The following is a 56,279-nucleotide window of genomic DNA, read 5'->3' on the forward strand; positions in this document are numbered from 1 at the left end:
TTGCCATCAGCCGCAATGGAACTGCCTGTGATGCTAAGATCATGCGGTTTGCCATCCTGCCCTGCAATGACAGTGGTATCACCTCCCGATTTTATCGAAGAGCCAACGGCATGAGAGGCTTGCATGTCCACTTTCGTGTTTTTGGTGCGAAGATGATATTCCACTTCATCGTTTCTTACCCCTATTGTTACCTCCCCTTGGGCGCCAAGAGCAACATTGCCCTTGGCATCTATATCGGAAGCAGCAATATGGATATCGCCACCCGATAGAACAGTGGTATTTTTTCCAGAACTTAAATGAGAGCCATTGTGCACGGCAACATGAGAAGTTTGATCCCCGCGATGGCTATTGGTACTGTTGCGTGTGGCATCAATCGAAACATTCCTCTCAGCTTGTAAGGAAAGTTTATCCGTTGCTTGAACATCAGAGTCTAAAATATTCAAATCTTTTCCAGAGACATAAGTGGGCTTGATGTACTTTGAAAAATATTTCTTTAAAACAAATGTGTGAATACACAACAACAAGTGTATTCCGTTTAGGGTGTTTTGTTTTGCATGAGGAGTATGATCTCATTAAAAAATGCAATAAACAAAAACGTAAGACAATGCGTCATCTTCATTTTCATTATTTAAAAGACATTGCTCTAAATGCTTTTGAAAATCGTAAAGCTAAATTAAAAGAAGATGGTAAAGTTGGAAACTGATTCCTATCTTTACATCTTCATATTCTTCCCCAATGAGACTGTATTTCCCAAAGCTTACTCCAACAGATATATGTAGTACGCTCGCTCTAATCTGGTATATAAAAGTAGACTAATGTTCGTCACTGGTTATGATCTTGTCCTATTTCTGAGATTAATTAAATACTTTTCACTTAAGCGTAAAATGACAGCCGTGATATAAGATTTTATATAATAAGTAGTTATAAAATAGAGAGCTAATAAAATAAAGGCCCCGTTAAACGAGGCCTTAGTATTTTTTATGCTTCTAATTTCATTTTTACGAAATTAGAATTTGTAAGCGACACCTACACGGAAGTCATTGGTTTTGTAGTTGAATTCACGTGTATCGTTTGCGAATTTCTTTTTACCAAAATCGGAGTAACGGTATTCTGCACGTAAAAGAACGTTGTCTGTCATTGCAAAGTCAACACCGCCGCCAATAGTGAAACCAACCATTGTCTTCGTGTCATCAGCCCAAGTACCACCAGTCAAATCTACATTTTGCTTAACTGGTGGTTTTTCAACCACATCAGCTTTTTGCTCAACTTTAACTCTCTCTCCTTTTCCTGTAACTGATTGAATGCCCTGTACCTGCGCATAGGCAATACCACCAGCAACATAAGGCATAATACGGTCAACAGCAGCAAAACCGATACGAACACGTGTAGCACCAGACCATTTTTCTTTGTAACTGTGCTTTTCCGTTACCTTGTCACCTATTTCAAACCGTTGCTGATCTTTTAATTCGACCTTAGCTTTTTCAAGGGCAGCATTAAAATCTTCTGCATTTTTTTCAGTAAGAGTCAATTCACGGGCTGTTTTTGATTCTTCACGGCCCGCCCAAACTGCATCGGTTTCAACACCGAGAATGAGACTATTTCCGAGGTCTACGTTAGATCCGGCATAAATACCACCCATGAAACCAGAAGGACTAGGTGTGTTATCTTTTTTGAAAAGTCCTTTATCTTCTCCTGGAATAGTTACTTTAGTTTTACTCGAAAAGTTGCCCACTTGACCACCAAGATAAAAACCTGTCCAAGAAAATGAAGGGGCTGCAGCGATAACTGCTGGTGCGACTTCATGAGGAATCACCACATCAGCAGCTTGTGCTGCAGAAGCTGAAATTAAAGCGGCAATAGAAGTTGCTATTAAAGATTTTGTATTCATAATTTTGCTCCTAAATTAACTATCAAACGACCTTACAAGATTACAGATAGAAAAGCTGTAGTAAAAATGTCACAATCATACAAATAAAACCCCAGAAAACAGCGGTTTTGTAAAAGTCAATATCTCTTAAAAATTTAATTTTTTATTAATACTTTTTATTCATAATTGCACTTTTGATGAAATTAGAACTTGTAAGCGATACTTATACGAAAGTCATTGCTTTTGTAGCCTAGTTTAAGATAATCCTTTTTAAATTCCTTCTTACCAAAGTCTGAGTAACAGTATTCCGCACGAAGCAGAATATGATCTGTCATCGCGAAATCTATACCACCACCAAGAGTGAAATCCACCATCGTTTTTGTTTTATCAAATACCGTAGCAGAAAATGCTTTACTTGGGTTATCATTTGCCGATTTTTTTGTTCCTGAAATTTTACCAACACCCTGTATTTACGCATAAACAATACTACCGGCAAGATAAGGCATAATACGATCAGCGACGGAAAAACCAACACGAACCCGTGTTGCACCAGACCTTTTTCTTTGAAACCAATGCGATAAACTGCTGTGTCACCCTTTTGAAACTTTTCATTTTCATCCAATGTAACACCAGCATCTTCAAATTCATCATTAAAATCATTAATCGTAAGAATCTTTGAGACCGTCCTCGTCTCTCCTCGGTCTGCCCAGACTGTATCAGTTTCAACACCTAGAATAAGGACATTTCCAAGATCTACGTTGTAACCTAAATAAATACCACTTATGAAACCGGAAGGCATAGGTAGCGCATCTTTATCTGAAGTTTTTTCTTTTGTCTCAAAATCAAATACATAAACTTTGACTTGAAAAGTTGCCAACTTAACTACCAAGATAAAAACCTGTCTAAGAAAACGAAAGAGCTATGATAACTGTTGGAGCTGTTTTACGAGGAATGACAATATCAGCAGCTTGTGCCGCAGAAGCTGTAGTCATAGCGATAACAAAAGTTGTTACTAAAGATTTTGTATTCGTAAACTTTGCGCCTCATTTATTTAGAGGATAATGCTACAAGATTACAGAAAGAAAAGCTGTAGTAAAAAATAATACAGTTATAGAAAATGGAGGATGCACTCAAAACAAAATCGCTGCATGACTTTACAACGTTATTAACTTCACTCCGTACGAGAATTCGTAAGTTAACTTATCGATTTTGAATGTAATTCTTGCCTGTCGTTTATGAAAATATTTTTATATCTCCAATAAATATGGAGTGGGTAATAATATAACAACAGAAAATAATAGAGGCTCTGTCAAAGACAGAGCCTCTTGGAAGTTTATTTCGTTTTTTACGAAATTAGAATTTGTAAGCAACGCCAACGCGGAAATCATTGACTCTGTATTGAAGTTCAGCTGTGTCTTTAAAGTATTTCTTTTTACCGTAGTCTGAGTAACGGTATTCTGCACGTAACAGAACATTGTCTGTCATTGCGAAGTCAACACCAGCACCAAGGGTGAAACCAACAAGGGTCTTTGTTTCATCATATACGTTACCAGAAGCAACCAATTTACCAGAATCAGCAGAAGTATCAACAGCTTTTTTCACTTCAATCGCGGAAATTCCTTGCATTTGCGTATAAGCAACACCACCAGCGATATAAGGCATGATACGATCAGCAGCAAATCCAATGCGAACGCGTGTAGCACCAGACCACTTTTCTTTCAGAGTAACACTTTCGGTGTATGCATCTCCTGATGCAACTTTTAGACCATCTTTCACTGGAATCTTAGCTTCTGTAAGGATTTTAGTAATACCTTCAGCAGTTTTATTTAATAATCCTCCAACCGTATGTTCACCGTAATTAACTGTGTCTTTTTTACCAACAAAAGAGACATCTGTATCCAAGCCGAAGATCACACCACTGCCGAGATCAATATTGTAACCTGTGTATAGGCCACCGATCATACCGGAAAACTTAAAATCGTTTGAAAAGTTATCAGATTTTATTGAACGCCCACCAATCTGAGCACCAAGATAAAAACCTGTCCAAGAATAGGCAGGGGCTGCTGTGATGACTGCTGGGGCTGTTTCACGAGGGATGACAACATCAGCAGCTTGTGCTGCAGAAGCTGCCGCTATAGCGATAACAGAAGTTGTTACTAAAGATTTTATATTCATAAACTTTGCTCCTAATTTATTTATGAGCACAGTGCTACAAGATTACAGAAAGAAAAGCTGTAGTAAAAATGATACAGTCACAGAAAATGGAGGGCACATCCCAGACAAAATTGCTTCATAGCTTGATTTTGTACGAGAAACCTAAAGATATATATATATAAATAACTTATTGATTTTTAAATGTAACTTTTGTTTGTTGTCTATGAATTTTTTTAAGAAAATCTGAATAATATCTTTTCACATCCACAATAAATTATGTATTGTGTGATAATATAGCAACAAAGAATAACAGAGGCTCGGTCAAAGACAGAGCCTCTTCGTTATTTAACTTACCATCTATTAAAATTTGTAAGCAACACCAACACGGAAATCATTGGTTTTATAAGATGTCTCATATTTATCATTTGAGAATTTCTTTTTACCAAAATCAGAGTAACGATATTCCGCACGGACAATAACGTTATTGGTCATTGCTAAATCAACACCAGCACCAAGCGTGTAACCAACAAGGGTCTTTGTTTCATCAGACAGAGTACCAGAAGCGATTACTTTGTCTGAATCTTTATCTGTTATTGAAATCAACGCACTATCTTGAAGCTGTGTATAAGCGATACCACCAGCAACATAAGGCATAATGCGTTCAGCTGCAAAACCAATACGCACGCGCGTTGCACCAGCCCATTTTTGTTTAAAAGTGAAACTGTGGGTTCGTTTAGCACCAGGTTTAAGCGCATCTTTACCAATATTAATTGCAGCGTCTTTTAATACCTTGTTAATATAATTGATGTGTTCTGGGGCAATGACATATGTTTTTCCTGTCTTCGTATCATCTTTATTAGACCACATGATATCTGTATCAACACCTAGAATAAGGCCATTACCAAGATCAACGTTGGAACCTGCGTAAAGACCACCCATGAAACCAGATAGTTTAGGCAAAAGGTCATCAGGCGCTGGAATCTTGTTTCCATTACTGAGAATATCCATTTTCGTTTTACCCGAAAAACCACCAATCTGGCCCCCAACATAAAAACCTGTCCAAGAAAAAGTTGGAGCAACAATAACGGGAGCAACAGGTGTTGGACTGGGGGGAACAATAACATCTGCTGCTTGAGCTGCTGAAGCTGAAACAAAAGCGAAAGCAGAAGCTGTTATTAACCATTTCATATTCATATTTTCTCTCCATAGCTGAATATTTATTTGAACACATCATTTCATATAGAGCCCCATCTTCAGATATCTGTAGTAAAAATGACACACTTATAAAAAAAACAAAAAGCCAATCAAAGCACCCTTAATTGCTTGATCTGTAATAAATGAGAATTAAACTATGCCCATGCACAAATGATCCCTTTTCCTCACATTTGCTCTCCTTTATAATTTTGCAAAAAATCTGTGTCACAGTATCCTCCGTGTAAAGCGTATACTATTGACATGAAAATATAATATATTGATTTATAATGAAAAAATATCTTTTATATTCATTCATCTGTAATATTGAAGATGCTCTTATCTTAAGCCTTTTTATATTAAAGAAACCATCCCCCCTGCACCTCACAAACGCGCAAGTGTGTGAATAAATAAAACTATTTAAAAGCTAGAATGGCTCCTATTAATATTCTCAATATTATAACAATGAAGACTGTTACAATATTGAGAGCAGCTAAATGTAACAGTTCCATTTAAATTCATACAAACAACGTTTTTAGCTTCATCCTTCGTATAACCAAATGTGAATAGCTCTTTGATTATTTTTTCATCATTGTAAAGAATGCTTGTACCCTACAGAACAAGATCTTCACTACCCTATGAACTGCAACAAGATTACATGCAATTTCATCACGCTTGCTCTTTGTTTTTAATTTAGGCATTTATTCCTTTTTGACATACTTACCATTTTTTTCTTCTCTCAACCTTATAGTAAAGTCTTTTTCAGAGCTTCAGCCTTATTTGTAGGCTATCATTTCATACTCCTTTACAAGACGAAATTGAAAAAAATACCTAAAGACAGACAACCGGTATGATAAACATTAAAACTTATATAGAAATCTCCTTAAAGCTGAAAAAATGAGAAATCTTTCTTAAAGTTTTCAAACCACCCCTTGCTTTAAAAATCATGAATTTGGCAGAAAAAATATCCCTCTTTTTCAACTTCAAAGCATATATTATACTTCTTTATGTTTTTTTCACTTTTTAAAAACTCATTGGACCTCGTGCAAATAGGTTTGGCCGTCCTCTTTTCCCTGGTCTTTTTTTAGGATAATGATCTCTTTTTTTACCAGAATGTAACACAGGTACTAACTTAGCTGCTGTTATGCATTCGCTGTTATTTGTGCAAGAAAGTTCTATCTGAAAAACTTCAGATAATAACTTGCAAAGCTGTTCACCAGAAAAAAAACCTATTGGAGGAATAGTCGAAGATGCTCTCTGTACAAGGTTTTGAGACGCTAAAAAACTCGCACTCTGAGTGATAGAGATTGAAGCAAAAGTAGCAAAAGTTGTAATAAAATATTTTATATTCATAAATTTAACCTCATTAAATATCCATAATGGATTTTATCTAGTGCCTTCATTGCAAATTTCCAGAGAAAAATAATGTGTTTATAGATAAAAAGTGAAAATCCTTTAAAATAAAGCTTTGGAGAATTTTGCTTTTAAAATAAAAGAAAATTGCCCTGCTCTGCCAACATAGAAATTACTTATCGAGTAATAAATAAAGGCACGAAGTATCGTCTGAAAATAATAAACTATACGAATTTTACACCAACATATTGATTTATATATATAATCTATATTTTCCATATTGAATACCCCCCTCAAATATTAGAATATTATCTCATTTCAAACTTGTTCATTATACATTAAGCAAATTTATTCGCTTACACATCATAAATAAGGTTTGTATATGGATAAAAGTCTTGAAAAAAGGAGAAATTCTTACGAGAATGCTTAAATACAAAAGCTATTGCAACATTTTGATTGAGTAAAAAGCGCTCTTGCTGACTTGTTTCTAACAAATTTTTCTAGGAGTCGTTCTTTGCATTGTTCAGTATAATCGTGGTTATCTTTATACATTAATCATATAGTATATTGATTTATAATGATAGTTTATCGTTATTCATATTGAATAAGAACCCTAAATACCATAAGATTCTCTCATTCCAAATCTTTTTCATGTTGAATCAATCAACACCATTTGTTTGCACGTTATAAGTGGGGAAAGCTGTGTGGATAAAAAAGACTAAAAATGTCTCTTATGAACCGTACCAAGGGCTAAGGACTTACACAACATTGGGAATTGGCACAGTTGTGTGGATGATAGCGGCTTGTTACTCCATAAGCATGAAGATGGTAGTGTTCAATAGATTTTATATCATATTTTTGAGGGCGTTATCATTATACCATTCATAAGCGCCGCCGTAAAATGGACTTGGGTGCCGGTTTCTTTAAAAAAGCACATGAATTAGCAACACAAATATATTCCGTTTAGGGCGTTCTGTTTTACACGAAGAACGTAAATCCATTAAAAACATGAGGCAATGCGTAATCTCTATTATTTAACAGACATTGCTTTAAATACTTTTGAACGTCGTAAAGCCGAATTAAAAATGATGGTAAAGATGAGTTTTGGTTTTTACATTTACACATTCATATTCTCCCCCAATTAGGCTGTATACCGGTTGCAGAGATTTAAGTCTTCCAACCTACCGTATGTTTTCAGCCTCTCCTCAAAATTGCTTTGTTTCAAATAAAAGCTGTTAAAAAAATAAAAAATATGAATTCGCAAAAGTACTTTTATTACCTAAACTTCAAATGAAATAGCACTTAAGAATTTATTATAATTCTTATCAGAAAAGATGAGAGGATAAAATGCCCATAATGTACAAGCATTTTGTCCTCTCACATCAATAATTAACTCTATTTAAAAGCCAATTTTAAAGTTAGCTATGCGCAAAAATATCAACTTCCGCCCATCCTAAAAGATCAAGCCTAGCTCTCATAGGCAAAAATTGAAAGCATGCCTTGGCAACATTTTCTCGCTCTTCACGTCTTAAACGTTCTTCAAATATAACTTTTAAACGATGTAAATATAACACATCCGACGCAGCATATTCAATTTGTGCCTGTGATAACGTTTCTGCCGCCCAATCCGAAGATTGTTGCTGTTTAGAAATATTCACATTCAGCAGTTCATTACAAATTTCTTTCAAGCCATGACGATCCGTATAAGTGCGCGTAAGTTTCGAAGCAATCTTTGTACAAAAAACAGCTTCTGGCATAACACCAAATGTATGCGCTAAAATAGCAAGATCAAAACGCCCAAAATGGAATATTTTGGTAATTGCGTTATCCTCAAGCAATTTTATCAAATTGGGTGCACTCTTTTGTTCTTTAGCAATCTGTATAACGTCAGCAGTACCATCTCCAGAAGAAAGCTGAACAACGCATAAACGATCACGATAGGGTTGTAATCCTAAAGTCTCGGTATCAATCGCAATGGCATCAGTTTTATAATTGTCTAAGTTTGGTAAATCACCTTGATGAACGCGAATCTCAGCCATTTACCCTCCTGCTTGCTAAAGCAGCAAGAATACGCGCCCAAGACCGCTGCCCCTTATGAAACGATTTTAAATTATACTTTTCATTAGGAGAATGAATACGGTCATCAGCCAGTCCAAAACCAACCAAAAGAGTTTCCATACCAAGAATTGATCGAAAATCTGCTACAATTGGGATCGATCCCCCCATGGCTGTCAAGACAGCAGGCACTTCCCACTCTTGTGATAAGGCATCCTTCGCCTCCTTGATAAAAGATGAATCATCAGAAATCTGAAGTGCCGGAGAAGAACCGTGATTCTTAAATTCAACCTTACAATCAGCAGGAATTGAGCTACGTACATAATCACGCAACGCTTGGCGTATTTTCTCTGGATCTTGCTTATGCACCAAACGACACGATACTTTTGCACTCGCTTGAGAAGCAATAACCGTTTTCATCCCTTCCCCTTCATAGCCGCCACTAATACCATTAATTTCCATGGTAGGACGTGCCCATACAAGCTCTAAAATGCTCCGCCCTTTTTCACCAGCTGGAACGGAAAGTCCTATAGGACCAAGAAAATTTTCAGCAGTACAATTAAGCGCATTCCATGATTGTAAAATATGTGGAGGTGTTTCTTCTACTCCATCATAAAAACCAGGAAGTGTTACCCTATTATTTTCATCGTGAAGTCCTGCTAAGATTTTCGTTAAAATACGAATGGGATTAGCTGCTACTCCTCCAAAATAACCAGAATGCAAATCACGATTAGCTGCTGTGATAATAATCTCTTCTGCCATAATTCCCCGAAGAGAAAGAGCAATAGATGGTGTATTCGCATCCCACATTGACGTGTCACAAACCAATGCATAATCTGCCTTAAGTTCATCTGTATTTGCTTTTAAAAAAGGAATAAGGGAAGGAGAAGCACTCTCTTCCTCGCCTTCACATAAAATAGTAACTTTAATAGGAAGCTGCCCTGTTTCTTTCTTAAATGCACGACATGCTTCAATAAAAGTCATCAACTGACCTTTGTCATCTGAAGCTCCACGAGCACAAATAACTTTCTCTCCATCTCTCTCTTTTAAAGAAGGTGTAAATGGATCATCCTCCCATAAACTCAATGGATCAACAGGTTGAACATCATAATGTCCGTAAAACAACACATGCAAACAATCATCTGAAGGTCCTGGATGATGTCCAACAACCATTGGATGACCTGGTGTATCGCGCCGTGAAGCCTCAAAACCTATTGTTTTTAAATCTTCTACCAACCAATCAGCTGCTTTACGACATGCATCCTTATAAGCTAAGTCGGTAGAAATCGATTGAAAACGTAAAAGAGAAAAAAGGCGTTCAAGGCTCTTCTCTATATTTCCATCAAGATGTGTTAGTACTTTATTCAGCATAAAAAAAACCTTTCAAGCCTTGTGTAATTATATTATAGATACGATGACTTTAAGCCTCTTGTAAGATTTTGCAAGACGCCTTATTCATTTTTGACATTGTGAGCAGTAAAAACTTGAACGTCCAGCCTGTAAAATGCGCATAATAGGCGCTCCACATTCCAAACATTGCTTGCCTTCTCGTCCATAAACTGAAAAAGCATGTTGAAAATAACCAAGTGAACCATCTATACGCATATAATCACGTAAAGAAGAGCCACCAGACAAAATGGCTTCAGAAATCACATTGCGTATATTTTGTGCTAAAGAATCTGCAAATTCACATGCACGTGTCGTTTTTGATGCCAATGTAAATGCACCACGTTGTGGAGACAAACGACTCCGCCAAAGTGCTTCGCAAACATAAATATTCCCAAGACCTGCAACAATAGACTGATCAAGTAAAACACCCTTGAGAGACATTTTTTTATTAACAAAAGCCTTTTGTAAATAACGACCAGAAAACGAATTACTCATAGGTTCAAGACCTAGCTTATTTAAAAGTGGATGTTCATAAAGCTTATCCGTATCGACTAAAAGCATAAACCCAAAGCGACGCACATCATTATAAATAAGACGATAAACGTCACCATTCTTTGTCTGAATATCCATGACAAAATGATCATGTTTAACTAATTTACTTGACGCTGAGCAAGTTTTTCTTAAAAAATCATTCTCTATACGCCATGAACCAGACATTCCTAAATGGCTTAAAATCGTTTCATCCTGAGAAAGATGAAATAATAAATATTTCGCACGCCGACCAAGTTCTATAATTGTTCTGCCAATAAGGCGCTCAGAAAAAGCCTCAGGAAAAGGAAAGCGCAAATCTCTACGATTAAGTTTGACAGATACTATCTTTGCATCAGTTACAACGGACTCAAGTCCACGACGAACTGTCTCTACTTCAGGAAGCTCAGGCATTACTCTTCTTTAATAATTATACACTTTCCAATCGTATCACTGATAAATTGACTTCTTCCCCCCTCAAAAAACGAAGACTTCCTCTACATCTACTAAACAAATTCTTGATGAGTGGATTTTACTCGGATTCCTACTCATGTGAGTCATTTAACTAAAGGCTTTATGGTCAAGCCCTGCCTTGAATATATACCACACACTCTAAAATACTTAACGTATCAATGAGACTTACATCCCACCCCACCTCAAATGACGGTGTTTTATGGTAACAAAATTAAGCCCATTCACCCTTACGAAATACAGGAACTCTTACACCATCTTGGGTAATGCCATCTATGTCAATTTCACCAGAACCAATCATCCAGTCAATATGAATGATACTTTTATTCCCACCACGCGCTGCAATCTCTTCTGCTGTCAATGACGCTCCATCTAAAAAGCATTTGGAATAACACTGCCCTAAAGCAATATGACATGCAGCATTTTCATCAAATAAGGTATTATAAAAAAGGAGGTCACTCTTAGAAATTGGTGAAGAATGGGGCACAAGGGCAACTTCGCCCAACCGGCTTGCACCCTCATCACTTTGCAAAACCTGCTGTAAAACTTCTTGGCCTGTTGATGCACGAGCCTCAACAATACGCCCTGCTTCAAAACGTACTTCAATATTATCAACCAGAGTTCCTTGATAGGAAAGGGGCTTTGTTGAGCGAACGAAACCTTCAACCTTATGAGCATGAGGAGTCGTGAAAACTTCTTCTGTCGGAATATTCGGATTGCAAATAACACCATTTTGAGCAATGGATGCACCACCATGCCATTCATGATCATCTGCCAAACCAACAGTTAAATCAGTCCCTGGCCCTGTAAAGTGTAAGGCAGAAAAACGCTGCTCATTAAGCCAAGATGACCGTTTCTTCAAATGTGCATTATGGACAGTCCACGCCTGCACCGGATCTTCTCCTGTAACACGTGAAGCAGAAAAAATTGCATCAGCTAATTTTTTAATCGCCTCATTAAGTGGTAAAGAAGGAAACATTGCCTCAGCCCATCCTGCTGTTGGATAAGCAACAATCGACCAATTCATAGCAAAATTTGATATTTGCTTGAGTGCCGGCTGGTAAGCTATTGAAGTGGCTTTATTTAAACGTGAAACCTTATCAAAATCCTGATTGGAAAGGAGCAAAGGATTATCACCAACAATCGCTAAACGCGCTGCCCCATTTTCAAAAGCCTTTGCCATTCCCTCATAGAGCCAAGAAGGGGCACAATCAAAACTAGCTGTATGGGCATTTTCAAACCGTGTAAGTGATAACATATCATCACTAAAAATTGGTGTAATGACACCAGCACCAACCTTATAAGCATGATATGCAATACGCCGAACAAAAGGTAACGCTGAAACTGGAGCAGTTAAAACAAGATCCTGCCCCTCTTGTAAATTCAACCCCACTTTCACTGTAATTTCTGCAAGACGATTAAGCATTTCAGGCGAAATTGTCTCATGAATATCAAAGTACATTACCAATACCCTTCTTTAAATAGAATGCGTTCTTTATGTCGTCATATTATAAATTGTTTTTCAGATCCTTTGAATTTACTTTCCTCACCTATATTTGTAAGTGTTATCATCGCCAAAGGATTTACTTAATTCATAAACCGCAAGGGATGATAAAACCCTTCTTTGGTCGTGCAAAAATTATCGGATTGTGTACCGCTTTTCTAACATTGCAACAATTGCATTTAACTGATCTGATGAAGGCAACGCCATAACCGATTTATTTTCCTCTTTCCTAGCTGGATGTTGAGGCGCATAGGCGGGAATGGGAACTTTATCAAGCTGTACCATCGCAAAAGACGTAGGATGGTCCGTCTTGGACTGTGCTACCTGTGTAGAAGAAGATATACTCTTTTCTGTTCTTATTTCTCTACTTTCTAAACTTTCATCTACAAAGCTTGGCGTATTACCAGAACGTTCTTGGGCAAAGGCATAAGCAACATCATAAGGGCGATTATTCGTAGGAATTTGAAGCGACCCATCACGTGATCGTTTTTCATAAAAAGCATTTCCCCCTGCAACCTGAACATAATGCATGTTTTTATACGGAAAAGACAAACCAGCGGTATGAAAAAACTTAGCGTTTTTAACTTTCTTATCTCGTTCACCCCGTAAAACAGCATCAGCCGCCTCTCTTACACGAGCAACAGATGCTTTTTCCGTCATAGGACGCGTTAAAACACCAGGAGCAAATTGCCTATATTGACCAACAACACCACAAATTGTCTTAGGATAGGCGGTTGAATTAACACGATTCATAACAACCGTTCCAACGGCAATCATCCCTTCTCGGCTTGTGCGATTTGATTCAAAATACATCGCTCTCATAAGACATTGACGCTCTGTCAATGGATACGTAACCGTTTTTGTCTTATTATTATTTACTTTTCCAGTATCTAAATGACTTGAAGCACATCCCACAACAACTAATGGCGCTACACAACAGGTAACAAAAACATTCAAACGATTTTTTTTCATCTTATGCAACACATTCCTATAATCTCTGAGCTATTCAAGTTTTGAAATGAGCTTTAAATGTATCTCTCAATAAAGTACATAGCTAATTGTTACCACTCAGCAAAATTTTAATACAAGAGGTAATCAAAAAGTATCTATGCAAAATAAAAAATAAAAAACTCTTAATTTACAGATCAATATTGTTATTCTTCACGGTTCAATATAGGCTATAATAACCTATACGTTTCAATTATAATAAAATAACACTATCCATTTCTTCTACATACGAAAAAAATAATACAGATATCCCCTTTGAATATAAAATTTTAACAAAATGATCTGAAAGGAAATTCCCCTAGAAAACTCCCCTCCTGCCACAATACGAGTGATGATATCATCTAATATACAAATATGTCAAACAAAGAGTTAGCAATCTGCCATGCTTCTCTGAAAAAACTCTTTGTTGCTTCTTTGTGCTTTTCCATAAGATGGTTATCTTATTCTTTCTATAGCTGCACTGTAAGAAAATACTCACATATCTACAAACTTATTTTATACATATAAGAAAAATTTTAATTTATTTTCTTCTCATCTACCCCAACTTTATAAGTAAGGTCATCGCGAGGACGATCAGAGGACATATGGTAACCCGTTATGATATAATGCAGCATTTCAGCAATATTAGTAACATGATCACCAATTCGTTCAATATTCTTTAAACAAAACAGTAAGTGCGTACAAACCGTAATATTGCGCATATCTTCCATCATATACGTCAAAAGTTCACGAAAAAGAGAAGTATACAAAGCATCAATCTTCTCATCACGCTCACGCACCGCGTCAACACGCTCTAATAAGCGACTCGTATAAGCATTTAAGACTTCTTTTAATTGATTGAGAGCTAAAGCTGTAATCGCTTCAAGCCCATGATAAAAGGACGTAGATTGACGTATTTCTGAAAGTGCAACAGTCCTCTTAGCAATGTTTTTGGCCATGTCCCCAATCCGCTCAAGATCAGAAGAAATACGAATGGCTCCAATAATTTCACGCAAATCTACAGCCATCGGTTGACGTTTGCAAATAATAGCAACCGCTTTTTCATCAATGTCACGTTCTGCTTCATCTAAAAATACATCATCGGCAATCACTGTCGTTGCAAGTTGAAGATCACTACACACAACCGATGCGACAGAACGTTCAATCATCCTTTCTGCATGGCTCCCCATTTCTGTAATCCTTGCTTTTAAATATTTTAGTTCTGCATCATAAGAACGGACAGTATGATTCATAGACATATCTTATACTCCTCAATTCACCTATCCAAAACGTCCCGTAATATAATCTTGCGTCCGTTGTTCTTTTGGTGAGGTGAAGATCATTTCAGTCGCACCAACTTCTACCAAATGCCCTAAATGAAACATAGCTGTATATTGAGAAACACGTGCGGCCTGTTGCATGGAATGCGTTACGATAACAATTGTATAATTCTGCCTCAATGCATCGATAAGCTCTTCAATCCGTGCTGTCGCAATGGGATCAAGAGCCGAACAGGGCTCATCCATCAAAATAACTTCAGGACTAACCGCAATGGCGCGTGCAATACACAAACGCTGTTGTTGTCCTCCTGATAAACTTGTTCCAAGATCATGAAGTCGGTCTTTTACTTCTTCAAACAAACCTGCCTGCCTCAAACTCTTTTCAACGACATCATGCAATTCAGAACGCGTTTTAACTAAACCATGAATGCGTGGTCCATAAGCAACATTCTCAAATATAGATTTTGGAAAAGGACTAGGTTTTTGAAAAACCATTCCTACACGTGCACGCAATTCTACAACATCAATCCGTGTGTCATAAATATTCTCCCCATCTAAGGTAATAAGACCCGTTATTTTAGCGCCTTCAATCGTATCATTCATACGGTTAAAACAACGCAAAAAAGTCGACTTCCCGCATCCTGATGGACCTATCAAAGCCGTCACTTGATGTTCAGGAATATCAAGTGTAATACCATGGAGTGCTTCTTTGTCTCCATAAGAAACCTTCACATCCTGACCACGCATTTTAATTTTCATTATAAAAATTCACCTTACAAAAATCTTATCGAAGTTGTTATTTTATTAAAATTACTGGCGGCGTTCAAATCGTCGACGTAAAAAAACCGCAGAAATATTCATGATCGCCAAAAAAATCATTAATACAATAATAGCCCCCGACGTCTTTTCAACAAAAGCGCGCTCTGCTTCACCCGCCCACATAAAAATTTGAACAGGCAAAGCTGTTGCTGGATCCATGGGGGTCGTAGGAATATTAACAACAAAAGCAACCATTCCAATCAAAAGCAAAGGCGCAGTTTCACCCAAAGCCTGAGCTACTCCAATAATTGTGCCTGTCAAAATACCAGGTGCTGCTAAAGGAACAACATGATGAAAAATCATTTGTGTTTTTGATGCCCCCAACCCTAACGCTGCGGCACGAATAGAGAGAGGAACAGCACGCAAAGCAGAACGTGTCGCAATAATGATCGTGGGGAGTGTCATGAGCGCTAAAACAAGACCACCAACCAAAGAAGCTGAACGTGGTAACCCCAAAAAATTAACAAAAACCGCGAGTCCTAAAAGACCAAATACAATCGAAGGAATAGCAGCAAGGTTATTGATATTAACTTCAATAAAATCTGTAAATTTATTTTTGCGTGCATATTCTTCCAAATAAAGAGCCGTCGCTATGCCTATCGGGAGTGAAACCAATAAAACGATGCCTATCATATAAAGAGAACCAATGATCGCAACACCTAAGCCCGCAGTTTCAGGACGACTTGAAGCGCCAAATGTAAAAAAACCAACATTAAATGTTTTATAAAGCGTACCATCATGCGCTAAACGCTTTATCCATTCTACTTGTCGATTAGAAACTTTACGGTTTTTTTCTGCTACATGCAGATCAATCTGCCCCTTATAAGCAGAATCGATATCCGCAGCTGCCAAAACTTTGATTTTTTGCATTGTGCCAATCAGTTTTGGATTCTTTGTCACCATTTCACGAAGTTGAACACGGACGCCATTTGAAAACATACGATTAACATCCCGCAGAGAAGCTCGATCATTTTGATCGATATCAAGTTTCTTTGCTAAAGCATTGCGTACAAGAATCGGATAATTCGCCGTTATGAGAACCTGTGGATTTGTTTTACGTTGACCACCTGGATCAATGATCTTTTCATCCAAATAAATTGATAATGTCATTTGACTTTGAAAAAAAGCTGTATAACCTTGGCTAATAATAGAGCATAAAAGTGCAAATAAAAAAAACAAACCAATAAAAATGGCAATTAAACCATAGGCACGAAAACGACGTTCAGCCCAATACCGACGTTTGAGGCTAATATTGCGACGAGGAAAAAGAATTTTTTCATTCATTCATATTGTTCCCGATATTTACGCACAATATAAAGAGCTAGAATATTCATCAAAAGTGTCATAACAAAGAGTGTCATTCCCAAGGCAAAAGCCACCAGAGTTTGTGGAGAGTTAAACTCAAAATCACCGGTTAATTGATTAACAATCTTAACAGTCATCGTAGTCATTGCTTCGAAAGGATTGAGTGTTAAGTTTGCTGCAACACCTGCCGCCAAAACCACAATCATTGTTTCTCCAATTGCACGCGATGCCGTCAACAAAATTGCTCCCATAATCCCTGGAAGCGCTGCAGGTATAACGACTTTCTTAATCGTTTCAGACTGCGTTGCTCCTAAACCATAAGAACCTTCACGTAAAATACGTGGAACAGCTGTTATAACATCATCTGACAAAGAGGAAACAAAAGGAATTAACATAATTCCCATCACAACTCCAGCAGTCAAAACACTTTGCGCCATAATAAAACTAACCCCGTCTGAGAGAGAAGCAGAGAGATCACGTAAAAATGGTCCTACAACCTTCAAAGCAAAAAAGCCATAAACAATCGTTGGAATGCCAGCAAGAACTTCTAACAATGGCTTCACAATTGCTCGCAATCGCGAAGAAGCATACTCGGCCATATAAAGAGCTGAAAATAATCCTATAGGTACAGCAAAAAGCATGGCAACAAATGCAATATAAAGCGTACCAGCAAGAAGCGGTATTAAACCAAATTGTCCTACTTCATTGCTTGAACCGCTCGCAGAAAAACGTGGATCCCAAACCGTTCCTAAAAAGAAATTCGAAAAGGATACAGACTGAAAAAAGCTTATTGTCTGAAAAAACATAGAAAGTGCAATGGCTATTGTCGTCAAGATAGCAACGATAGAAGCACAAGCCAAGCCAATAATAATCAAAGATTCAACCTTATTACGCGCACGCTGTTGAGGAGCAATTTGCATCATTCCACAGATAAAACCAAAGAACGCAATAGCAAAAAGGAAACCATGACCAATAAACTGAAGCTTTTCAGAAGAAAATACCCATGATTGTGCTATTTTGAACACATCATCCGATGCTTCATGAGGTAAAACAAACCCTTTCGTGAGTAATTGTTCCTGCACTTTCTTATAGGAAACGGTAGAAAGGTCCCCTTCAAAGTGATGAAGCATTTTGACGAGACTTCGAAGTGTCTCCCAAAGTAGATCATGATTTACAGGCTCTGTTACATGCGCACTATACGCCCCAAGCTCTTGAGAGGCATTATATTCTAAATAAATTGTACTCCCCGCATCCCAAAAAATTAAAAAAATAAAAGCTGGAATAACAGTAATCAAAAATGTCCACCAGCCATAATAATACGCACGAGAATGCATTTTATGTTGTCTGTCTTCAAGAAAGCGTGCTCGCATATAAGAAATACAAAAGCCACAAAATCCAAGAGTCAACAACAGCAAAACAATGAAGGAAATGCGCATTTTATCTTTCAGTTCTTATAAAAAAATAGCACCAAAAACTCTTACTTTGGAAATCCAACAAATTATTCCCAGCCAATTATTTCAATGTCATTACTCGACCAGCAGAAAAATCAGAACGCTGTGCTTGACGTTCCTTTTCAGGAGAAACAATCAAACCATATTCAGCCAAAGGCCCCTCTGGACCAATCATTTGATCAGAAAGAAAAAAATCAACATACTCTCGCAAACCTGAAATAATACCTAAATGTGCTTTCTTAATATAGAAAAAAAGCGGACGAGAAACTGGATATTGTCCACTAGAAATCGTCTCAACTGTTGGCGCAAAACCGTTAATATCGGCAACCTTTAGCCTATCGGCATTATTTTGATAAAAAGACAAACCAAAAATACCAACCCCTGTTTTATTAGAAGTTAGACGCGCAAATGTTTCAGAATAATCACCATCAATATCAACCGCTTTTCCATCCTTACGTACTGCAATACAAGCAGTGTATATTTCCTTATCATCCATCCCTAAAGACTTCATCGTCTCAACCGCTCCACTCTCTTTACAGCCTACAGCAAGTAATTTTTCTTCAAAAACTTCACGCGTTCCATGCTTCTCTCCAGGAATATACGCTGCTATCGTCCAGTCAGGAAGAGCACCATTAACTGCATTCCATCTCGAAACATTATTGGGCTGCAACTTTCCGTCTATAATAATTCGAGCAGCAAGGGCCTTATAAACATCTACTGGCTGTAATTTCCAATCAGGTCCCTTAATATCTGTTGCAAAAACAATGCCATCATACCCAATACGTATTTCCTCAACATCTTTTACACCAGCATCAAAACAAGACTGTAATTCACTCGGTTTCATTGCTCGCGAAGCATTAACAATATCAACAGTGTTCTCCCCAATACCACGGCAGAATTCCTTAATACCAGCTCCTGTTCCACCAGATTCGATAACAGGAACCTTAAAATGAGGATAAATTTCCCCAAATGTTTCAGCAACAATCTTTTGATAAGGTAAAACTGTAGATGAACCAGTAATCTGTATTTGATCGCGCGCATTGCCTCCATTTGCTGACAGCAGTAGCGCAAAAAACAATCCCACTCCAATTGATAATACTCTATTCATCTATAAGCTCCCTAAAAATTGAGGATAAAGCCTCTTAATTTATATTATACGGTCATTCTAGTTCACATTTGCAACATAACAAATATAAAAAAACAATATGGATCATTTTTAAAAACCATGTTTTTGTCCTCTGTCAAATAAATTCATTTGAACGCTTGAACTCAATAACATCCCAAAACAAATGAGCAACATCTGTACCGCAGAAGCGTTTAATTTCACGAATTCCTGTAGGAGACGTCACATTAATTTCTGTTATATAATCTCCAATCACATCAATCCCCACAAAAAGAAGACCGCGTTCCTTTAAAGCTGGACCAATGCGTTCACAAATCTCATAATCACGTTTTGTTAACTCAACATTTTCCGCGCGACCTCCAACATGCATATTAGAACGAACATCTGTTTCTGTCGGAATTCGATTAATAGCTCCAACAGGTGTACCATCAAGCAAAATAATCCTTTTATCTCCTTTTCGTACTGCCTCTAAATAGCGCTGAACAATAAACGGTTCGTGATAAATTTCTGCAAACATTTCCAACAATGATGCTAAATTGCGATCATCTTGTTTTAAATAAAAAATACCAGCGCCCCCATTTCCATAAAGTGGTTTAACAATAATATCGCCAAATGTCTCTCTAAAAGCTGTTATTTCTTCAATATCTTTGGTAATTAATGTTTCTGGCATCAGATCGGAAAATTCAGTAACAAAAATTTTTTCTGGACTGTTGCGTACCCATGCCGGATCATTCACAACGAGTGTTTTAGGATGAATACGTTCTAACAAATGAGTTGTTGTGATATAATTGAGATCAAAAGGTGGATCTTGGCGTAAAAGAACCACATCCATATCTGTTAATTCAGTGCGAACAGGCTTTTCTAATTGATAGTGGCTTCCCTCTTTATCATGTACAATCAATGGCTCTAGTCGTGCAATCACACAACCATTACACAGAGATAAACGATCTGGTGTATAATGGAAGAGAGAGTGTCCACGTTCTTGTGCTGCTAAAGCGAGTGCAAATGTCGTATCTCCTTGAATCCGAACTGTTGAAATATGATCCATCTGAATGGCAATTTTCATCAATAAATCCTCCCTATCCTAAAAGCAGACTGGTCTATGCACCATAAACTTAGTAAACAATAAAAGAACTATGACAAGAGAAAATTTATGACACAAGAAACAGATATAAAATTAAACAACAAAGAAATCGAACGCTATGCACGCCATATCATTTTGCCTGAAATTGGTGGCGCAGGACAACAAAAGCTAAAAAAAGCACGCGTTCTTGTTGTGGGCGCCGGTGGTCTTGGTGCTTCTGTCTTAACCTATTTGGCTGCTGCAGGTGTTGGAACCCTTGGAATTGTCGATAACGACATCGTTTCACTTTCCAATTTACAACGCCAAGTTATTCATAAAACAAATGCAATAAACAAAAGCAAAACAGACAGTGCTGAAACCACTATAAAAGCAATAAATCCCCATGTTGTAGTTGAAAAACACACCCTACGCTTAGATAAAAGTAATGTGGATAAACTGCTCAATGCTTACCACATCATTGTTGATGGAAGTGATAATTTTACGACACGCTATCTTCTTGCTGATCACGCTGCCCAATGCAAAAAACCTTTAATAAGTGGTGCTGTAGAACGTTTTAATGGCTCATTAACCGTCCTTATGCCGTATAAAGACAATAATCCTCACTATCGCGATTTATTTCCCACCCCTCCAGCTCACGGGACTATCCCAACATGCGCTGAAACTGGAATCATCGGTGTTTTACCTGGCGTTATTGGGACCCTACAAGCAATGGAAGTTATTAAAATGATCACAAACATCGGAGAGCCATTAGTAGGAAAGATTCTTCTCTATAACGGATTATTAGCGCAATTTAATGTTATTACCTATAAACGCTCAAATTATAAAGAAAATGCCATAGTTATTAAGAAGCTTGGAGAATCATGATGATGTCCTCTCTTCCACTAATTTTTAGCACTCTCGCAACATATATTGAAATACTAGTATTTTATCGCAAATCATCGAAACACTGTAACCCATGGAAACTATTAGATTTATCACAAATATGGAAAACCTTTTGTGAAAAAATAATTCTCTATAATGGATTATCGACATAATTTCATGTCATCGTCTATAAATGGACAGAGACTCATGCAAATGTAGCGGCCATCAGTGTTCTTGTGTAAAAAATTTTCGGCGTAGATAAAAATACAATCAGCGGAATTCTATTCAGCTATTTTACTATTCACACATAAAAATTGTTTCACATGGCAGTGCTTACTTCAGACCGCCATGGGTTTTCCAATTCACGGGTTTGTTTTAAAGAGACATGTCTTAAGGCACCCAAGCTCATTTCGCGGCGCCGACCGTGAATGGTATAACGATACAGCCATTGAGCACCTCCATCTTTACGCTTATGAAGAAGCAAGCCGGCACCATCATTATATTTGCCAGCCCCCAATGTTGCGACAGATCTTGCATTAAGCCGATTCATCAGAATCATTTTTACTCCTTTCTTTTATAGTTTTTACCCACACGCCAGCCCCGCTTGTGACGTGCAAGCAAGTGATTTTGATTGATTCAAGATACACAGATTTGAAATGAGAGAATTCTACGTTATTCGGGGTTCTAATTCAATGTGAATAACGCTAAATTATAATTATAAATCAATGTCTTATACAGACAACAACCTATAAATAATCTAAGTCATATTTTAGTGACCGATACTATAAAAGGTCAATGATCTGTACCTACACCTCTAACCTTAAGAAAAAACGTCTATTCATCAAGCATCATAAAATGCAGCTTAGGATCATTGCACGTATAAGAACAATCAATTGTCTCTGTTCATAAAAAAATACATGGGGATTGATGTGTATAGAAGGATTAAGATAAACTTCATGGAGAGCTTTAATTACATAATTATTACATTCAGAAGCAGAAAGCTGCGGCTCATGAATTGATAATCCTTCAGCTATAATTTTACAGACAAGTATATGTAGAAAAAGTGAAGCCCACAAATCTTGAAAACCAATCCGCAGATGACAGCGTAAAGAGTGTATTTTTATAAAAGATCTCTTTAAAATAAGCGAGTAAACATGCAACGTTAAATGTGTTCTGTTTTACGTGAGGGGCGTTCCCCCCCCTAACAAAACATCAATAAGAGCTCTTTTTATAAAACCGTGAAACTAAAATTACAAAAAAATCAGACTTCTTTCTAAAATTAACATCTATGGTATAAGTGAGTTTGGCTCGTTCGCTTTATTATTATCCGTTGGTAAAGGAACAGGATGATCGGACAAACTGCGTAAATAAAGCAAAAGATCGGCACGATCTTGGTCATTTTTAATTCCACGAAAAGACATAATGGTCCCAGGAAAAGCTTCACGTGGAGAATGTAGATAACGATCCAAAGTGATAAAATCCCATTTTTGGTCAGAATGCGCGCGCAATGCCCGTGAATATGCAAAACCTGCTGCTGATGCTAAAGGGCGATCAACAATCCCCCAAAGAACTGGACCAACACGCCCTGCTTCATTGCGTCCAGAAGTATGGCATATGGCACATTGGCGAAAAACTTTACGGCCATTTTCAAAATTGCCTTGTTGAAGGCGGCTATTTAGTGATAAGGAAACATCAGGTGCTTTTTGTTTTTCTTGAAATATATCATTCTTGGCAACTGTATGATGATATTGGACTGATGTAGGATGATCGTAAATTATATTGCTGAGTGTGGAAATCCCCACAATAATGACCAGCACACATAAACAAGCACAAATAAAATAAATAAATCTCGGGCGATTCATAAAAACTCAAATGTTCACGGTTTCATTACCATTTTTAGTTTAAGCTTTTTCTTTATAACACACAACATCATAAATGCATCACAGATGACATTGGGAATCTTACAATGGCTCTTGAACCAATTATTCTTATTCCTGCCCGTATAGGCTCAACCCGTCTTCCTCAAAAAGCTCTCGCTGAAATTGGTGGAAAGCCGATGATTGTTCATGTCGCAGAACAAGCCAAAAAAGCCGCAATAGGACGTACAATCGTTGCAACAGATCATCATGATATTGCTAAAGCTGTTGCAGATTATGGGCATGAATATATCATAACACGAGGTGATCATAAGTCTGGATCTGATCGTATTTATGAAGCTTTAATGCGCATTGATCCTGCACAACGCTACAACGCCATTTTAAATATACAAGGTGACCTCCCAACAATAATGCCTCAGGAAATCATTCGTGCGCTATGCCCTTTAGAAAATAGCCTTACTGATATTGCAACCTTGGGTGCTCAAATCATTGAAGAAAATGAAACAAGAGATCCCAATGTTGTCAAAATCATTGGTACACCGCTTTCTCAAAATCGCCTTCGTGCTCTTTATTTTACGCGCGCCACAGCACCCTATGGAGATGGTCCTCTTTATCACCATATTGGAATATATGCCTATAGGCGCGAAGCACTTGAGAAATTTGTATCATTCAAACCCTCACCACTTGAGCAACGTGAAAAACTTGAACAATTACGCGCATTAGAACACAATCTGCGTATCGATGTGGAAATAATCGATACAATTCCCTTAGGTGTGGACACACAACATGATCTCGATAGAGTTTGTGAGATTTTAGCATGAAAATATTTAAAAAAACCAATAAAATTTCTTTCCAAGGAGAATACGGCGCTAATTCCCATATTGCTTGCTCCAATATGTTCCCCCATATGGATACTATTCCCTCTGCTACTTTTGAAGACGCCCTTAATTTAGTGGAAAGCGGGAAAGCTGATCTTGCTATGATCCCTATTGAAAATACTCTTGCGGGACGCGTTGCAGACATTCATCATCTTTTACCTCAATCATCTCTTTATATTATTGATGAATATTTTTTACCTATCCATTTTCAACTCATGGTTTTGCCCGGCGTTACACATGACGAAATTAAAACCGTCCACAGCCATACGCATGCTCTTGCACAATGCCGAAAAATTATACGAAACAACGGTTGGAAACCTGTTGTTTCTGCCGACACCGCTGGAGCTGCAAAATTTATTAAAAAAAATGCTAAACGTTCACAGGCTGCTCTAGCACCTTTAATCGCAGCAGAACTCTATGGACTTGATATTCTTGAAAGAGATGTTGAAGATAACCCTCATAATATTACCCGTTTTGTCATCCTTTCACGCTCCAAACGACATGTCCCTAAACCTCAAAATGGCGAAAAAATCATCACCAGTCTTCTTTTTCGCGTGCGCAATGTCCCCGCTGCTCTCTATAAAGCTATGGGAGGATTTGCAACGAATGGTATCAATATGACAAAATTAGAAAGCTATCAAATTGGTGGAAATTTCAATGCAACACAATTCTTTGTTGATATTGAAGGACATCCTGAAGACCCTATGATGAAACTTGCCTTAGAAGAGTTGTCTTTCTTTTCTGCAGAATTGCGTATTATCGGCACTTATCCGGCACAAAACGATCGAACATCGTATATATAAAAGCAATTAAGCTGCTATCATTTTTTGTTGATATCAAAAAGCATCGTAAAAATTTCATAATGCAACGCATCTTGAAAGATCTCGTTTTTTCTACTCAACACCCATCATAAACACTGAAGAAGAAAAAACAGTAACCAAAAATAAAAACGCTTGTACCATCTATTTCCCTTTCCACATTAAAGAGAGGTTCTTGAGAAAAGTCATTTCCTATGACAATTTATTCCAATAAAGATAACAAACTTCTAAATTGCTCTCAAAACAATTCAAATTATTATACATAATAGAGCACTCAAATCTCTTAGATTAATATCATTTTAAACATGGTTTAAAACTAGAAAATGCAACTTAGCCCTGATTTTAGCGTTAAGTTTGAACTTTTATCTTTATAAAAACTGATTTATATTCCACCTCACTTTAGAAAAAAGGAGAGGATAATGAAAAAAATCTTCACGCAAGGATTATTAGCTGCCAATATTCTCGTCTACTCTAGTGTTGCATTCGCTGGCTTTGGTGAGAAAAAATGGAATTTTGCGCTGGATGAAAGTGTTGTGATCATACCATCTGATACAATCCATCAAGGAGCTGAATACTCTTGTAGTATCTTTAAGCCGAAGAAAGTATCCTTTACTTTATCGTACTCTGCCCCTTCTGATTTAAACAAATTGAGGATTTTTGTTGATGATGAAAAGAAAATAACCCATGATAAAGAAAAGAAGATCTTTACCCTAAAAAATATAAAATCTCTTCATATAAGTTTTCCTTCGTCAGGACATTATATTTTTAAAAATATTACGAAGAAAAAAGTTATTGGAACAAATTGTGACACAGGAGATTATGATTAATAATATTTCTAATAGCATCTAAATGTGAGTAAAATTATTCTTTTGTTCAGGTGTTTTTTTCAAAATAGGTTATAATGAGCTATTAAAACTTATCTCTGAAGAGGTGTTTTGTAATGATATGGAAAACCTTAAGCTGCTCATAAAATTAGATATTAAAGAGCTTTTGCGACAACTAAATGACTAAACTTAAATTGTTCTTTACTCTCTACCATCAGAGCTAATTTTTAAATAAGAATATAACTTTTACCTTTGCAAATGCTTCATTTTAATTACTATAAAGTACATCGTACCCAAATTATTTATAGATTAAGAAGAGAAGTAAAAATTGTTTTATAGAGGCATTCCTCATTGCATTTTAATCATATTCATTCAAGATTCTTGTAAAAAATTCATCTTGCTTTTCTCTTATCGTCAAAAAATCTAATTATTTAAAGCTATAAAATGTCGTGTATATAAAATACCATTTTTACAGTTATGAAATCATAAATCTGTGCCATCATTATTATTTTATAGCTTTTAAATTGCATCGTCTCTTGTAAGAGTACAGTCCTTAAAAGATATGTGAAATCTTTTCTCCAATAATGGGAACGCATATATTGATCCATCTGGTGATGAACCCAACGTCTTTAATGAAGAAAATCAGCACTCAAGAAAAAAGAGCGATAATATCTACTCAAGATTTACATTCATAGATGTTAAAAGAAAAAATATGAAGAGCTATTGTTATGAAAACTGATAAATCCTCAACTTCTTTGTTGTTTATATGTTAATAAATTAAACGCAAAGGAAAATTCTTCATCGTTCTTATAATATTTTTTGTTTCTGAGCTTGATTTTTCATTCTAAATCGACAATATGGATTTTGGGAGGTTGGTGGTGGACGAACTACTCGCCAACTGGGTCAGGTCTGGAAAGAAGCAGCCCTAACGAGTTCTGGTACGGGTCATCGTGCCAGCCTCCTGTTTTGCTGAAGAAATTATTTTTATGCTATCTTTTAGCGAAGTATTTTAAATCTTCAGAGCAGCGTTTGTATGCAGCGGTAAAGGGATTTGGTTGTCTTTAAACAAATTGTCCCATAAATAATTTGATTAAGAAAAAATCCTTTTATATGAGAGTACAGTATTGACCTATGCTTTTGTATTATCAAAATGTATGCATAAAGAACTTTGAAGTTGGAAACATTCATGGAAAATGTACCGGTAGAAACAGCCTATCGTGTTCTTGCTCGTAAATATCGACCACAAAACTTCTCTGACCTCATTGGTCAGGAAGCTATGGTGCGTACTCTCACCAACGCCTTTGAAAAAGGTCGCATTGCACAAGCATGGATGTTAACAGGGATTCGTGGCATAGGAAAAACCACAACAGCACGTATTTTGGCACGTGCGCTCAATTATAAAACAAAAGATATTGACCAACCAACAACCGTATTGGACTCTCTTGGTGAACATTGCACACAAATTATCGAAGGACGCCATATTGATGTTATAGAAATGGATGCCGCTTCTCATACAGGCATTGACGATATTCGTGAAATTATTGAACAAATACGCTATCGTCCTGTTTCTGCACGCTATAAGGTTTATATTATCGATGAAGTCCATATGCTCTCAACACAAGCTTTTAATGGTTTGTTGAAAACTCTTGAAGAACCACCATCCCATGTAAAATTTATTTTTGCCACAACAGAAATTCGCAAAGTTCCTATTACAATCCTTTCACGTTGCCAACGTTTTGATTTGCGACGTATTGAATCAAAAGCTTTGTGTGCACATTTGCGCCAAATTGCGAAATATGAAAAGGTAGAAGTAGAGGATCAAGCACTCTCTATGATTGTTCGCGCTGCAGAAGGCTCTGCACGTGATGCATTATCCATTTTTGATCAAGCGATTGCCCATAGCAATGGCAATGTTAATGCTATTGCGGTGCGTACAATGTTAGGACTCGCAGATCAAGCACGTATTATTGATCTTTTTGAATTTATTATGAAGGGCGATGTTGTCAATGCATTACATGAATTACGCAGTCAATATGAAGCAGGGGCTGATCCTCTTACTATATTGACAGAACTGGCCGATTTTAATCATTTGGTCACACGTTTACGTTTTACACCAGAAATAGTGGAAGATTTTTCGCTAACTGAAGAACAACGTTTAAAAAGTGTAGACTTTTCAAAAAAACTTTCCGTTCCTATTTTATCTCGAAACTGGCAAATGTTACTCAAAGGTTTACAGGAAGTTAATCAAACTGCACGTCCACTTCAAGCTGCTGAAATGCTTTTAATTCGTCTTGCTCACACGGCTGACCTTCCAACTCTTGATGAAGCTTTAAAAAAGCTTACGCAAGAAAAAACACCTCTCACACTGGTTAAAAACTCTTCTCATCAAGAATCTACAAATGCAAATAATATACCAAAAGAAACAATGGTCGATACCCATGTTTCCTCGAGCATTTCAAATACATTACCCGATCAATCAGATTTAAAAACATCTTTGAAAAACCAATTAGATCATTCCTTACAACCGGAAAATTTAGTTAAAAATCAAACTTCTGAAAAAACCAACGCTCAAGAAGTAACAGAGGTTCTAGAAACTTCTCAATCTACTGATCTTTCTGGAAAGATTGCAAATTTATCGTATTCTGTCACGCAAACAACAGAAGAGATTACTGAACCTAAAACTCTCGTGATTAATTCTTTGCACGATATTATTAAATTAGCCGAACAGCATGATGATGTTCCTTTCAAACTCCTTGTTAAAGAATTTGTTCATCCTGTTTCTTTTGAAGCTGGGCATATTACCTTGAGACTTTCTGAAAATACCCCACAATTTCTTGCTCATGATATAGAAAAAAAGATATCTCAATGGACTGAAAAACGCTGGACAATAACTTTTGTTAATGAAGGAGGTGGCCCAACCTTACAGGAGGAAAGTATAGCGATTCAAAAGACTCTTTTTTCTAATGCAGAAACAGATCCTGATATCGCGAAAATCCTCAATCATTTCCCAGAAGCAAAAATTGTCGATATTCGACTCAATAAAGAAGAAAATGATCTTGATTTACTCTCCAATACCTTTAAAAATGCTGATATTTTTAAAAATAAAAATGATATCAATGATGAATAAGGATACCTATTCCTATGCGTGAAATGATGAGCATGATGAAAAAAGCCAAAGAAATGCAAGAAAAAATGCAGAAGATTCAGGAGGAAATAGCTAATCTGCAAGCTGTGGGCACTGCAGGGGGTGGTCTCGTCAATATCACTTTAAATGGCAAAAATATTATAACAGCAATTCAAATTGATCCTTCATTACTCAAACCTGAGGAAGCTGAAATTCTTGAAGATCTTATTATGGCAGCTTATAATGAAGCAAGAACAAAAATCGAAATCGCAATAGAAGAAAAAACCAAAAGTATGACGGCAGGGCTACCACTCCCATCAGGTTTCAAGCTTCCATTTTAATGAAACGGATTTTTTCCGTGGGACCAAAATATGTCTAAATACATTGCAGGACCTGAGATTGAACGTCTCATTCAGATTTTATCACGGTTACCAGGTCTTGGTCCACGTTCAGCGCGTCGTGCTGCACTTCATCTTATCAAAAAAAAAGAGACATTGCTGGAGCCTTTAGGAGCAGCTATACAAGCAGCTATAGAAAAAGTCGGCATTTGTTCTGTTTGTGGAAATGTCGATACCATTGATCCTTGTTCAATTTGTACAGATTTGCGCCGCGATGATACAACAATCATCGTTGTTGAGGATATTGCTGATCTGTGGGCTCTTGAACGCGCAAAAACTTTAGCCGCACGTTACCATGTGTTGGGTGGACGACTCTCCCCCTTAGATGGAATAGGTCCTGACGAACTCAACATTGCCACCTTAATACAGCGTGTTGTACAAAACCCTACTATTACGGAGATTATTCTTGCTGTCAATGCGACTGTCGAAGGTCAAACAACTGCTCACTATATCACCGATCAGCTTTCCAATTTTCCAGTTAAAATTACGCGACTTGCTCATGGTGTCCCTGTAGGAGGCGAGCTTGATTATCTTGATGACGGAACTTTAGCAGCAGCTGTACAAGCAAGAACAAATCTTTAAAAATTTCTTTCTCTTACCTGTTATCTCGTTTTATTTACTATTATTTCTTTGTATGGGGAAAATATTCAAGTGATAAAGAAAAAACTCTCACTTTTAAACGACTTTGGTCCTGGTATTCTAGTATGTTTACTCATATCAGCCTTAGCTTATGGCTTAGAAGTCTTAGAAAAACAGCTTTTGGGACAAGCTTGGCTTGAAAGCCTTGTTTTGGCAATTCTTTTAGGATCGATTATCCGTAGTTGTTTTCCTTTGCCAACATATTTTCAAAAAGGTATCACCTTTTCTGCAAAAACACTTCTCGAAATTGCTATCGTTCTTCTAGGAGCAAGCATTAGCATTAACGCAGTCCTTTCAGCTGGTTGGAATTTGCTTGCTAGTATCATTTTCGTGATATTCGTAACGATTATCCTGAGCTTTGCCATCGGCCGACTTTTCGGGCTTTCTACACATTTAGCAATGCTGGTCGCTTGTGGGAATGCTATTTGTGGCAATTCAGCTATTGTCGCCGTTGCACCTGTCATAAAAGCAAAACATGACGATGTAGCCGCGTCAATTGCCTTCACTGCTCTTTTAGGAATTCTTATTATTTTATTTCTACCCTTTTTACATCCATCTCTGAATTTGTCATTTAGCCAATATGGTGTGCTTGCTGGCATGGTTGTGTATGCTGTACCACAGGTTTTAGCAGCAACAGCACCTATCTCTTTTCTGAGTGTTCAAATTGCAACAATTGTCAAATTAGTACGGGTTCTCATGTTAGGCCCTGTTATTTTTACTCTATCAATCATTTATCGCCGATCAGCACAAACACGCTTGCGTTTACATACCCTCGTCCCATGGTTTATCATTGGCTTTATTATCATGATGCTTGTTCGCTCAAGTGGTCTTATCCCTGAAAAGGCTATCAATCCCATCAAATTTATTGCCCAGTTGTTTACTGTTATCTCAATGGCTGCACTAGGATTAGGTGTTGATATCCGATCACTAAAAAAAGCAGGATGGCGCGTCATTTTGGCTTCAACCTGCTCCATAATTATTCTCGGTATTTGTAGCCTTATCATGATACAATTGAATGATTTAAATCATATAACATTTTAAATGTGCATTGATTATTATTTTTTCAACGTAGTATGCAATCAACCCAAAGTCCTCATTATTATTAAAATCAGTTCTTTCATAAACCAGAAAAAGTTCTAAAATACTGCTCATTATTCTATACAAAAAATTGAAAGAGCTGATATTTAAGTGAAAACTGTCAAATGTGCTTTTCAGTCCATAATGATTTGCAACAGGGTAGTATCAAAATACGTAACTCATGCAAAATAATGCCATTTCTTTCATCTGCTCTCATTACGCTAAGGTTTTTATACAAAGACTGATAAAATATATTCTTATTTGGAAAAAATGTGGGGTCATAACTTTTCCTCTTTTAAATTACTTTTACTTACTATGTAATACAAGTGGCATCAAAGTACTATTTGATAGCTTACAAGTTGTGACAACCCTTACATTTAAACGATTCGTGAAAGGAGTTTTGATTCATACGCTAACTCCGCTTGTAATATACAAGCTAATAACTTTAATTGTTTCACCATAAGTAGACTTAAAATAAGAGAATCTTACAATACTCAAGGTACTCATTCAAAAAGTGATAAAAATAAGGATTAAATCAACATCTCGTTCTATCCCATAAAAAGATATTGTTGCTTATTGGCACTAGTAACTTTCTTACAAATGAAATATACGATAATGAAAAGATTAAAAATACAGCAGGACTTTTATTTATCGTTTTATTCAACTAAAATATTTTTATGCTTATCCTTGCTATAGATACTGCTTCAATTTATTGTGCTGTTGCGCTTATTCGTCATAAATCTGTTATTGCGCGTATCAATGAACGCATGAACAAAGGACATGCCGAAAAAATTATTGGGCAGATTACACAAATAATGACACAAGCCAATATGACGCTTGATCAAGTTGAGCGTATTGCTGTCAATATTGGACCTGGATCATTTACTGGTGTGCGTGTCGGTGTTGCAACAGCGCGCGCTTTGGCATTAGCACTTGAAATACCAGCTGTTGGAGTGAGTGCTCTTGAAGCGTTAGCAGCACAAGTCATAAACAGTAAAAGTACAGCATCGGCAATTACTGTTGTCATTGAAGCAGGGAGAGGGATGTTCTACCATCAAAATTTTCATAATGATCTCACACCTTTGGGAGCGCCGGGATTAAAAACAATTGAAAATATCCTCGAAGATTTGCCAAAAAAAACCCGACTGACTGGCCCAGCTGCTGATGTCGTTGTGGAGCATGTTAAAAACCATAAAATATACGAAAAAATTGTCCTAGAAAAAATTCCCTGCGAAGCGGCCGATATTGTAAACTATGCTTATCTTGCTGCAAACAAACAATCAAAAAATTCACCTCGCCCACTCTATCTACGCAGCGCTGATGCAAAACAACAAACCAATTTTGCTTTACCACAAAAAAAATAATGCCCAAATTTTCATTGACAAAAAAGAATTTTGGAATTGCTCCGCTACAAGTTAATGATAGTGCTTCTCTTCATCAAATTCATCAGCATTGTTTTACCCCTTCTTGGGAAAAACAAGCTTTTGATAATTTCTTAACAGATCACTCTATCTTCGGATACAAAGCTTTTCTCATTGATCACTCTGATCAAATTTTAGGCTTTTGCCTATGCCGTCTCATCCTTGATGAAGCAGAAATCATCACAATTGCTGTTCACCCTCATTATCGTCAAAAAGGAATTGGTACCTTTCTTATTGAAAGCACAGTTCACTATCTTCATGACAAGGGCGCCATAAAATTATTCTTGGAAGTAGAAGCCACAAATCTTTCTGCTTTGAACCTTTATCAACGCTTTGAATTTCAAAAAATTTCTGAACGTCTTGCCTACTACGCGTCAAAAAATGGTCGTGGTGATGCAATTATCATGCAAAAAACTTTTAAGCAAATAGATTGAGATTTGTGTAAAAAACATTTACACATGCGCTATGAATAAAGTAAATCCTAAAAATACGCCTCCTGTTGCTCCTAAAAAGGTTTTTATCAAAACCTATGGATGTCAAATGAATGTTTATGATAGCCAACGGATGACTGATAGCCTCAGTTCGCAAGGCTATGTGACAACACAAATTCCCAATGATGCCGATCTTATTCTTGTTAATACCTGTCATATTCGTGAAAAAGCAGCAGAAAAACTTTATTCTGATCTCGGTCGTTTGCGCGTTATGCGTCAAGAGCGCACACCTGATAAACCCCTTATGGTTGGTGTAACAGGTTGTGTTGCACAAGCTGAGGGAAGTGAAATTTTGCGCCGTGCTCCAACAGTGGATCTTGTTATTGGTCCGCAAATGTATCATCGCTTGCCAGAATTGTTAGAAAAAGCCAAACAAGGGAAAAAAATTATCGAAACAGACTATGCTGTTGAAGATAAATTTGCTCATTTGCCGCCCCATAATAAACATGCAGTAAGAAAACGAGGTGTTAGCGCATTTTTAACAGTACAGGAAGGTTGCGATAAATTTTGCACTTTTTGTGTTGTTCCTTACACACGCGGTGCTGAAATATCACGATCCGTTGAGCAAATTACCGAGGAAGCCCTTCAACTCATCGAAGCGGGTGTCAAAGAAATTACGCTGCTTGGACAAAATGTCAATGGTTGGCATGGACAAAGTGCTGATGGCAAAACTTGGCGTCTTGGCGATCTTCTTTATCATCTCGCAAAACTCGATGGTTTAAAGCGTTTGCGTTACACAACCAGCCACCCACGTGATATGGATGATAGCCTTATTGCCGCGCATCGAGATCTTGATATGTTAATGCCTTACCTCCATCTTCCTGTTCAATCAGGTTCAGATCGCATCTTAAAAGCCATGAACCGACAACACAAAAGCTCTCATTATCTTCATCTTATCGAAAAAATTCGAACCGTACGGCCAGATATTGCCTTTTCAGGCGATTTTATTGTAGGGTTTCCAGGAGAAACAGATGAAGACTTTGAAGAAACCATTAAACTTATTCAACAAGTACAGTACAGTTCAGCTTATTCTTTTAAATATTCCCCCCGTCCTGGAACAGTGGGAGCCACAATGAAAAATCATGTTGATGAATCTGTAAAAGATGCCCGACTTCAACATTTACAAGCCCTTCTCCTTGAGCAACAAAATGCGTTTTTGCGTTCTAAAATTGATCAAAAAACGGACGTTCTCATCGAAAAACCTGGACGTCACTCAGGGCAAATGGTAGGGCGTTCCCCTTGGCTTTTACCTGTTGTTGTCGATACAGAAGCCTCTACAGGTAGCGTGATAGAAATTCATATTAAAAATGCAAGCTCAAACAGTTTTGTTGGTGAAGTGACAAATAGATAAACATGCCTCTAATACCTTGTTCAAAAATAAATATTTTGGAAAACTCTTTTATTTTAAAAGCAAATGATTACATCTAAAGCGTGCACTTTTTGTAAAAATTGTCTTTTATAAAATTTACTTAACAAAATGTGCAACATTTATGTAGATATGGAGAATAGGCTGAAAGCTTCAACCGAAAAAATAAAGCGTATTAAAGAAAAAGTAAATACGTCCCTTGAAAAGGCTGATACCTTGAAACAAACAAGCGCTTCAGATGTGAGCCAAGTTGTTTTGATTTTCGAAAATAATAAATATGCAAAAGCAGTTTTTGGTAAATTTGACGAAAATCTCGCTTATATCGAAAAAAAACTCGAACTTAGTATTCATCCGCGTGGTAATGAAGTCTTAATCCGTGGAAATGTTTCTGTTATAAAACGTGCGCAATATGTATTGCAGCAGCTTTATGAACGTGCCAAAACACATCAAGAGCTCACTTTATCAGATATAAAAGGAGCGATTGCTATGGCAAATATACCAAAGAAGCAGAAAGAAGACACAATAACACACAAATCTGCAACGAAACGTATACCAGCTCGGTTGAGTACCCATAAAAAAATAATTCATGCAAGAACTCCAACACAAGACGCTTACATAAGTGCTATGGAGCATACTGAACTTGTGTTTGGTGTAGGACCAGCAGGAACAGGAAAAACATATCTTGCTGTTGCTCATGCTGCAATGCTTCTAGAACGTGGTATCATTGAGCGAATTATTCTCTCACGTCCAGCTGTTGAAGCTGGAGAACATCTTGGTTTTCTTCCCGGTGATCTCAAAGAAAAAGTCGACCCATATTTACGACCACTTTATGATGCTCTTTATGATATGATGCCCGCTGAAAAAATAGAACGCATTTTAGCCTCTGGTGTCATAGAAATTGCTCCTCTCGCCTTTATGCGCGGACGAACACTTGCCCATGCTGCTGTTATTCTTGATGAGGCACAAAATACTACCCCCATGCAAATGAAGATGTTCCTCACACGTCTTGGAGAAGGAACGCGTATGATCGTTACCGGTGACGTAAGCCAAATTGATTTGCCTACAGGGCAAAAATCAGGTCTCATTGAAGCAATTCGCATTCTTTCAAATGTAGAAAATATTGCAATTGTGCATTTTGATGAAAAAGATGTTGTACGCCATCCACTTGTTGCTGCTATTGTTCGTGCTTATGATCGTGATTCAGAAATACAAAATAAAAAAAAATCATTCGCATGCGATGCATTAAAAAATGAATTTGATTCATCATGATTATTATTGATATAATGATTAAAAGCGCAGGGTGGAATGATGAGAAAATGCTTTATAATATCACTGAAAAAGCATTAATGACAACTATGCATCATGTTTCATTGGCAAATGTTGTAAGCGAGATTAGCTTGCTTTTTACGGATGATGAACATATGGCACAAATCAATGCACAATGGCGCAACAAAAACAAATCTACTAATGTATTATCCTTTCCTGCTTTTCCACTTAAAGCTGGAAATCGACCTGGTCCCATGCTCGGTGATATTATTATTGCCCGAGAAACTGTTGTTTTCGAAGCAGAGAAAGAAGGAAAAACATTTCAAGACCATTTAACACATATGATTGTTCATGGTATCTTGCATCTGCTTGGTTATGACCATGAAACTGATGATGAAGCATATAAAATGGAAAAGCTCGAAAGAGAAATTCTTCAAAAGCTTTCCATAAAAGATCCTTACGCTGAATTGTCTATCAATGATAAAATTTAACTTTTAAAATTAATATTATAAGCATACCATTTAAAGCCTCTTATTTATCTATTATAAGAAAGAAAGTTTAGAAGATTTCAAAACCATGGACAACAAAATAAATACACAAAATAATAGTCAAACATCTTCTAACAATGAAAAAAAAACTTCTCAACAGACGAATCATACAGAAAAATATTCTCTGATGAATCATTTATTTTCATTCTTACGTGGTCGTAATTGTGCACCTACGTCACTGCGCGATGATCTTACCGTTGCCCTCACGACTAACAATGAAAAAGATACCGCCCCCTTCTCGCCTGAAGAACGTACTATGCTGCATAACATTTTACGCTTACGTGAAGCACGCGTGGATGATGTTATGATACCTCGTTCTGAAATCGAAGCATTAGAAATAAACACTTCACTTGGAGAAGCACTTAAATGTTTTGCAAAAATTGGTCATTCTCGCATACCCGTTTATGCTGAAACTTTAGATGATCCGCGCGGCATGATCCATATCCGCGATATTCTTAACTATATGATTCGCTTTATTATCAATCCAACAAAAACCGAACAAAAATCCGATTTGCTTCAATTAAACCATACAGACTTACATACTCCAATCGGTGAATTGGACTTAATCCGAACAGTTCTCTTTGTTCCCAGTTCTATGCTTGCAAGCAAATTATTAACACGGATGCAAACGACACGAACTCAAATGGCTTTAGTTATTGATGAACATGGAGGAACAGATGGTCTCGTTTCAATGGAAGATATTGTTGAGTTAGTCGTTGGGGATATCGAAGATGAACATGATAATGTCGACAATGCTATCGTACGTGAACCAAATAATAAATGGCTCGTTGATGCAAGAACTGAACTAGAAGATGTGGAGAAAGCTCTTGGTCCTGATTTTATCGTAGGGGAATATGGTGATGAAGTTGATACTATTGGTGGTTTGATCGTCTCCATTCTTGATCGCATTCCTGCCAAAGGTGAAATTGTTGAAGCTGTACCTGGCTATAGATTTCGTATTTTAGAAGCTGATAAACGCCGGATTAAACGGTTGCGCATTTTTCGCATTCCAAAAAATGAGAATCTTGAAAACAATGCCATCCCTAAAGAATAGTCCAGCGTTTTTACACAATTTCATCGTTTTTTTGTTCTCTGTTACAGGCTGGAAACGCCAAGCATGGATATTTCTGTGTGGTGCTCTTACTTCTTTTGCACTTCCACCCTTTTATTTAACACCTCTTTGCTTTTTAACTTTCCCTCTCTTTATTGTTTTACTTGACTCAATACAGGCCACAAAAAATAATAAAAAACATTTTTTTACTTACGCTTTAAGCTGTGGAACCTTTGGTTTTAGTTATTTTATTTGCGGCCTTTGGTGGCTATGCAATGCTTTGTTAACAGATCCAGATTCTTTTGGTTGGGCAGTCCCATTAGCCATTTTATTCCCTCCACTCTACCTTTCTCTTTATTGGTTTTTTTCTGGTTTCATTGTCGGTTTATTATGGACAAAAGGAATAGCACGCTTTTTTGTTTTAGCCTTTGCATTAGGATTGTCCGAGTGGTTGCGTGCGTTTTTATTCACAGGATTTCCATGGAATTCTCTTGGCTATACAGCCATGCCAACCCCAATGTTCATGCAATCTGATGCAATCGTGGGACTTTACGGAATGAATATTCTTGCTGTCTTAGCCTACAGTTTGCCAACTGTTTTATTAACGGATGAAAAAAAGAAAGTGGCACTTTCTCTTTGCTTATCACTTATCTTCATTCACTGTGGTTTTGGGTTTTATCGTCTTCATACTATAGAAAACACAGCTGAAGATCAAAAAAGTGCTTATTGGGTGCGCATTGTTCAACCGTCCATCCAACAAAATATAAAATTGCGTGATAATACACGAGAAGCTATGTTGGAAGCGCATATGAAGCTAAGTGCAACACCAACAACCGATCAAAATTCAGAACCTGATTTTATCATATGGCCTGAAGCTTCCGTTCCTTATCTTCTCTATGATAACTCATCTATCACAATGCGCATTGCCTCTCTTTTAAAACCTAAACAATGGGCTATTATCGGAGCAATACGCGCCAGCAATGATCTACCTCATTCTCAAACACAATATTTTAATACAATTGCAGTCATTAATGCTCAAGGTAATATTTTAAATACTTCTGATAAACTTCATTTGGTTCCTTTTGGTGAGTATCTTCCTTATCAGAATTTATTGAAAAAAATTGGATTGCGTACCCTTGCCGATACTATTGGTGGATATAGTGCTGCAAGTGTGCGCAAAATTGTTACAATGCCAAACGGATTTTCTTATCTACCCTTGATTTGTTATGAAGCAATATTTCCCCATGAAATGACTTTTAAAGGTTCCCCACCTCAAGCAATTATTAATATTACAAATGATGCATGGTTTGGTGTAACGCCTGGACCCTATCAACATCTTCAACAAGCACAGCTTCGTGCCGTTGAACTGGGAATCCCCCTCATACGGGCAGCCAATAATGGCATATCAGCTGTTATTGATTCTTATGGACGAATCGTTGTAGCTCTTCGACAAAATGCTGTGGGCATTATTGATTCACAAGTTCCATCATCCATTACCCCTATAGGAAGCAATGAATACAGAACTTTCTCTACTTTTATCTTATTCATCCTTATGCTATTGTGTCGTATTGGTTTTGGTTTTACAAAACAGCTTAAATGATTCAAGTGCCCTTTGTACGGTATTATGTTGCGTGTACCAGTAATATTGGGAAAAAATATTACATATTGTTTTAATTATATGATAAATCAGCTGCGCATAAATATGATGTTGATTTAGAAAAAAAGTGCTGGAAATAAAGAGTTGCATTATGACCGAAACTAGAAAAAAACCTGACCCTATAGATATCTATGTTGGAACTCGTATCCGTTTACGTCGTAATATTTTAGGACTCACTCAAGAGAAACTAGGTGAAAAATTAGGAATTACTTTTCAGCAAATCCAAAAATATGAAAAAGGAACAAACCGTATTGGTGCCAGTCGTCTTCAAGCGATAGCGGAAATTATGGATGTTCCTGTTTCTTACTTTTTTGATAAAGGTATTACCTCCCAACAAGTAGAGGGTTTTGCCGAAAGTGATCACAATCTTATAGACTTTTGTTCTAGCAGCGAAGGGATTCAGCTCATGCGCGCTTTTACAAATATATCTGATGCTAAAGTGCGTCGAAAAATTATTGACTTAGCAAAAGCACTTTCTGAGGAAGATTTGACAAATAAGTTATAAATTAAAATTATATCTTTTCTCTTTTATTCATATAAATTTGCATTGACTATTTGCTGTAGAATTAGCAAATGGTGACGACTTTAGTAAGCAATTGATTAAATCTTTGGTTTTCTTTTTTGAAGGAGTTCCTATGCCGCATGAAGATTATCTTTTTACGAGCGAATCGGTATCGGAAGGACATCCTGATAAAATTTGTGATCGTATTTCCGATGAAATCGTTGATATGATCTATAAAGAAGCTGAAAAGACTGGTACTGATCCATGGTTAGTACGCGTTGCCTGTGAAACTCTCGTTAGTGTCAACCGTGTTGTTATCGCTGGTGAAGTACGTGTTCCTGATACGCTATTAAAAAAAGATAAAAATAAAGAATTCATCTATGATGAAACTAGCTTTCCACTCATTAATCCTACACGTTTTCGTACAGCAGCGCGCCGTGCTATTCGTACCATTGGCTATGAACAAGCAGGATTCCATTGGAAAACTGTTAAAATTGATGTTCTTTTGCGCCCTCAATCAGCTGATATAGCAAGAGGGGTTGATAATGCTACGGATCGGCATGGTGAAGAAGGAGCAGGTGATCAAGGCATCATGTTTGGATATGCTTGCCGTGAAACACCTGATCTCATGCCTGCGCCAATTTATTATGCGCATAAAATTCTCAAACTTCTTGCCGCAGCCCGTCATAAAGGAGAGGGAGAAACTGGAAAATTAGGACCAGATGCTAAAAGCCAAATAACCATACGCTATAAAAATGGAAAACCGATAGAGGTCACATCCATTGTTCTTTCAACGCAGCACCTTGATGAAAGTTGGGATTCCAATAAAGTACGTACAGTGGTTGAACCTTACATTCGCCAAGCTTTACATGACATTCCCATCGCAGCTCAATGTAGGTGGTATATTAACCCAACAGGAAAATTTGTCATTGGAGGCCCTCAAAGCGATGCCGGATTAACAGGACGCAAAATTATTGTGGATACTTACGGAGGTGCTGCACCCCATGGAGGCGGTGCTTTTTCAGGAAAAGATACAACAAAAGTTGATCGTTCTGCTGCCTATGCGGCACGCTATCTGGCTAAGAATATTGTTGCTGCTCATTTAGCAGAGAGATGCACCATTCAACTCTCCTATGCAATTGGTATTGCACAACCTTTATCTATTTATCTTAATCTTCATGGAACAGGAAAAGTCGATGAAAAAGTTATTGAAGAAGCCATCCGCAAAATAATGGACCTTTCACCTACCGGCATTCGAAAACATCTTGACCTCAATAAACCTATTTATGCGAAAACAGCTGCCTATGGTCACTTTGGCCGTAAACCAAAACACGATGGTTCGTTTTCATGGGAAAAAACTGATCTCGTGAAAACGCTTCAAACAATGATCCAAATCCCATGATTAAACATAATATACGCAAGAGTGAAGCATTTTTTGGACGCCGACAAGGAAAACAACTTCGAAACAGTCAGCTTACACGTATAAAAATGCTTCTCCCCAAATTTAATATTGATTTAAATGTTCCTCCTCCCCCAAACCTTACATCCTTATTTTCAAGCAAAGTAAGAGAAATTCAACTTGAAATCGGCTTTGGTGGAGGTGAACATTTACTTCATGAAATGGAATATTTTCCAAAAACCGGTTTTATCGGCGTCGAGCCCTTCATCAATGGCATGGCAAAAATATTGTTGTCTCTTGAACAGTATCAAAACCATCAAAATCGTCTTCGCCTCTATAATGATGATGCGACACGCCTCCTTGATTGGCTCCCTGATAACTCGCTTGATGGAATAGACCTCTTCTATCCTGATCCTTGGCCGAAAAAGAAACACTGGAAACGACGTTTCATCAACATAAAAAATCTTAACCGTTTTGCTCGTGTTCTTAAAATAGGAAAATTTTTTCGCTTTGCTAGCGATATAAACAGTTATGTAAACTGGACTTTGTACCATTGTGCACAACATGATCACTTTGAATGGAAAGCAGAAAGCCCTCAAGACTGGAAACTCCCTTATCCACTATGGAGTGGAACCCGCTATGAAGCAAAAGCTTTACGCGAAGGACGAACGCCTGCCTATCTTACCTTTATCAAGAAATAAATGATCAAGCGCTTTTCTCATAAACAACTTGAAAAATTTTGAATTTAAGAGTATCAATAGTTAAATTCTTGGTCTTATGATGAAGAGTGGGCCGTTGGACCCGCTCTTTTTTAATATCATAAAACTGATGAAAATAACTTGGATAAAATGTATGAACGAAGCTGAAAAAATAAGCAATCTTGACGAACCGCGCTTGTTTGAAGAAGAGGGTATCGAAGCACAGGTTGCTGCTCTTGTCATACCACTACTTAAACCTTTAGGTTTTCGTTTGGTTCGTGTAAAACTTCTTGGTCAAAATGGTTTAACACTTCAAATTATGGTTGAACGTGCCGATGGTTCTATGACCATAGAAGATTGTGAAACTGTTAGTCGAACTGTTTCCCCACTCCTTGATGTCCAAAATGTTATTGAACGCAAATATCATTTAGAAATCTCATCACCTGGAATTGATCGTCCATTGGTAAGAAAATCTGATTTTTTTCATTGGCAAGGGCATCTTGCAAAAATTGAAACAAAAATAGTAATTGATGGGCGCCGAAAATTTCGCGGGACACTTACGAATATCACGCAAGATGGATTTATTTTAAACACTGACAAAGCAGCTTATGGAGAAGCCATGTACACCCCTATTTCCTTTTGTGATATCATAAATGCGCATTTAGTGCTTACCGATGAGCTTATTCGTGATGCATTGAAACAAAATAAAAATTTAAGTCAACAATTCATTGCCGAAGAGAACGCTAACGACTCTATATAGACGCTCAATTTCAAAAAATAATATCACTGGGAAATACCCATCGTGTGACACAAAGAAGGAGAAAATTGATGGCTACAAGCGCTAACAGGCTTGAGATTCTGCAAATTGCAGATGCTGTTGCACGTGAAAAGTCGATCGACCGTGAAATTGTCATTTCTGCGATGGCTGACGCTATTCAGAAAGCAGCACGTTCTCGTTATGGTCAAGAGACCAATATCCGTGCTGAAATCAATTCCAAAACAGGTGAAATTAAATTACAACGCTTGCTTAAAATCGTTGATGTCGTTGAAGACTATACAACGGAAATTACTTTGTCCGATGCACTCAAACGTCAAGCAGAAGCAAAAATTGGTGATTTTTTTGCTGATCTTTTACCTCCTATGGATTTTGGACGTATCGCAGCGCAATCTGCTAAACAGGTTATTGTACAAAAAGTACGTGATGCAGAGCGTGATCAGCAATATGAAGAATTCAAAAATAAAGTTGGTGAAATTATTTCTGGTACAGTTAAGCGTGTGGAATATGGTAACGTCATCGTTGATCTAGGGCGCGGTGAAGCTATTGTGCGCCGTGATGAATTAATTCCTCGTGAATCATTCCGCTATGGAGATCGTATTCGTGCTTTCGTCAATGATGTACACCGTGAAACGCGTGGACCACAAATTTTCCTTTCACGCACACATCCCCAATTTATGGTAAAACTTTTCACTATGGAAGTGCCAGAAATTTATGATGGTATTATAGAAATCAAATCTGTTGCTCGTGATCCAGGTTCACGGGCTAAAATCGCCGTTGTTTCACGCGATGGTTCCATTGATCCTGTTGGAGCATGCGTTGGAATGCGAGGAAGCCGCGTACAAGCTGTTGTTGCTGAATTACAAGGCGAAAAAATTGATATTATTCCTTGGTCGCCTGATGCGGCAACATTTGTCGTTAATGCACTCCAACCTGCTGAAGTTTCTAAAATCATCCTTGATGAAGATGCTGAGCGGATTGAAGTTATTGTACCAGATGATCAACTTAGCCTTGCTATTGGACGACGTGGGCAAAATGTCCGCTTGGCTTCGCAACTAACAGGATGGAACATTGATATTTTAACGGAAAAGGAAGAATCTGAAAATCGTCAAAAAGAATTTACTGAACGCAGTAAATTGTTTATGGAAGCCTTAGAGGTTGACGAAATGATCGGACAGGTTATGGCATCAGAGGGTTTTTCTTCTATTGAAGAAATCGCCTATATTGATCTTGAAGAAATCGCTTCTATTGATGGTTTTGACCATGATACCGCCGCTGAAATCCAAAGTCGTGCCCGCGAATATCTTGATCATCAAGAAAAAGAACTTGATGAAAAACGCAAAAAACTCGGAGTTTCTGACGAATTACGAACACTTCCCGGAATGACAAGTGCTATGTTGGTTGCTGTTGGTGAGGATGGTGTAAAAACAATAGAAGACTTTGCTGGCTATGCCGTTGATGATTTAGCTGGTTGGAGAGAACGTAAAGAAGGTCAAACACAGAATTTTTCTGGTATTCTGACCCCTTTTGACATTACACGCGCTGATGCAGAAGCTATGGTTTTAGCCGCACGTGTACAAGCAGGCTGGATAGACCAAGCTGATCTTGTTACAGAAAATCCTGTAGAAAATGAAAATTCTACAGAAAATGAAAAAACAGATGATTTGGATGTGGATACACTTTAAATGAATGAACGGACTTGCATTGTGACCCGAAAAAATGCTTCAGCACAAACGCTGATCCGTTTTGTTATTGGTCCCAATAACCAAATTGTTCCTGATCTTAAAGCGAATTTACCAGGGCGTGGCGTTTGGATTTCTGCCCATCACGCTGTTATTGAGAAAGCAATTGAACAAAAAGCTTTTCATAGAAATTTTAAAACAGATGTTGAGGTTGCACCAAATCTTGTGCATGTTGTTGATACGCTTTTACTAAAAGCCGCTCTTTCAAGCCTTTCCATGGCACGAAAAGCGGGAGCAATTGTTATGGGAGCAACAAAGGTTGACGCTGCTATCCGCTCTGGTAAAGTTATTCTTGTACTTCATGCTAAAGAAACAACAGAAAATGGGAAACAAAAAATTGCACAGGCCATCCATTCAATACAACAACAAACAAATCAGACTATAAAAACCATATCTTTATTTACAAGTGATGAAATGCGCGTGGCTTTTGGCTCTAATCCTGTAATGCACGCCGCTTTATTGGACACAAAAGCTGCTGAAGGATTTCTCAAAGCGACATGTAAATTGATCAGCTATCGTGACGACAAGCATAGTAAGTCTAGTGAGATGACGGCACAAGCCGTGAAGGAAGTACAATGAGTGAAAATAACAACGACAAAACAACCGTCAAGAAGACACTAACTCTCAAGAGGTCTGTCTTGGAAACGAGCACGGTTAAACAAAATTTTAGTCATGGCCGTACGAAGGCTGTCGTTGTCGAAACCAAACGGCGTAAAATTACGCGACCTGATGAAAAAACGGAAACCCTACAGCCCATTACAAAGCCGCATGTGGCCCCCCAGCGTTCTAAACCGCGTTTTGAGGGAAAAAAGCCTCAAGAATCTGTGGCCAAAAGCAATCTTTCATCAACTGAAATGGAAGCAAGACTTCGCGCATTAGAAGAAGCACATATCCAAGAAAGAATAACGCGAGAACAAGCCGAAGAAGAAGCAAGACGCGCTAAAGAGCGTGAAGAAATTTTACAGCAAGAAATTAAAGAAAAAGAAATACATCTCCAACAAGAAGAAGAAATATCGTTAGTACAGACTCCACCTGTTCCCCCTCTCATTGAACAGACAGATATTCCTATTGCGCCTAAAAATACAACCGTGGTTGAAAAACGCAAAATAGATGACAATAAAGAGGAAGAACGGCATAGTCGACGTGCTAATCCTGCTAAATCAGAAATACGTGTACCAAAAGTTGTCAAAGGAGCTGATGAGCGGCGACGCGGAAAACTAACTCTGAATAGTGCACTGGATGAAGAAGGAAGCGCACGTGGGCGCTCAATGGCTGCAATGCGGCGTAGACAGGAAAAGTTTAAGCGTGCACAAAATCAAGAACCAAGAGAAAAAATTTCTCGCGAAGTTGTTCTTCCTGAAACGATTACCATTCAAGAGCTCGCACAACGTATGACTGAGCGTTCTGTTGATGTGATTAAATTCTTGATGAAACAAGGACAAATGATGAAACCTGGCGATGTTATTGATGCAGATGTTGCCGAACTCATCGCTGTTGAATTTGGACATACTGTTAAACGTGTTTTAGAATCTGATGTAGAAGAAGGTATCTTTAATATAACAGATAATCCTCAAAACATGCAGCAGCGTCCCCCTGTTGTGACCATTATGGGCCATGTTGACCACGGGAAAACTTCTCTTTTAGATGCTATTCGCAAAGCAAATGTTGTTTCTGGCGAAGCAGGAGGTATTACGCAGCATATTGGTGCCTATCAAGTAGAACAAAACGGTCAAAAAATTACCTTTATTGATACACCAGGGCATGCTGCATTTACGGCTATGCGTGCACGTGGAGCTCGTGTTACTGATATTGCTGTTCTCGTTGTAGCCGCTGATGATAGTGTTATGCCTCAAACGATTGAATCAATCAATCATGCGAAGGCCGCTGGTGTACCTATCATTGTTGCTATCAACAAAATTGATAAACCAGCTGCAAATGCACAAAAAGTACGTACAGAACTTCTACAACATGAAGTGTTTGTTGAAACTATGGGCGGAGAAACTTTGGACGTTGAAGTTTCTGCTAAAACTGGTCAAAATCTTGATAAACTTCTCGAAGCTATCCTTCTTCAGGCTGAAATGCTTGATCTGAAAGCAGATCCTCAACGAACTGCAGAGGGCGTTATCATTGAAGCCAAATTGGATCGCGGACGCGGATCTGTTGCAACAGTTCTTGTTCAAAAAGGTACATTACACCCTTCTGATATTATAGTTGCCGGAAATGAATGGGGGCGTGTGCGTGCTTTGATTGACGACCATGGCCGCCATGTCAAAGAAGCCGTTCCCTCTACACCAATTGAAATTTTAGGCATGCAAGGTACACCACAAGCTGGAGACCGTTTTGCTGTTGTCACACATGAAGCAAAAGCACGTGAAATTTCTGAATATCGTCAACGATTAGCACGTGATAAAGCTGTTGCACGGCAAACTGGTTCACGTGGTTCTCTTGAACAGATGATGACAAAATTGCAAACGACTGGTGTTAAGGAATTTTCTCTTATTATAAAAGGGGATGTACAAGGATCAATTGAAGCAATCGCTTCAGCATTAGAAAAACTCGGAAATGACGAGGTTCGTGCGCGTATTGTACATTCTGGTGCTGGAGGAATTACCGAAAGTGATATTTCCCTTGCGGAAGCTTCTAACTCTGCTGTAATTGGCTTTAATGTTCGAGCCAATAAGCAAGCACGTGATTTTGCTAAAACACAAGGAATTGAAATTCGTTATTACAACATCATTTATGATCTTGTTGACGATATCAAGGCTGCTATGTCTGGATTACTCTCACCAGAACAGCGTGAAACTTTCCTTGGTAATGCTGAAATTCTAGAAGTCTTTAACATTACAAAAATTGGAAAAGTTGCAGGATGTCGTGTTACAGAAGGTAAAATAGAACGAGGAGCCGGTGTTCGCCTTATCCGCGATAATATCGTTATTCACGAAGGAAAGCTGAAAACACTCAAACGCTTTAAGGATGAAGTCAATGAAGTGCAAAGTGGTCAAGAATGTGGGATAGCCTTTGAAAATTATGAAGACATGCGTGCAGGAGACATCATTGAAACCTTCCGTATCGAACATATTAATCGCACATTATAAAATAATCCAATAACTTTACTCTGTTGTGAAATGAGAAAAGTTATTAGGTTTTATACACAATATCTCTTTTTCCTTATCTAAATGGTCAAAAAAGAGATCTTGTAGCAAGGATAAAACTTTGATGAAAAATGCAGGGCCATCACAACGGCAACTTAGAGTAGCAGAGCAAGTACGTCATGCAATAGCGCATATATTACAGCGTGATATTTTGCTTGATGATATCTTAAAAGATATTGTTATTTCTGTCTCTGAAGTACGCATGTCACCAGATTTAAAAATTGCTACTTGCTTTGTATCACCTCTCAGCACTCTTAAAAATGCTTCTCATACCGATGTTGTTGATACCCTCAATAAACATAGTCGTTTTCTCCGTGGAGAAATCAGTCATGCGTTGCGACAAATGAAATATATGCCAGAACTGCGTTTCCGACTTGATAATAGTTTTGATAATTTTTCAAAAATTGATGCCCTCCTTCGCTCGCCTGAGGTTGCGCGCGATCTTCACCATAGTGATACAGATGAGGATTAAAGATATGGCGCGGCAACACAAGAAAAAGGGGCGTCCTGTTTCTGGCTGGGTCATATTTGATAAACCAAAAGGAATGAAATCAACAGAAGCTGTCTCACAAATCAAATGGCTCTTCCATGCTCAAAAGGCAGGACATGCGGGTACACTTGATCCTCTTGCTTCTGGTCTCCTTCCCATTGCATTGGGCGAAGCAACCAAAACCGTCCCTTACGTGATGCAAGGCAAAAAAACTTACCGTTTTCATATTGCTTGGGGGCAAGAGCGCTCAACAGATGATTTAGAAGGAGAAATAACGAAAACTTCTCTCATACGTCCAACACAAGAAGAAATACTTGCTCTTCTTCCTCAATATACAGGTGTTATTTTGCAAACACCTCCACAATTTTCAGCAATCAAAATTGCCGGAAATCGGGCCTATGATTTAGCGCGTGAAGGAGAAGTTGTTGAAATTCCGCCCCGTGAAGTGGAAATAGAAACTTTCAAGTTATTAGAAATGCCTACCAAAGAGCATTCTGTCTTTGAAATAACCTGCGGAAAAGGAACTTATGTGCGCTCTTTAGCACGCGATATGGGACGTGATCTCGGTTGCTATGGGCATATTGCTGATTTAAGACGTATTGCCGTTGCACCTTTTGATGAAGAAGATCTCATTACATGGGAGGAACTAAAAGCGGCCATTCCGCCAAATAAAAACACTACAGATGAGAATAATCGTTCTTTTGAAAAAAACTTCTCAACACTCGATGGGCTCTTAATTGACACAAGCGCCGCATTGGATTGCCTCCCTCACTATATCCTTAATGAAACTCAAGCACAGAGAATTATAAGAGGCCATTCTATCCTCTTGAATCATCACAAAGCACCTCTTGATGAAGAGGAAATTTGTGTCCTCTATAAGGAACAACTTCTTGCTATTGGCACTCTCGACAAAGGTCTATTTAAACCAAAGCGGATTTTCACAATTTAATCGATTCTTTTCCCAACCACCTTTTGCGGAAAGATATTTTTCTCTATCAATTAAGAAAAATATGGTGCTTTTCATTGTCTATATTTACCGTATTCATATCAAAATTTAAGTCAGTGCTATAAGCTAACACCACCACACACTTTTTCCTCTTAATGTCGCAATAATCCTTGCATTTAAAGGATTCATAAAAGGCTTTTTATTTCTTTTTCAATCGTTTTTTACTCATACTTTAGTCCTCGTTTATAATGTACAAGCAAAGATATGGACTGATTTACTCTAAATAGATTTGAAACGAGAAAAGCTTAAGATTTTCAGAATCTATCACTCAACATGAAAAATGAAAAATAACCATTATAAATCAATTCATTAAATATTGAAACAGCAATTTTTTTATGATTACGCTAACAAATTGATCGAAATAATATTAATATATGTAATATTTACAAAAACTGTTTTAACCCTAAGGGAGATGATCAGAGGAAACTTTTAAAAGCATCTCATTGGCTTGAGGTATTGTTTGGCGTTCAATCATACGGTGCACTCTTATACCGTTAGGAGCACAATTTAAATGACGCAGACGCTTATTGACTTCTGCATCCGCTTTTGTGCGACGATGATTATGGCGTAAATAATCTACCCATGTTGGCATATGATAAGCCTCTGTCCAATATTCAGGTCTTTCAAGATCTCGTAAAAGAACCCACTGACGCGCACCATCACGTAATCGAATATGGGGTGGGAATGCTACATTTATATGCAATCAATAACTTATATAAAGGTAAGGGAATTTTAATTCCATTGATTTTATTAACTTATTTTATGTCTATCCCGAACTTTTTTATAGCTTATTCTCAATCATTTTATCCAAATATGTAATCAGATTTTCCAGTATCTTACTTGACTCTTATTTTTATAAATCGTATAGTAATAGTATACGATAAGGGGTGCTAATGGCAATTGTGAGTTTCAGACATAAGGGCTTAAAATTATTTTATACAACAGGTTCCACAAAAGCTATTCTACCAGATCACGTAAAGAAATTACGCGTTATCTTAACGGCTTTAACAAGTGCTACCACGCCCGAAATGTTGAAAGCACCTGCCTTTAAAATGCATCCTCTTAAAGGTGAACTTACAGGATACTATTCTATATGGGTGAATGGAAATTGGCGTGTTACTTTTCGCTTTATAGGAACAGATGTGGAGCTTGTTGATTATCAAGATTACCATTGATGAAAGGAACGAAAATAATGATGCATAACCCCGCACATCCGGGCGAAGTTCTAAAAGTAGCTTTCTTAGACGAAATGGGGATAACAATACAAAAGTTAGCTAATCATCTCCATATGACAAGAGCTTCTCTATCAAGAGTGATTAACGGACATGCCTCTATGAGTACCGAACTTGCAGTGAAATTAGAACTAGCTGGTTTTAGTAAAGCGAAATTTTGGCTGGATATGCAAACAAATTATAATTTATGGCAAACAATGCAACAGACACAACCACCTATTTCTCCTCTGGTTTCTGAAGCATATCAAACGTCGCTTTGATTTCGTTTATAATTTTGACGGGGCTTTAGTTTTTTAGCTTCCGCCCGTTGCTCTAACCTTTTTGAAGTTTTTTAATGGCTTCTATTGCAAGGCGCTTTCTATCGGCTGTTTTGGTATAAAGAGATGCCATTTTATCTTCTGTCCAGCCAAAAAGCGCTTTCATTTGCGAAACTGTCGCACCAGCATTGGCTGCACGTGTTGCTGCTAATTTTCGCAATCCGTGCGCTGATTTTTTAATACCCGCCGCATTACATGCTTCACGAAAGAGGTTGCCAAAACTTTCTTTGACAAGCTTATTTCCACCTTTTCCGCAAATGAATGTTTCATCACCTATGGGACCAATTTTAAGAGTTTCTGCGAGTTCTGGTAAAATAGGAAGAAAAACATCTGTTTTAAATTGGCTCTTTTCTGTTTTGAGATGAATGATATTATCTTTGACATCTTTCCAACCGATACGAACGGCATCTCCACGGCGCAAGCCCGTATAAAGAAGCACATCAACCCATACGCGTTCATGGGTACCAATAGCCCATTGTTTATAATATTTATCGATATCCTCTTCTAGCCATGGCGCTAATCCTTCGCTGTTAAGAGATTTTGGTGCTTTTATATTAAAAGCAGGATTTCTGTTTAAAAGAGCATTATCAACCGCCCAATTAAAGAGACCGTTTAAAGAGGTCAAAAAATGTTTTGCCGCTGCGGGAGTCTCGCGTCTTCTTTCTACTGCCTCAATAATGTGTTGTTTATCTATACTTTTATAAGAGCGATCACCAATATGTTTAGAAATATTGTTCAGAATTCTATACTTAACTTTTTTAGTAGATTCTGATTGATTATGCCATTGCATGCTTTGTAAATATTGATGCAACAACCAATCGAAAGAGCCCTCTACAAGTCTGGTTTGTTTTCTTTTCTTGGAGGTGCCATTTTGCGCTTGCTTAAGAGCAAGCGTATAATTATCGACAAACTCTTGCGTTCCATAGGTTCCTTCAATCCGAAATCGTGGTCCATGACCAATACGTACATACCATATAACTTTACCATGGCGTGTACGTTCACGAACAAGATGCGGTGGATGGCGTTTTGGCATGGCTAAAACTTTATACCGTCGACAGAACGACAAGTTTTGCTGGTCTCGTAGTCTTCTTGTTCATTTTCAAGTGGTGGAAAATCGTCAATGCTATAAGTATTATCTGTCGTTGTTGGTGTTATTGTTTTATTGATATGAATTAATAATTCCCCTGTAGGTTTGATTTCTATGAGTTCACATCCTTGTTTTTTAGCTTCTCTTAAAGCACGAGCAATAGCTGGTTGCGTGATAGTAGGTGGGCGGTGTGGCATGTTTATTCTCCTTCATTTTAGATGTAATTCACCCGTGGCGTGAATCACGCTGGTGTTTAAAAGTTGGTTTTTCGGTGTTAGAAACGGCTTATAGAGAGACTATAAGATTAGTAGTTCGTATTTTTTTCCATTATTGCCTCTCGCCCGTTGTGATGATTTCATCATTGATGATCTCTGCGTTTCCATGAATAAATGCATAACCATAGATTTTGGCATTTCCCCCAACTTTTGCTCTGATGGAAATCAATGAACTGTCATAAATTTTAGCATTTCCATAAATTTTAGCTTTTCCACTAATAAATGCACCACCGGAAACTTGTGCATTCTCGTAGATTTGTGCACTGGCAAAAACACGAGCATGTCCAAAAATCTGCGCATTGCCAAAAATATTAGTTTCTCCGGTAACAGATGCACTACCAAAAACACATGCATTTTCGTAAATATCAGCAATGTTATCAATATAAGCATCACCAAAAACCTTGGCTTTGTCATAAACTCTTGCATGACCATCCACACGAGCGTTTCCATAAACATGTGCATCACCAAAAACCTTGGCATAACCATAGACTTTTGCATCATCGCCTACCCAGCAATTGTCATCATGACTTAGATTGTCTTCTTTTTGTATAAAACCGCCTAGGTCATCTGCTTTAACATCATCAAAATCCCTTAAAGCACGAATACGGTGAAGGGTTTTGCCATCAAACACAATTGTTTCATCAGTGATCTCGTATTTTTTCATCTGGTTTGTTACCTAGTTGAGATTCTTTTATCGCCATCAATCCAGTCGTCCCAACATACACATGCTTCACCGTAAATTTTTGCATGACCGTAAACATGCGCATCACCGGAAACTTCTGCATTGCCGTAAACACGCGCCCTATCGTAAATGTATGGCTCTTCGTAAACTTGTGCATTGCCATAAACTTCTGCATTATCAAAAACGCTAGGTTCACCGCAAATATATGCATCACCGTAAATTTCTGCATGACCGTAAATGCATGGTTCATCGAAAACTTCTGCTTTGCCATAAATACGAGAATTGCCGTAAACATGTGCATAACCGTAAACTTGTGCATTTTCGTAAACCTTAGCATCACCAAAAACCTTGGCATAACCATAGACTTTTGCATAATCCCCAATCCAGCAATTGCCATCATGACTTAGATTGTCTTCTTTCTCGATATAGCCGCCAAGATCACCTTTCTTGACGTCCCCCAAATCTCTCAGTGCACGAATGCGGCGGAGCGTTCTGCGCCCAACTTCGATTGTTTCATCAGTCAGTTCATATTTTTTCATCTGGTCTTTTCTCCAGTGGATATGGCGTTATAGTCATCAACGTGTGCGCTACGGTAAACTTCTGCATCACCGTAAACTTTTGCTTCTCCGTAAATTTCTGCCTTATCGTAAACACGTGCTTCATCGAAAACGCGTGCATCATTGTAAACTTTTGCACGCCCATGAACATGTGCATTGCCAAAAACCAAGGCATCACCAAAAACCTTGGCATAACCATAAACCTCTGCATTATGGGAAACGCATGCATTACCGTAAACTTCTGCATGATCATAAATTTTAGCATCACCATAAATCCTTGCACTATCGCCTACATGTCCGTCTTTAACTTTTGCATTGCCATAAACTTCTGCCTTATCGGAAACATATGCATAACTGTAAACATGTGCATTTTCTAAAACTTTTGCATAATCGTAAACGCGTGCACAACCGTAAACCTCTGCCTTATCGTAAACACGTGCTTCATCGAAAACGCGTGCACAATCGTAAACCTCTGCCCTGCCGTAAACGCATGCCTCACCGTAAACTTTTGCTTCTCCATAAATTTCTGCACGACCGTAAACGCGCGCTTCATCGAAAACGTGTGCGCTCTCGTAAACATGTGCATTATCGGAAACTTTTGCTTCATCGAAAACAAGTGCATTGCCATAAACACGGGCATCTCCAAAAACACAAGCCTTATACCAAATCCAACAATTGCCCTCATGGGATAAGTTGCCTTCATGTTCTATAAGACCGCCTAGGTCGTCTGCTTTAATACCACCAAAGTCTCGTAAGGCACGAATGCGGTGGAGAGTTTTGCCATCAACCTCAGTTGTTTCATCAGTAAGTTCGTATTTCTTTTCCATGGTTTATTTCCTTGATTTGCGTACAATCCACCCGTAGCGTGAAGCACGCATGTGTTGAAAGTGTTAGGAAAGGGTGGGGGTGCTGGGAGGAGAGAGCACCCCCATAGGTTTAAGCAGCTTTTGCCAAAATCTTTTCCATCTCTTGTTCTATTTCCCCTAAAAAGATTTCGACAGCTTTATTAATCTCTTCAATGTATTGCTCATCACGGTTGATGCGTTTGATTTTCATTCTCAAACCAGTAGATCTGCCTACAAAGTTTGGATTATAGCTCATGAAATGACACCATTTGCGTCCTGTGCACGCCATTTGGAATTGCATTTGTGCGATATATTCAGGCTTGATTTCGTCATATATAAAGAAGCGCAAATGCGTGGTTGATTGTGGGCATTTGACCTCAACTAAGCCGTCCTCTCCAATCAACCCATCAGGACTAGCCCCCGCCATTTCCATTTTTGGGTGGGGGATAAACCCGCATCTTGTGACTTCTGCGTCATAAATGAATTCATATTCTCTTAAGGCATTCTCTTCATGTTCAATGCCCCATTGCATAGCCGCGGTTGTATAAGATTGGCTTATTTCACCTATTAAGCGTTCTGTCATGAGTTTGATTTTGTAGTCTTCATATTTGCTTGTAGGCAAACCTTTTGCTGTCTTACTGAGTATATTGTAAACGTTTGAAGCAGTGACTTTTCCTAAGCGCGCTTGAAACCATTCTGCTGTTCTTTGTTCCATCTCACACCGCCATTCCCTGTTCGTGTGGCGTTTCTATATCGGCATCTTGTATAGTAGAATCTGTTTCTACCTTTTGCCTATTTTGTTTATCTTTCAAAAGATGTAATACCGTTTGTGCTTGTCCTTCAGACATATCGTCGAGCTTTTTGACGTTGACATAAGCAAGTATTTTTTCTTCTTCTGTTTGGGTTTGTACGACAAGTCTTCTGATTTCATTGATCTGTTGTGGAAAAGCCTTTTTAAGAGGTGTGTTCCCATCCGTATCGTCATCTTCACTCACGACATTAAGAAGCATACCTAACAGATATCTGCGTGCGTATGTGATTGCAGAACCAACCGATTGTATATTTGATTTGCATCCTTTAGTGTCATAAGGAAACTTTCCTTCTGTTGAGATTTTATTTCCAGACGGATGCGTCAAAGTCATTTCTATAATTATATTGTCTGAACTCTGTTCTTTGATACGAGAAAACAAAGCAAATCGGTGTTTTGCAAGAGTGTTTTTTACAGCATCAATGTACTGGTCAAGGGTTGCATATTGGCTGTTTGTATGGGTGTTTGTAGAGTTTTTTTGTATTTTTTGATATTCTATTTGCATATTCGAAAGATCACTGGCAAATCTTTCGTAGTTTTGTCGTTCTATTTCTTTTTCTCGTAAGGCAATGAGACGCTCGAGACGATCCATATCGACGTCATTTTCTAAGGCTCTGTTTAAAATACGTTCCATAGCAGTTTGTTTAACCGCTAAGTGATGCGTTTCTTCAATTTCTGTTAGGTTAGTGTTTTGTTTACTCATCTTGATTTCCTCCTATTTGAGCGCAATTCCCCCGTGGCGTGAATCACGCTGGTGTTTAAAAGTTGGTTTTTCGGTGTTAGAAACGGCTTATAGAGATACTATAAGATTAGTCGTTCGTATTTTTTCATTTGGTTTGTTCTCTAGTTGAGGTGAGGTCAGTATTATCAACATACCCATAAGCACCTGCATCATTGGTAATGTATATAGCATCGCAGTTACCAAAAACACGTACATCACCGTAAACTTCTATATATCCATAAAAATGTATACCCTCGTAAACTTCTGCATTACCAAAAACTTGAACATTATCAGAAATTTGTGCATCATCATAAACACGGGCGCCTTCATAAACCCATGCATTATCACCAACCCAGCAATCCCCTTCGTGACTTAAATTGCCCTCATGCTCTATAAACCCCCCTAAATCGCCTTTCTCGACGTTTCCAAAGTCTCGTAAGGCGCGAATGCGGTGGAGAGTTCTGCCATTAACTTCGATTGTTGCGTCTGTCAGTTCGTATTTCTTTTTTATCATAATAACCTCCTCTTAATGCATGCTTTGTCTTTTAATCTCTTGAGACAGCAGCCCCATACCTTTTGTGGTGATTTTTGCGCAAGGAATGACCTTTTCTATTCCACTTGCGGTTTGAAGTGTGATAGTTGGACAATCCATAAGTTTCTTTTGGATTTTGTCTTGATACGGTAGCAAATTTCCACCTACTGCTCGTCTGTAAACCCAACCTTTTTGCTGTAAGAAGAGAATGAATTGTTTTGGTTGCATCTCAAGTATTTTAGCGGTTTCTGTAAGACTAAACAGTCCGTCATGACGTTGTAAGCTTTCAAGAGCCATGGCTTTTGGTGTTAAATCTTCAATGATGGTGTCTTTTTGATCTATTTGACCTTGTAGGTAATTCAAAAAGCCAATCATAGCCTTTGGACTTGAATAGTCGATTTGTGGTGTTACTGCTTGCTTTTCCAATTCTTGCCAACGGTCTATAATCCTAGCACGTAATGTCATGCTGTAACCAGAAACTAAGATAAGGCATTCACGCTTAGGGAGGTTGTAACAGTTTTGGGGCTTACCCTGTTTATCTAAATAGGTGGATCCAAATTTGGATTGACCCCCTTCAGGATATAATTCTCCTAACATTTGTC

General features: G+C 37.8%; 52 protein-coding genes, 1 other RNA gene and 4 pseudogenes. 28 read left to right on the top strand and 29 right to left on the bottom strand.

All coding sequences use genetic code 11. The annotated features are described in order from the left end of the window. Window positions 1–464: pseudogene (locus ACFILW_RS06655) on the bottom strand (hemagglutinin repeat-containing protein); the annotation flags it as partial. 14 nt (window positions 465–478) lie between these two features. On the opposite strand from ACFILW_RS06655, the gene ACFILW_RS06660 reads away from it, so the two are divergent. Next, entirely contained in the window at window positions 479–703 is a 225-nt protein-coding gene (locus ACFILW_RS06660) for a hypothetical protein (RefSeq protein ID WP_375623109.1), read from the top strand. A 303-nt stretch (window positions 704–1,006) separates the two neighbouring features. Here ACFILW_RS06660 and ACFILW_RS06665 read toward each other — a convergent pair whose 3' ends face one another. The 16 genes and pseudogenes from ACFILW_RS06665 to gshB form a co-directional block, all read right to left on the bottom strand. Continuing rightward, on the bottom strand, window positions 1,007–1,888 hold the full coding sequence (locus ACFILW_RS06665) for an outer membrane protein (protein ID WP_375623099.1): 882 nt from the start codon (window positions 1,886–1,888) through the stop codon (window positions 1,007–1,009). Between the two features lie 182 nt (window positions 1,889–2,070). After that, window positions 2,071–2,859 (bottom strand): annotated as a pseudogene (locus ACFILW_RS06670) (outer membrane protein). Between the two features lie 361 nt (window positions 2,860–3,220). Next, window positions 3,221–4,042 (bottom strand): outer membrane protein, encoded by an 822-nt coding sequence (locus ACFILW_RS06675; protein ID WP_375685393.1) that lies wholly within the window; start codon window positions 4,040–4,042, stop codon window positions 3,221–3,223. Window positions 4,043–4,381: 339 nt separating this feature from the next. Beyond that, complete coding sequence (locus ACFILW_RS06680) at window positions 4,382–5,215, bottom strand: outer membrane protein (RefSeq protein WP_375623095.1); 834 nt, start codon at window positions 5,213–5,215, stop codon at window positions 4,382–4,384. Between the two features lie 1,020 nt (window positions 5,216–6,235). Next, window positions 6,236–6,565, bottom strand: coding sequence for a hypothetical protein (locus tag ACFILW_RS06685; protein ID WP_375623093.1), 330 nt, complete (start codon window positions 6,563–6,565; stop codon window positions 6,236–6,238). A gap of 1,418 nt (window positions 6,566–7,983) precedes the next feature. After that, window positions 7,984–8,604, bottom strand: a complete 621-nt coding sequence (locus tag ACFILW_RS06690) for a ribonuclease D (protein WP_375623091.1) — start codon at window positions 8,602–8,604, stop codon at window positions 7,984–7,986. Beyond that, a complete protein-coding gene (locus ACFILW_RS06695; protein ID WP_375685394.1) occupies window positions 8,597–9,991 on the bottom strand; it encodes a M20/M25/M40 family metallo-hydrolase in 1,395 nt (464 codons plus the stop codon). Before ACFILW_RS06695 ends, ACFILW_RS06690 begins: the two co-directional genes overlap by 8 nt. Before the next feature lie 84 nt (window positions 9,992–10,075). Next, window positions 10,076–10,951: a bifunctional DNA-formamidopyrimidine glycosylase/DNA-(apurinic or apyrimidinic site) lyase gene (gene mutM / locus ACFILW_RS06700; protein ID WP_375685395.1), complete on the bottom strand. Its 876-nt coding sequence runs from the start codon at window positions 10,949–10,951 to the stop codon at window positions 10,076–10,078. A 271-nt stretch (window positions 10,952–11,222) separates the two neighbouring features. Further along, entirely contained in the window at window positions 11,223–12,470 is a 1,248-nt protein-coding gene (locus tag ACFILW_RS06705) for an aminopeptidase (RefSeq protein ID WP_375623085.1), read from the bottom strand. 177 nt (window positions 12,471–12,647) lie between these two features. Next, entirely contained in the window at window positions 12,648–13,484 is an 837-nt protein-coding gene (locus tag ACFILW_RS06710) for a cell wall hydrolase (RefSeq protein WP_375623083.1), read from the bottom strand. Window positions 13,485–14,035: 551 nt separating this feature from the next. Continuing rightward, the gene (phoU, locus tag ACFILW_RS06715; RefSeq protein ID WP_375623081.1) at window positions 14,036–14,758 is read right to left on the bottom strand and encodes a phosphate signaling complex protein PhoU; all 723 of its coding nucleotides are present in this window, start codon (window positions 14,756–14,758) and stop codon (window positions 14,036–14,038) included. Window positions 14,759–14,779: 21 nt separating this feature from the next. After that, on the bottom strand, window positions 14,780–15,538 hold the full coding sequence (pstB, locus tag ACFILW_RS06720; protein ID WP_012230692.1) for a phosphate ABC transporter ATP-binding protein PstB: 759 nt from the start codon (window positions 15,536–15,538) through the stop codon (window positions 14,780–14,782). A gap of 51 nt (window positions 15,539–15,589) precedes the next feature. After that, a complete protein-coding gene (pstA, locus tag ACFILW_RS06725; protein ID WP_375623078.1) occupies window positions 15,590–16,882 on the bottom strand; it encodes a phosphate ABC transporter permease PstA in 1,293 nt (430 codons plus the stop codon). Beyond that, a complete protein-coding gene (pstC, locus tag ACFILW_RS06730) occupies window positions 16,879–18,339 on the bottom strand; it encodes a phosphate ABC transporter permease subunit PstC (RefSeq protein ID WP_375623076.1) in 1,461 nt (486 codons plus the stop codon). The genes pstA and pstC overlap by 4 nt, the downstream gene beginning before the upstream one ends. Before the next feature lie 76 nt (window positions 18,340–18,415). Next, complete coding sequence (locus ACFILW_RS06735; protein WP_375685396.1) at window positions 18,416–19,462, bottom strand: PstS family phosphate ABC transporter substrate-binding protein; 1,047 nt, start codon at window positions 19,460–19,462, stop codon at window positions 18,416–18,418. Window positions 19,463–19,595: 133 nt separating this feature from the next. Continuing rightward, entirely contained in the window at window positions 19,596–20,543 is a 948-nt protein-coding gene (gene gshB, locus ACFILW_RS06740; protein WP_375623072.1) for a glutathione synthase, read from the bottom strand. An 87-nt stretch (window positions 20,544–20,630) separates the two neighbouring features. Here gshB and ACFILW_RS06745 point away from each other — a divergent pair, with 87 nt between their 5' ends. Then, the gene (locus tag ACFILW_RS06745) at window positions 20,631–21,425 is read left to right on the top strand and encodes a molybdopterin-synthase adenylyltransferase MoeB (RefSeq protein ID WP_375623070.1); all 795 of its coding nucleotides are present in this window, start codon (window positions 20,631–20,633) and stop codon (window positions 21,423–21,425) included. A gap of 337 nt (window positions 21,426–21,762) precedes the next feature. Here the strand turns inward: ACFILW_RS06745 and ACFILW_RS06750 are convergent. Both ACFILW_RS06750 and ACFILW_RS06755 read right to left on the bottom strand, forming a co-directional pair. Continuing rightward, window positions 21,763–21,981 (bottom strand): annotated as a pseudogene (locus ACFILW_RS06750) (Arm DNA-binding domain-containing protein); the annotation flags it as partial. 727 nt (window positions 21,982–22,708) lie between these two features. Next, window positions 22,709–23,284 (bottom strand): c-type cytochrome, encoded by a 576-nt coding sequence (locus tag ACFILW_RS06755; RefSeq protein ID WP_375623068.1) that lies wholly within the window; start codon window positions 23,282–23,284, stop codon window positions 22,709–22,711. 104 nt (window positions 23,285–23,388) lie between these two features. Here ACFILW_RS06755 and ACFILW_RS06760 point away from each other — a divergent pair, with 104 nt between their 5' ends. From ACFILW_RS06760 to truB, 24 genes are all read left to right on the top strand, one after another. Beyond that, window positions 23,389–24,120: a 3-deoxy-manno-octulosonate cytidylyltransferase gene (locus tag ACFILW_RS06760; RefSeq protein ID WP_375623066.1), complete on the top strand. Its 732-nt coding sequence runs from the start codon at window positions 23,389–23,391 to the stop codon at window positions 24,118–24,120. Continuing rightward, window positions 24,117–24,980 (top strand): prephenate dehydratase, encoded by an 864-nt coding sequence (locus ACFILW_RS06765; protein ID WP_375623064.1) that lies wholly within the window; start codon window positions 24,117–24,119, stop codon window positions 24,978–24,980. The genes ACFILW_RS06760 and ACFILW_RS06765 overlap by 4 nt, the downstream gene beginning before the upstream one ends. Before the next feature lie 434 nt (window positions 24,981–25,414). Continuing rightward, window positions 25,415–25,822: a hypothetical protein gene (locus ACFILW_RS06770; protein ID WP_375685397.1), complete on the top strand. Its 408-nt coding sequence runs from the start codon at window positions 25,415–25,417 to the stop codon at window positions 25,820–25,822. Between the two features lie 864 nt (window positions 25,823–26,686). Further along, window positions 26,687–26,784, top strand: an RNA gene (ffs, locus tag ACFILW_RS06775) — signal recognition particle sRNA small type. Window positions 26,785–27,005: 221 nt separating this feature from the next. Continuing rightward, window positions 27,006–28,946, top strand: a complete 1,941-nt coding sequence (locus ACFILW_RS06780) for a DNA polymerase III subunit gamma/tau (RefSeq protein ID WP_375685398.1) — start codon at window positions 27,006–27,008, stop codon at window positions 28,944–28,946. 14 nt (window positions 28,947–28,960) lie between these two features. Beyond that, a complete protein-coding gene (locus ACFILW_RS06785) occupies window positions 28,961–29,284 on the top strand; it encodes a YbaB/EbfC family nucleoid-associated protein (RefSeq protein ID WP_375632297.1) in 324 nt (107 codons plus the stop codon). Between the two features lie 30 nt (window positions 29,285–29,314). Further along, entirely contained in the window at window positions 29,315–29,923 is a 609-nt protein-coding gene (gene recR / locus ACFILW_RS06790; protein WP_375652505.1) for a recombination mediator RecR, read from the top strand. Window positions 29,924–29,992: 69 nt separating this feature from the next. Further along, window positions 29,993–31,021: a YeiH family protein gene (locus ACFILW_RS06795; RefSeq protein WP_375652504.1), complete on the top strand. Its 1,029-nt coding sequence runs from the start codon at window positions 29,993–29,995 to the stop codon at window positions 31,019–31,021. A gap of 713 nt (window positions 31,022–31,734) precedes the next feature. Continuing rightward, window positions 31,735–32,421, top strand: coding sequence for a tRNA (adenosine(37)-N6)-threonylcarbamoyltransferase complex dimerization subunit type 1 TsaB (tsaB, locus tag ACFILW_RS06800; protein ID WP_375685399.1), 687 nt, complete (start codon window positions 31,735–31,737; stop codon window positions 32,419–32,421). Then, on the top strand, window positions 32,421–32,912 hold the full coding sequence (gene rimI / locus ACFILW_RS06805) for a ribosomal protein S18-alanine N-acetyltransferase (RefSeq protein WP_375627639.1): 492 nt from the start codon (window positions 32,421–32,423) through the stop codon (window positions 32,910–32,912). The genes tsaB and rimI overlap by 1 nt, the downstream gene beginning before the upstream one ends. A gap of 31 nt (window positions 32,913–32,943) precedes the next feature. Beyond that, window positions 32,944–34,320, top strand: a complete 1,377-nt coding sequence (gene miaB, locus ACFILW_RS06810) for a tRNA (N6-isopentenyl adenosine(37)-C2)-methylthiotransferase MiaB (RefSeq protein ID WP_375632294.1) — start codon at window positions 32,944–32,946, stop codon at window positions 34,318–34,320. Between the two features lie 159 nt (window positions 34,321–34,479). Next, window positions 34,480–35,604, top strand: coding sequence for a PhoH family protein (locus tag ACFILW_RS06815; protein WP_375639981.1), 1,125 nt, complete (start codon window positions 34,480–34,482; stop codon window positions 35,602–35,604). Beyond that, window positions 35,601–36,092, top strand: a complete 492-nt coding sequence (gene ybeY / locus ACFILW_RS06820; protein ID WP_375666045.1) for an rRNA maturation RNase YbeY — start codon at window positions 35,601–35,603, stop codon at window positions 36,090–36,092. Before ACFILW_RS06815 ends, ybeY begins: the two co-directional genes overlap by 4 nt. Window positions 36,093–36,177: 85 nt before the next feature. Next, window positions 36,178–37,203, top strand: coding sequence for a hemolysin family protein (locus tag ACFILW_RS06825; protein ID WP_375623047.1), 1,026 nt, complete (start codon window positions 36,178–36,180; stop codon window positions 37,201–37,203). Further along, window positions 37,166–38,800, top strand: a complete 1,635-nt coding sequence (gene lnt, locus ACFILW_RS06830) for an apolipoprotein N-acyltransferase (RefSeq protein ID WP_375685400.1) — start codon at window positions 37,166–37,168, stop codon at window positions 38,798–38,800. The genes ACFILW_RS06825 and lnt overlap by 38 nt, the downstream gene beginning before the upstream one ends. A 148-nt stretch (window positions 38,801–38,948) precedes the next feature. Further along, window positions 38,949–39,362, top strand: coding sequence for a helix-turn-helix domain-containing protein (locus tag ACFILW_RS06835; RefSeq protein ID WP_375685401.1), 414 nt, complete (start codon window positions 38,949–38,951; stop codon window positions 39,360–39,362). Window positions 39,363–39,492: 130 nt separating this feature from the next. Continuing rightward, window positions 39,493–40,761, top strand: coding sequence for a methionine adenosyltransferase (gene metK / locus ACFILW_RS06840; RefSeq protein WP_375623043.1), 1,269 nt, complete (start codon window positions 39,493–39,495; stop codon window positions 40,759–40,761). After that, window positions 40,758–41,459 (top strand): tRNA (guanine(46)-N(7))-methyltransferase TrmB, encoded by a 702-nt coding sequence (locus ACFILW_RS06845; RefSeq protein ID WP_375685402.1) that lies wholly within the window; start codon window positions 40,758–40,760, stop codon window positions 41,457–41,459. Before metK ends, ACFILW_RS06845 begins: the two co-directional genes overlap by 4 nt. Window positions 41,460–41,586: 127 nt before the next feature. Further along, window positions 41,587–42,216: a ribosome maturation factor RimP gene (rimP, locus tag ACFILW_RS06850; protein WP_375685407.1), complete on the top strand. Its 630-nt coding sequence runs from the start codon at window positions 41,587–41,589 to the stop codon at window positions 42,214–42,216. A gap of 68 nt (window positions 42,217–42,284) precedes the next feature. Next, on the top strand, window positions 42,285–43,916 hold the full coding sequence (gene nusA / locus ACFILW_RS06855) for a transcription termination factor NusA (protein ID WP_375685403.1): 1,632 nt from the start codon (window positions 42,285–42,287) through the stop codon (window positions 43,914–43,916). After that, a complete protein-coding gene (locus ACFILW_RS06860) occupies window positions 43,917–44,552 on the top strand; it encodes an RNA-binding protein (RefSeq protein WP_375623035.1) in 636 nt (211 codons plus the stop codon). Continuing rightward, on the top strand, window positions 44,549–47,068 hold the full coding sequence (gene infB / locus ACFILW_RS06865; protein ID WP_375623033.1) for a translation initiation factor IF-2: 2,520 nt from the start codon (window positions 44,549–44,551) through the stop codon (window positions 47,066–47,068). The genes ACFILW_RS06860 and infB overlap by 4 nt, the downstream gene beginning before the upstream one ends. A gap of 121 nt (window positions 47,069–47,189) precedes the next feature. Beyond that, window positions 47,190–47,597 carry a 30S ribosome-binding factor RbfA gene (gene rbfA / locus ACFILW_RS06870; RefSeq protein ID WP_375613309.1) on the top strand — a complete coding sequence of 136 codons (408 nt, stop codon included), beginning with the start codon at window positions 47,190–47,192 and terminating at the stop codon, window positions 47,595–47,597. Between the two features lie 4 nt (window positions 47,598–47,601). After that, on the top strand, window positions 47,602–48,564 hold the full coding sequence (gene truB / locus ACFILW_RS06875) for a tRNA pseudouridine(55) synthase TruB (RefSeq protein WP_375679703.1): 963 nt from the start codon (window positions 47,602–47,604) through the stop codon (window positions 48,562–48,564). A gap of 460 nt (window positions 48,565–49,024) precedes the next feature. On the opposite strand, the pseudogene ACFILW_RS06880 reads toward truB, so the two are convergent. Continuing rightward, a pseudogene (locus ACFILW_RS06880) lies at window positions 49,025–49,297 on the bottom strand (MFS transporter); the annotation flags it as partial. A gap of 217 nt (window positions 49,298–49,514) precedes the next feature. Between ACFILW_RS06880 and ACFILW_RS06885 the strand changes: the two are divergent. Next, window positions 49,515–49,796, top strand: a complete 282-nt coding sequence (locus tag ACFILW_RS06885) for a type II toxin-antitoxin system RelE/ParE family toxin (protein ID WP_375630534.1) — start codon at window positions 49,515–49,517, stop codon at window positions 49,794–49,796. Window positions 49,797–49,813: 17 nt separating this feature from the next. After that, the gene (locus ACFILW_RS06890; protein ID WP_375646640.1) at window positions 49,814–50,113 is read left to right on the top strand and encodes a HigA family addiction module antitoxin; all 300 of its coding nucleotides are present in this window, start codon (window positions 49,814–49,816) and stop codon (window positions 50,111–50,113) included. A 52-nt stretch (window positions 50,114–50,165) separates the two neighbouring features. Here the strand turns inward: ACFILW_RS06890 and ACFILW_RS06895 are convergent, their stop codons facing one another. The 9 genes from ACFILW_RS06895 to ACFILW_RS06935 form a co-directional block, all read right to left on the bottom strand. After that, complete coding sequence (locus tag ACFILW_RS06895; protein ID WP_375685404.1) at window positions 50,166–51,203, bottom strand: tyrosine-type recombinase/integrase; 1,038 nt, start codon at window positions 51,201–51,203, stop codon at window positions 50,166–50,168. A 2-nt stretch (window positions 51,204–51,205) separates the two neighbouring features. Beyond that, window positions 51,206–51,454 (bottom strand): hypothetical protein, encoded by a 249-nt coding sequence (locus ACFILW_RS06900; protein WP_375631397.1) that lies wholly within the window; start codon window positions 51,452–51,454, stop codon window positions 51,206–51,208. Window positions 51,455–51,584: 130 nt separating this feature from the next. Beyond that, a complete protein-coding gene (locus ACFILW_RS06905) occupies window positions 51,585–52,196 on the bottom strand; it encodes a hypothetical protein (RefSeq protein WP_375613895.1) in 612 nt (203 codons plus the stop codon). Window positions 52,197–52,204: 8 nt separating this feature from the next. Next, a complete protein-coding gene (locus ACFILW_RS06910) occupies window positions 52,205–52,753 on the bottom strand; it encodes a hypothetical protein (protein ID WP_375646642.1) in 549 nt (182 codons plus the stop codon). Then, window positions 52,750–53,598, bottom strand: a complete 849-nt coding sequence (locus tag ACFILW_RS06915; protein ID WP_375613897.1) for a hypothetical protein — start codon at window positions 53,596–53,598, stop codon at window positions 52,750–52,752. Before ACFILW_RS06915 ends, ACFILW_RS06910 begins: the two co-directional genes overlap by 4 nt. Before the next feature lie 109 nt (window positions 53,599–53,707). Then, complete coding sequence (locus ACFILW_RS06920; protein ID WP_375685405.1) at window positions 53,708–54,331, bottom strand: lambda exonuclease family protein; 624 nt, start codon at window positions 54,329–54,331, stop codon at window positions 53,708–53,710. Between the two features lies 1 nt (window position 54,332). Beyond that, window positions 54,333–55,127 (bottom strand): ERF family protein, encoded by a 795-nt coding sequence (locus tag ACFILW_RS06925; RefSeq protein ID WP_375613899.1) that lies wholly within the window; start codon window positions 55,125–55,127, stop codon window positions 54,333–54,335. 124 nt (window positions 55,128–55,251) lie between these two features. Next, on the bottom strand, window positions 55,252–55,659 hold the full coding sequence (locus ACFILW_RS06930) for a hypothetical protein (protein ID WP_375637119.1): 408 nt from the start codon (window positions 55,657–55,659) through the stop codon (window positions 55,252–55,254). Window positions 55,660–55,671: 12 nt separating this feature from the next. Continuing rightward, window positions 55,672–56,279, bottom strand: a 608-nt coding sequence (locus tag ACFILW_RS06935) for a phage antirepressor KilAC domain-containing protein (RefSeq protein ID WP_375685406.1), incomplete at its 5' end; no start/stop codon positions are given.

The organism is Bartonella sp. TT110JLCBS, from assembly GCF_042193405.1.
Taxonomy (GTDB): Bacteria; Pseudomonadota; Alphaproteobacteria; order Rhizobiales; family Rhizobiaceae; genus Bartonella.

Excerpts from the sequence above, each read along its gene's own strand:
- ACFILW_RS06665 (WP_375623099.1), bottom strand. The coding sequence starts at position 1,888 with ATGAATACAAAATCTTTAATAGCAACTTCTATTGCCGCTTTAATTTCA.
- ACFILW_RS06675 (WP_375685393.1), bottom strand. The coding sequence starts at position 4,042 with ATGAATATAAAATCTTTAGTAACAACTTCTGTTATCGCTATAGCGGCA.
- ACFILW_RS06680 (WP_375623095.1), bottom strand. The coding sequence starts at position 5,215 with ATGAATATGAAATGGTTAATAACAGCTTCTGCTTTCGCTTTTGTTTCA.
- ACFILW_RS06685 (WP_375623093.1), bottom strand. The coding sequence starts at position 6,565 with ATGAATATAAAATATTTTATTACAACTTTTGCTACTTTTGCTTCAATC.
- ACFILW_RS06690 (WP_375623091.1), bottom strand. The coding sequence starts at position 8,604 with ATGGCTGAGATTCGCGTTCATCAAGGTGATTTACCAAACTTAGACAAT.
- ACFILW_RS06695 (WP_375685394.1), bottom strand. The coding sequence starts at position 9,991 with ATGCTGAATAAAGTACTAACACATCTTGATGGAAATATAGAGAAGAGC.
- mutM (WP_375685395.1), bottom strand. The coding sequence starts at position 10,951 with ATGCCTGAGCTTCCTGAAGTAGAGACAGTTCGTCGTGGACTTGAGTCC.
- ACFILW_RS06705 (WP_375623085.1), bottom strand. The coding sequence starts at position 12,470 with ATGTACTTTGATATTCATGAGACAATTTCGCCTGAAATGCTTAATCGT.
- ACFILW_RS06710 (WP_375623083.1), bottom strand. The coding sequence starts at position 13,484 with ATGAAAAAAAATCGTTTGAATGTTTTTGTTACCTGTTGTGTAGCGCCA.
- phoU (WP_375623081.1), bottom strand. The coding sequence starts at position 14,758 with ATGTCTATGAATCATACTGTCCGTTCTTATGATGCAGAACTAAAATAT.
- pstB (WP_012230692.1), bottom strand. The coding sequence starts at position 15,538 with ATGAAAATTAAAATGCGTGGTCAGGATGTGAAGGTTTCTTATGGAGAC.
- pstA (WP_375623078.1), bottom strand. The coding sequence starts at position 16,882 with ATGAATGAAAAAATTCTTTTTCCTCGTCGCAATATTAGCCTCAAACGT.
- pstC (WP_375623076.1), bottom strand. The coding sequence starts at position 18,339 with ATGCGCATTTCCTTCATTGTTTTGCTGTTGTTGACTCTTGGATTTTGT.
- ACFILW_RS06735 (WP_375685396.1), bottom strand. The coding sequence starts at position 19,462 with ATGAATAGAGTATTATCAATTGGAGTGGGATTGTTTTTTGCGCTACTG.
- gshB (WP_375623072.1), bottom strand. The coding sequence starts at position 20,543 with ATGAAAATTGCCATTCAGATGGATCATATTTCAACAGTTCGGATTCAA.
- ACFILW_RS06745 (WP_375623070.1), top strand. The coding sequence starts at position 20,631 with ATGACACAAGAAACAGATATAAAATTAAACAACAAAGAAATCGAACGC.
- ACFILW_RS06755 (WP_375623068.1), bottom strand. The coding sequence starts at position 23,284 with ATGAATCGCCCGAGATTTATTTATTTTATTTGTGCTTGTTTATGTGTG.
- ACFILW_RS06760 (WP_375623066.1), top strand. The coding sequence starts at position 23,389 with ATGGCTCTTGAACCAATTATTCTTATTCCTGCCCGTATAGGCTCAACC.
- ACFILW_RS06765 (WP_375623064.1), top strand. The coding sequence starts at position 24,117 with ATGAAAATATTTAAAAAAACCAATAAAATTTCTTTCCAAGGAGAATAC.
- ACFILW_RS06770 (WP_375685397.1), top strand. The coding sequence starts at position 25,415 with ATGAAAAAAATCTTCACGCAAGGATTATTAGCTGCCAATATTCTCGTC.
- ACFILW_RS06780 (WP_375685398.1), top strand. The coding sequence starts at position 27,006 with ATGGAAAATGTACCGGTAGAAACAGCCTATCGTGTTCTTGCTCGTAAA.
- ACFILW_RS06785 (WP_375632297.1), top strand. The coding sequence starts at position 28,961 with ATGCGTGAAATGATGAGCATGATGAAAAAAGCCAAAGAAATGCAAGAA.
- recR (WP_375652505.1), top strand. The coding sequence starts at position 29,315 with ATGTCTAAATACATTGCAGGACCTGAGATTGAACGTCTCATTCAGATT.
- tsaB (WP_375685399.1), top strand. The coding sequence starts at position 31,735 with ATGCTTATCCTTGCTATAGATACTGCTTCAATTTATTGTGCTGTTGCG.
- rimI (WP_375627639.1), top strand. The coding sequence starts at position 32,421 with ATGCCCAAATTTTCATTGACAAAAAAGAATTTTGGAATTGCTCCGCTA.
- miaB (WP_375632294.1), top strand. The coding sequence starts at position 32,944 with ATGAATAAAGTAAATCCTAAAAATACGCCTCCTGTTGCTCCTAAAAAG.
- ybeY (WP_375666045.1), top strand. The coding sequence starts at position 35,601 with ATGATTATTATTGATATAATGATTAAAAGCGCAGGGTGGAATGATGAG.
- ACFILW_RS06825 (WP_375623047.1), top strand. The coding sequence starts at position 36,178 with ATGGACAACAAAATAAATACACAAAATAATAGTCAAACATCTTCTAAC.
- lnt (WP_375685400.1), top strand. The coding sequence starts at position 37,166 with ATGAGAATCTTGAAAACAATGCCATCCCTAAAGAATAGTCCAGCGTTT.
- ACFILW_RS06835 (WP_375685401.1), top strand. The coding sequence starts at position 38,949 with ATGACCGAAACTAGAAAAAAACCTGACCCTATAGATATCTATGTTGGA.
- metK (WP_375623043.1), top strand. The coding sequence starts at position 39,493 with ATGCCGCATGAAGATTATCTTTTTACGAGCGAATCGGTATCGGAAGGA.
- ACFILW_RS06845 (WP_375685402.1), top strand. The coding sequence starts at position 40,758 with ATGATTAAACATAATATACGCAAGAGTGAAGCATTTTTTGGACGCCGA.
- rimP (WP_375685407.1), top strand. The coding sequence starts at position 41,587 with ATGAAAATAACTTGGATAAAATGTATGAACGAAGCTGAAAAAATAAGC.
- nusA (WP_375685403.1), top strand. The coding sequence starts at position 42,285 with ATGGCTACAAGCGCTAACAGGCTTGAGATTCTGCAAATTGCAGATGCT.
- ACFILW_RS06860 (WP_375623035.1), top strand. The coding sequence starts at position 43,917 with ATGAATGAACGGACTTGCATTGTGACCCGAAAAAATGCTTCAGCACAA.
- infB (WP_375623033.1), top strand. The coding sequence starts at position 44,549 with ATGAGTGAAAATAACAACGACAAAACAACCGTCAAGAAGACACTAACT.
- rbfA (WP_375613309.1), top strand. The coding sequence starts at position 47,190 with ATGAAAAATGCAGGGCCATCACAACGGCAACTTAGAGTAGCAGAGCAA.
- truB (WP_375679703.1), top strand. The coding sequence starts at position 47,602 with ATGGCGCGGCAACACAAGAAAAAGGGGCGTCCTGTTTCTGGCTGGGTC.
- ACFILW_RS06885 (WP_375630534.1), top strand. The coding sequence starts at position 49,515 with ATGGCAATTGTGAGTTTCAGACATAAGGGCTTAAAATTATTTTATACA.
- ACFILW_RS06890 (WP_375646640.1), top strand. The coding sequence starts at position 49,814 with ATGATGCATAACCCCGCACATCCGGGCGAAGTTCTAAAAGTAGCTTTC.
- ACFILW_RS06895 (WP_375685404.1), bottom strand. The coding sequence starts at position 51,203 with ATGCCAAAACGCCATCCACCGCATCTTGTTCGTGAACGTACACGCCAT.
- ACFILW_RS06900 (WP_375631397.1), bottom strand. The coding sequence starts at position 51,454 with ATGCCACACCGCCCACCTACTATCACGCAACCAGCTATTGCTCGTGCT.
- ACFILW_RS06905 (WP_375613895.1), bottom strand. The coding sequence starts at position 52,196 with ATGAAAAAATACGAGATCACTGATGAAACAATTGTGTTTGATGGCAAA.
- ACFILW_RS06910 (WP_375646642.1), bottom strand. The coding sequence starts at position 52,753 with ATGAAAAAATATGAACTGACTGATGAAACAATCGAAGTTGGGCGCAGA.
- ACFILW_RS06915 (WP_375613897.1), bottom strand. The coding sequence starts at position 53,598 with ATGGAAAAGAAATACGAACTTACTGATGAAACAACTGAGGTTGATGGC.
- ACFILW_RS06920 (WP_375685405.1), bottom strand. The coding sequence starts at position 54,331 with ATGGAACAAAGAACAGCAGAATGGTTTCAAGCGCGCTTAGGAAAAGTC.
- ACFILW_RS06925 (WP_375613899.1), bottom strand. The coding sequence starts at position 55,127 with ATGAGTAAACAAAACACTAACCTAACAGAAATTGAAGAAACGCATCAC.
- ACFILW_RS06930 (WP_375637119.1), bottom strand. The coding sequence starts at position 55,659 with ATGATAAAAAAGAAATACGAACTGACAGACGCAACAATCGAAGTTAAT.